The 55985-nt window shown below is 61.4% G+C and carries 56 protein-coding genes and 2 pseudogenes (2 of these 58 only partly in view); 33 read left to right on the top strand and 25 right to left on the bottom strand.

Annotation, left to right across the window (positions count from 1 at the left end; genetic code table 11):
- The 19 genes from rpsQ to NHF53_RS07800 all read left to right on the top strand — a co-directional run.
- Positions 1-179, top strand: the 3' portion of a protein-coding gene (gene rpsQ / locus NHF53_RS07710; protein ID WP_112684677.1) for a 30S ribosomal protein S17. The gene continues 58 nt to the left of window position 1, outside the view; only the last 179 of its 237 coding nucleotides appear in the window; the start codon falls outside the window, past its left edge; its stop codon occupies positions 177-179.
- Between the two features lie 234 nt (positions 180-413).
- Positions 414-782 (top strand): 50S ribosomal protein L14, encoded by a 369-nt coding sequence (gene rplN, locus NHF53_RS07715; protein ID WP_112684675.1) that lies wholly within the window; start codon positions 414-416, stop codon positions 780-782.
- Between the two features lie 14 nt (positions 783-796).
- A complete protein-coding gene (gene rplX / locus NHF53_RS07720; protein ID WP_114362264.1) occupies positions 797-1105 on the top strand; it encodes a 50S ribosomal protein L24 in 309 nt (102 codons plus the stop codon).
- Positions 1098-1655, top strand: coding sequence for a 50S ribosomal protein L5 (gene rplE, locus NHF53_RS07725; protein WP_114362265.1), 558 nt, complete (start codon positions 1098-1100; stop codon positions 1653-1655). The genes rplX and rplE overlap by 8 nt, the downstream gene beginning before the upstream one ends.
- Before the next feature lie 33 nt (positions 1656-1688).
- Positions 1689-1994, top strand: a complete 306-nt coding sequence (rpsN, locus tag NHF53_RS07730; RefSeq protein ID WP_112684669.1) for a 30S ribosomal protein S14 — start codon at positions 1689-1691, stop codon at positions 1992-1994.
- 12 nt (positions 1995-2006) lie between these two features.
- Positions 2007-2405: a 30S ribosomal protein S8 gene (rpsH, locus tag NHF53_RS07735; protein ID WP_112684667.1), complete on the top strand. Its 399-nt coding sequence runs from the start codon at positions 2007-2009 to the stop codon at positions 2403-2405.
- 43 nt (positions 2406-2448) lie between these two features.
- The gene (gene rplF / locus NHF53_RS07740; RefSeq protein ID WP_114362266.1) at positions 2449-2982 is read left to right on the top strand and encodes a 50S ribosomal protein L6; all 534 of its coding nucleotides are present in this window, start codon (positions 2449-2451) and stop codon (positions 2980-2982) included.
- A 12-nt stretch (positions 2983-2994) separates the two neighbouring features.
- The gene (gene rplR, locus NHF53_RS07745) at positions 2995-3357 is read left to right on the top strand and encodes a 50S ribosomal protein L18 (RefSeq protein ID WP_112684663.1); all 363 of its coding nucleotides are present in this window, start codon (positions 2995-2997) and stop codon (positions 3355-3357) included.
- A 145-nt stretch (positions 3358-3502) separates the two neighbouring features.
- Positions 3503-4072 carry a 30S ribosomal protein S5 gene (gene rpsE / locus NHF53_RS07750; RefSeq protein WP_112684661.1) on the top strand — a complete coding sequence of 190 codons (570 nt, stop codon included), beginning with the start codon at positions 3503-3505 and terminating at the stop codon, positions 4070-4072.
- A 14-nt stretch (positions 4073-4086) separates the two neighbouring features.
- Positions 4087-4296 carry a 50S ribosomal protein L30 gene (gene rpmD, locus NHF53_RS07755; RefSeq protein ID WP_113462293.1) on the top strand — a complete coding sequence of 70 codons (210 nt, stop codon included), beginning with the start codon at positions 4087-4089 and terminating at the stop codon, positions 4294-4296.
- Positions 4297-4312: 16 nt separating this feature from the next.
- The gene (gene rplO / locus NHF53_RS07760; protein ID WP_252833717.1) at positions 4313-4792 is read left to right on the top strand and encodes a 50S ribosomal protein L15; all 480 of its coding nucleotides are present in this window, start codon (positions 4313-4315) and stop codon (positions 4790-4792) included.
- A 223-nt stretch (positions 4793-5015) separates the two neighbouring features.
- Positions 5016-6356 (top strand): preprotein translocase subunit SecY, encoded by a 1341-nt coding sequence (gene secY / locus NHF53_RS07765; protein WP_114362267.1) that lies wholly within the window; start codon positions 5016-5018, stop codon positions 6354-6356.
- On the top strand, positions 6353-7009 hold the full coding sequence (locus NHF53_RS07770; protein ID WP_252833718.1) for an adenylate kinase: 657 nt from the start codon (positions 6353-6355) through the stop codon (positions 7007-7009). Before secY ends, NHF53_RS07770 begins: the two co-directional genes overlap by 4 nt.
- Before the next feature lie 224 nt (positions 7010-7233).
- Complete coding sequence (gene rpsM, locus NHF53_RS07775; protein WP_112684651.1) at positions 7234-7602, top strand: 30S ribosomal protein S13; 369 nt, start codon at positions 7234-7236, stop codon at positions 7600-7602.
- 126 nt (positions 7603-7728) lie between these two features.
- Positions 7729-8118: a 30S ribosomal protein S11 gene (rpsK, locus tag NHF53_RS07780; RefSeq protein ID WP_015915761.1), complete on the top strand. Its 390-nt coding sequence runs from the start codon at positions 7729-7731 to the stop codon at positions 8116-8118.
- A 100-nt stretch (positions 8119-8218) separates the two neighbouring features.
- On the top strand, positions 8219-9229 hold the full coding sequence (locus NHF53_RS07785; protein ID WP_112684649.1) for a DNA-directed RNA polymerase subunit alpha: 1011 nt from the start codon (positions 8219-8221) through the stop codon (positions 9227-9229).
- A 116-nt stretch (positions 9230-9345) separates the two neighbouring features.
- Complete coding sequence (gene rplQ, locus NHF53_RS07790; protein WP_112684647.1) at positions 9346-9768, top strand: 50S ribosomal protein L17; 423 nt, start codon at positions 9346-9348, stop codon at positions 9766-9768.
- A 290-nt stretch (positions 9769-10058) separates the two neighbouring features.
- Entirely contained in the window at positions 10059-10874 is an 816-nt protein-coding gene (locus NHF53_RS07795; RefSeq protein WP_252834938.1) for a DUF817 domain-containing protein, read from the top strand.
- Between the two features lie 129 nt (positions 10875-11003).
- Positions 11004-12737: an aconitase X gene (locus tag NHF53_RS07800; RefSeq protein WP_252833719.1), complete on the top strand. Its 1734-nt coding sequence runs from the start codon at positions 11004-11006 to the stop codon at positions 12735-12737.
- Positions 12738-12783: 46 nt separating this feature from the next.
- Here NHF53_RS07800 and NHF53_RS07805 read toward each other — a convergent pair whose 3' ends face one another.
- Positions 12784-13992, bottom strand: a complete 1209-nt coding sequence (locus NHF53_RS07805; RefSeq protein ID WP_252833720.1) for a serine hydrolase — start codon at positions 13990-13992, stop codon at positions 12784-12786.
- A 127-nt stretch (positions 13993-14119) separates the two neighbouring features.
- Here NHF53_RS07805 and NHF53_RS07810 point away from each other — a divergent pair, with 127 nt between their 5' ends.
- Complete coding sequence (locus NHF53_RS07810) at positions 14120-15049, top strand: helix-turn-helix domain-containing protein (RefSeq protein WP_252833721.1); 930 nt, start codon at positions 14120-14122, stop codon at positions 15047-15049.
- Here NHF53_RS07810 and msrQ read toward each other — a convergent pair.
- A complete protein-coding gene (msrQ, locus tag NHF53_RS07815) occupies positions 15046-15678 on the bottom strand; it encodes a protein-methionine-sulfoxide reductase heme-binding subunit MsrQ (RefSeq protein WP_252833722.1) in 633 nt (210 codons plus the stop codon). The genes NHF53_RS07810 and msrQ overlap by 4 nt on opposite strands.
- Positions 15678-16628, bottom strand: a complete 951-nt coding sequence (gene msrP / locus NHF53_RS07820) for a protein-methionine-sulfoxide reductase catalytic subunit MsrP (protein WP_114362276.1) — start codon at positions 16626-16628, stop codon at positions 15678-15680. Before msrP ends, msrQ begins: the two co-directional genes overlap by 1 nt.
- A 271-nt stretch (positions 16629-16899) precedes the next feature.
- Between msrP and ilvD the strand changes: the two genes are divergently transcribed.
- Positions 16900-18735, top strand: coding sequence for a dihydroxy-acid dehydratase (gene ilvD / locus NHF53_RS07825; protein ID WP_252833723.1), 1836 nt, complete (start codon positions 16900-16902; stop codon positions 18733-18735).
- A 105-nt stretch (positions 18736-18840) separates the two neighbouring features.
- Here the strand turns inward: ilvD and NHF53_RS07830 are convergent, their stop codons facing one another.
- Genes NHF53_RS07830 through NHF53_RS07840 form a run of 3 tightly spaced genes read right to left on the bottom strand, consistent with a single transcriptional unit; the run spans position 18841 to position 20889 of the window.
- Positions 18841-19341, bottom strand: coding sequence for a diheme cytochrome c (locus tag NHF53_RS07830; RefSeq protein WP_252833724.1), 501 nt, complete (start codon positions 19339-19341; stop codon positions 18841-18843).
- A 13-nt stretch (positions 19342-19354) separates the two neighbouring features.
- Positions 19355-19759 carry a DUF1924 domain-containing protein gene (locus NHF53_RS07835; RefSeq protein WP_252833725.1) on the bottom strand — a complete coding sequence of 135 codons (405 nt, stop codon included), beginning with the start codon at positions 19757-19759 and terminating at the stop codon, positions 19355-19357.
- Positions 19756-20889 (bottom strand): cytochrome b/b6 domain-containing protein, encoded by a 1134-nt coding sequence (locus NHF53_RS07840; protein ID WP_252833726.1) that lies wholly within the window; start codon positions 20887-20889, stop codon positions 19756-19758. The genes NHF53_RS07835 and NHF53_RS07840 overlap by 4 nt, the downstream gene beginning before the upstream one ends.
- Positions 20890-21195: 306 nt before the next feature.
- Between NHF53_RS07840 and NHF53_RS07845 the strand changes: the two genes are divergently transcribed.
- Positions 21196-22605 (top strand): DegQ family serine endoprotease, encoded by a 1410-nt coding sequence (locus NHF53_RS07845; RefSeq protein WP_252833727.1) that lies wholly within the window; start codon positions 21196-21198, stop codon positions 22603-22605.
- The gene (locus NHF53_RS07850) at positions 22602-23918 is read left to right on the top strand and encodes a replication-associated recombination protein A (RefSeq protein ID WP_252833728.1); all 1317 of its coding nucleotides are present in this window, start codon (positions 22602-22604) and stop codon (positions 23916-23918) included. Before NHF53_RS07845 ends, NHF53_RS07850 begins: the two co-directional genes overlap by 4 nt.
- 6 nt (positions 23919-23924) lie before the next feature.
- Here the strand turns inward: NHF53_RS07850 and NHF53_RS07855 are convergent, their stop codons facing one another.
- The 7 genes from NHF53_RS07855 to NHF53_RS07885 all read right to left on the bottom strand — a co-directional run bounded on the left by NHF53_RS07855 (position 23925) and on the right by NHF53_RS07885 (position 30406).
- Positions 23925-24239 (bottom strand): DUF1883 domain-containing protein, encoded by a 315-nt coding sequence (locus tag NHF53_RS07855; RefSeq protein WP_114362282.1) that lies wholly within the window; start codon positions 24237-24239, stop codon positions 23925-23927.
- Positions 24240-24387: 148 nt separating this feature from the next.
- A complete protein-coding gene (locus NHF53_RS07860; protein WP_252833729.1) occupies positions 24388-24819 on the bottom strand; it encodes a GNAT family N-acetyltransferase in 432 nt (143 codons plus the stop codon).
- Positions 24820-24932: 113 nt separating this feature from the next.
- Positions 24933-27131: a copper-translocating P-type ATPase gene (locus tag NHF53_RS07865; RefSeq protein WP_252833730.1), complete on the bottom strand. Its 2199-nt coding sequence runs from the start codon at positions 27129-27131 to the stop codon at positions 24933-24935.
- Positions 27132-27193: 62 nt separating this feature from the next.
- Positions 27194-28693 (bottom strand): multicopper oxidase family protein, encoded by a 1500-nt coding sequence (locus NHF53_RS07870; protein WP_252833731.1) that lies wholly within the window; start codon positions 28691-28693, stop codon positions 27194-27196.
- Positions 28694-28790: 97 nt separating this feature from the next.
- On the bottom strand, positions 28791-29153 hold the full coding sequence (locus tag NHF53_RS07875; protein WP_252833732.1) for a hypothetical protein: 363 nt from the start codon (positions 29151-29153) through the stop codon (positions 28791-28793).
- Between the two features lie 152 nt (positions 29154-29305).
- Positions 29306-29731, bottom strand: a complete 426-nt coding sequence (locus tag NHF53_RS07880; protein ID WP_170141806.1) for an HIT family protein — start codon at positions 29729-29731, stop codon at positions 29306-29308.
- 198 nt (positions 29732-29929) lie between these two features.
- Positions 29930-30406, bottom strand: a complete 477-nt coding sequence (locus NHF53_RS07885; protein ID WP_252833733.1) for a hypothetical protein — start codon at positions 30404-30406, stop codon at positions 29930-29932.
- A gap of 318 nt (positions 30407-30724) precedes the next feature.
- On the opposite strand from NHF53_RS07885, the gene NHF53_RS07890 reads away from it, so the two are divergent.
- Positions 30725-31081, top strand: a complete 357-nt coding sequence (locus NHF53_RS07890; protein WP_252833734.1) for an endonuclease domain-containing protein — start codon at positions 30725-30727, stop codon at positions 31079-31081.
- Positions 31082-31331: 250 nt separating this feature from the next.
- Here the strand turns inward: NHF53_RS07890 and NHF53_RS07895 are convergent, their stop codons facing one another.
- From NHF53_RS07895 to NHF53_RS07930, 8 genes are all read right to left on the bottom strand, one after another.
- On the bottom strand, positions 31332-32066 hold the full coding sequence (locus NHF53_RS07895; protein WP_252833735.1) for a DUF4145 domain-containing protein: 735 nt from the start codon (positions 32064-32066) through the stop codon (positions 31332-31334).
- A 227-nt stretch (positions 32067-32293) separates the two neighbouring features.
- Positions 32294-34180 (bottom strand): TniQ family protein, encoded by a 1887-nt coding sequence (locus tag NHF53_RS07900; protein ID WP_252833736.1) that lies wholly within the window; start codon positions 34178-34180, stop codon positions 32294-32296.
- Positions 34114-35322 carry an ATP-binding protein gene (locus NHF53_RS07905; RefSeq protein WP_252833737.1) on the bottom strand — a complete coding sequence of 403 codons (1209 nt, stop codon included), beginning with the start codon at positions 35320-35322 and terminating at the stop codon, positions 34114-34116. Before NHF53_RS07905 ends, NHF53_RS07900 begins: the two co-directional genes overlap by 67 nt.
- On the bottom strand, positions 35252-37609 hold the full coding sequence (locus NHF53_RS07910; protein WP_252833738.1) for a hypothetical protein: 2358 nt from the start codon (positions 37607-37609) through the stop codon (positions 35252-35254). The genes NHF53_RS07905 and NHF53_RS07910 overlap by 71 nt, the downstream gene beginning before the upstream one ends.
- Before the next feature lie 9 nt (positions 37610-37618).
- Positions 37619-38467, bottom strand: coding sequence for a hypothetical protein (locus NHF53_RS07915; RefSeq protein ID WP_252833739.1), 849 nt, complete (start codon positions 38465-38467; stop codon positions 37619-37621).
- 150 nt (positions 38468-38617) lie between these two features.
- Entirely contained in the window at positions 38618-39073 is a 456-nt protein-coding gene (locus NHF53_RS07920) for a hypothetical protein (RefSeq protein WP_252833740.1), read from the bottom strand.
- Positions 39063-39389: a hypothetical protein gene (locus tag NHF53_RS07925; protein WP_252833741.1), complete on the bottom strand. Its 327-nt coding sequence runs from the start codon at positions 39387-39389 to the stop codon at positions 39063-39065. The genes NHF53_RS07920 and NHF53_RS07925 overlap by 11 nt, the downstream gene beginning before the upstream one ends.
- Positions 39390-39406: 17 nt before the next feature.
- Positions 39407-39754, bottom strand: coding sequence for a hypothetical protein (locus tag NHF53_RS07930; RefSeq protein ID WP_252833742.1), 348 nt, complete (start codon positions 39752-39754; stop codon positions 39407-39409).
- Between the two features lie 751 nt (positions 39755-40505).
- Between NHF53_RS07930 and NHF53_RS07935 the strand changes: the two genes are divergently transcribed.
- A complete protein-coding gene (locus NHF53_RS07935; RefSeq protein ID WP_252833743.1) occupies positions 40506-41165 on the top strand; it encodes a hypothetical protein in 660 nt (219 codons plus the stop codon).
- Here NHF53_RS07935 and NHF53_RS07940 read toward each other — a convergent pair.
- Together NHF53_RS07940 and NHF53_RS24165 are read right to left on the bottom strand one after the other, a co-directional pair.
- The gene (locus tag NHF53_RS07940) at positions 41134-43290 is read right to left on the bottom strand and encodes a DNA cytosine methyltransferase (RefSeq protein WP_252833744.1); all 2157 of its coding nucleotides are present in this window, start codon (positions 43288-43290) and stop codon (positions 41134-41136) included. The two genes, NHF53_RS07935 and NHF53_RS07940, sit on opposite strands and share 32 nt — an antisense overlap.
- A 601-nt stretch (positions 43291-43891) precedes the next feature.
- Positions 43892-48166: a DUF3883 domain-containing protein gene (locus tag NHF53_RS24165; RefSeq protein ID WP_252833745.1), complete on the bottom strand. Its 4275-nt coding sequence runs from the start codon at positions 48164-48166 to the stop codon at positions 43892-43894.
- Between the two features lie 545 nt (positions 48167-48711).
- On the opposite strand from NHF53_RS24165, the gene NHF53_RS07950 reads away from it, so the two are divergent.
- The 5 genes and pseudogenes from NHF53_RS07950 to NHF53_RS07970 all read left to right on the top strand — a co-directional run bounded on the left by NHF53_RS07950 (position 48712) and on the right by NHF53_RS07970 (position 52339).
- A complete protein-coding gene (locus tag NHF53_RS07950) occupies positions 48712-48912 on the top strand; it encodes a hypothetical protein (RefSeq protein ID WP_252833746.1) in 201 nt (66 codons plus the stop codon).
- Between the two features lie 129 nt (positions 48913-49041).
- Positions 49042-49446, top strand: coding sequence for a transposase (locus NHF53_RS07955; RefSeq protein WP_252833747.1), 405 nt, complete (start codon positions 49042-49044; stop codon positions 49444-49446).
- Complete coding sequence (tnpB, locus tag NHF53_RS07960) at positions 49443-49796, top strand: IS66 family insertion sequence element accessory protein TnpB (protein WP_252833748.1); 354 nt, start codon at positions 49443-49445, stop codon at positions 49794-49796. Before NHF53_RS07955 ends, tnpB begins: the two co-directional genes overlap by 4 nt.
- Positions 49797-49865: 69 nt before the next feature.
- Positions 49866-51436, top strand: a pseudogene (locus tag NHF53_RS07965) (IS66 family transposase).
- A 102-nt stretch (positions 51437-51538) separates the two neighbouring features.
- A complete protein-coding gene (locus NHF53_RS07970; RefSeq protein ID WP_252833749.1) occupies positions 51539-52339 on the top strand; it encodes an inositol monophosphatase family protein in 801 nt (266 codons plus the stop codon).
- A 139-nt stretch (positions 52340-52478) separates the two neighbouring features.
- Here the strand turns inward: NHF53_RS07970 and rpiB are convergent.
- Together rpiB and NHF53_RS07980 are read right to left on the bottom strand one after the other, a co-directional pair.
- Positions 52479-52936 (bottom strand): annotated as a pseudogene (gene rpiB / locus NHF53_RS07975) (ribose 5-phosphate isomerase B).
- A 132-nt stretch (positions 52937-53068) separates the two neighbouring features.
- Positions 53069-53443: a hypothetical protein gene (locus tag NHF53_RS07980; RefSeq protein WP_252833750.1), complete on the bottom strand. Its 375-nt coding sequence runs from the start codon at positions 53441-53443 to the stop codon at positions 53069-53071.
- A gap of 332 nt (positions 53444-53775) precedes the next feature.
- On the opposite strand from NHF53_RS07980, the gene NHF53_RS07985 reads away from it, so the two are divergent.
- From NHF53_RS07985 to NHF53_RS07995, 3 genes are all read left to right on the top strand, one after another.
- The gene (locus tag NHF53_RS07985) at positions 53776-53979 is read left to right on the top strand and encodes a hypothetical protein (RefSeq protein ID WP_114363021.1); all 204 of its coding nucleotides are present in this window, start codon (positions 53776-53778) and stop codon (positions 53977-53979) included.
- A 364-nt stretch (positions 53980-54343) separates the two neighbouring features.
- A complete protein-coding gene (locus NHF53_RS07990; protein WP_114363022.1) occupies positions 54344-54970 on the top strand; it encodes a hypothetical protein in 627 nt (208 codons plus the stop codon).
- Positions 54971-54980: 10 nt separating this feature from the next.
- Positions 54981-55985 carry the 5' portion of an AAA family ATPase gene (locus tag NHF53_RS07995; RefSeq protein WP_252833751.1) on the top strand. The gene runs 873 nt beyond the window's last position, so 1005 of the gene's 1878 nt are visible here — the first part of the coding sequence; its start codon is at positions 54981-54983; the stop codon falls past the right edge of the window.

Below are 55985 nucleotides of genomic sequence, written 5' to 3' on the forward strand. Positions count from 1 at the left end.
TGGTTCGTGTGGAGCGTCGATTCGCTCACCCGCTCCTCCAGAAGACGGTTCGTCGTTCGAAGAAGTACAAGGCTCACGACGAAAGCAACCAGTATAAGGTCGGCGATGTCGTTTCCATCGAGGAATGTGCGCCGATTTCGAAGGACAAGCGCTGGACGGTCGTTTCCGCCCACGCCTGATCGACGGAGATTTGCGCTTAGGTATTGCACCTTGCGCAAAAATCTGTATGAAGCACCACACTGGCGCAGGAACGCTCGGCAAGCGGGCGTTCTTTTGCTTTGAGCGCAGGGAAGGTCCCTCGACGGGAAACCGCCTTGGCAAGATCCCTCCCGCGCGACAATCGAGATTTATCATGAGCCGGAATAGGGGGCATTGCGCCCAACCGTTCCGGTACAACAAGAAGGCGACCTGACATGATTCAGATGCAGACTAACCTCGACGTGGCGGATAATTCCGGCGCACGTCGTGTCATGTGCATCAAGGTGCTGGGCGGCTCCAAGCGCAAGTACGCTTCGGTCGGCGACATTATCGTCGTTTCGATCAAGGAAGCGATTCCGCGCGGCCGCGTGAAGAAGGGTGACGTGATGAAGGCGGTCGTCGTCCGCACCGCCAAGGACATCCGCCGTCCCGACGGCAGCGTCATCCGCTTCGACAGCAACGCAGCCGTTCTTATCGACAACAAGAAAGAGCCGATCGGCACCCGTATCTTCGGACCGGTTCCGCGCGAACTTCGCGCCAAGAACCATATGAAGATCATCTCGCTGGCTCCGGAAGTACTGTAAGGGAGCGACAAGCGATGCAAAAGATTCGTAAGGGCGACAAGGTCGTCGTACTCACCGGCAAGGACAAGGGTCGTTCCGGCGAAGTCATTCAGGTGATGCCGAAGGAAGACCGTGCGGTCGTTCGTGGCATCAATATCGTCAAGCGCCATCAGCGTCAGACCCAGAGCCAGGAAGCCGGCATCATCAACAAGGAAGCTTCCGTGCATCTGTCCAACCTTGCCGTCATGGACAAGGACGGCAAGCCGACCCGCGTCGGTTTCAAGGTCGTCGACGGCAAGAAGGTGCGTGTGGCCAAGCGTTCGGGAGATGTGATCGATGGCTGAGGCAAAGTACGAGCCGCGGCTCAAGAAGGAATATGTTTCCCGGATCCGCAAGAGCATGCAGGAGACCTTCTCCTACGCTAACGAAATGCAGATCCCGAAGATCGACAAGATCGTGATCAACATGGGTGTGGGCGAAGCAACCGGCGACTCCAAGAAGCCGACCATTGCTGCCGCCGACCTCGCGGCGATTGCCGGCCAGAAGCCGGTCATCACCAAGGCACGCAACTCGATCGCCGGCTTCAAGGTCCGCGAAAACATGCCGATCGGTGCGAAGGTTACCCTTCGTGGCGCCCGCATGTACGAATTCCTGGACCGCCTGATCAACATCGCGCTGCCGCGCGTTCGCGACTTCCGGGGCCTGAACCCGAAGAGCTTTGACGGCCGTGGCAACTTCGCCATGGGCATCAAGGAGCACATTGTGTTCCCTGAGATCAACTACGACAAGGTTGATCAGATGTGGGGCATGGACATCATCGTTTGCACGACGGCAAACACGGACGACGAAGCTCGGGCTCTTCTGAAAGAGTTCAACTTCCCGTTCCGTCAGTAACCGTAACGACGAGCGTAGAAGAGGAACTTCGATATGGCGAAGACAAGCGCAGTTGAAAAGAACAAGCGCCGCCGCAAGACAGTTGCCCAGCAGGCCAGCAAGCGTGCCGCCCTCAAGGCAACCATCATGAACCAGTCTCTCTCGATTGAAGAGCGGTTCAAGGCAACCCTGAAGCTGGCAGAACTGCCGCGCGATGGCTCCAAGACCCGCATTCGCAACCGTTGCGAAGTAACCGGTCGTCCGCGCGCATTCTACCGTAAGCTCAAGATGTCGCGTATCGCGCTTCGCGAGCTGGGCAACCTCGGCAAGGTGCCGGGCATTGTCAAGTCGAGCTGGTAAGGAGACGGGTAAATGACGATGACTGATCCGTTGGGCGATATGCTCACCCGTATCCGTAACGGCGCTGCCCGCCGCAAGAGCTCGGTAAGCACTCCTGCTTCCAAGCTGCGCGCACGCGTTCTCGATGTCCTGCAGGCCGAAGGTTACATCCGCGGCTATTCCCAGGTCGACTACGGCAATGGCAAGTCCGAACTCACGATCGAACTGAAGTACTATGAAGGTGCTTCGGTCATCCGCGAGATTGGCCGCGTGTCCAAGCCGGGCCGCCGGGTTTATGTCTCGGTAAAGTCCATTCCGCAGGTCGCGAACGGCCTCGGCATCACCATCCTTTCGACCCCGAAGGGCGTGATGGCCGATCACCAGGCTCGCGAACAGAACGTTGGTGGTGAGGTTCTCTGCTCGGTCTTCTAAGACAGGGCAGGGATCTCCAGAACGAACAGACAGGATTTCAAAAATGTCTCGTATCGGTAAAAAGCCCGTTCCGGTTCCTGCAGGGATCACGGCCGCCGTTGACGGCCAGAAGGTGACTGCCAAGGGCCCGAAGGGCGAACTGTTTTTCGTCGCTAACGACGAAATCTCCGTAAAGCTCGAAGACAACGCGGTTGTTGTTCGGCCTGTCAACGACACCAAGGGTGCTCGTTCGAAGTGGGGCATGTCCCGCACGATGATCGAAAACATCTTCAAGGGTGTGAAGGACGGCTATGAGCGCAAGCTCGAGATCAACGGCGTCGGTTACCGTGCCGCCATGCAGGGCAAGAACCTGCAGCTGGCTCTCGGCTTCTCGCACGACGTGGTCTACGAACCGCCGGTCGGTATCTCGATCGCTGTTCCGAAGCCGACGGAAATCGTGGTTTCCGGGATCAACAAGCAGCAGGTCGGCCAGGTCGCTGCCGAGATCCGCGAATACCGCGGCCCCGAACCCTACAAGGGCAAGGGCGTCAAGTATGCCGAAGAGCGGATCGTCCGCAAAGAAGGCAAGAAGAAGTAAGGAACGCGCGAAATGGCAAGCAGAAAAGAAGCACTGGTTCGTCGTGCCAATCGCGTACGGCGTCAGATCAAGGCGGTGGCCAATGGCCGTCCGCGTCTGTCGGTTCATCGCTCGTCGAAGAACATCTATGCCCAGATCATCGACGACGTCGCCGGCCGTACGCTGGCTGCCGCCTCGACCCTGGACACCGGTCTGCGCTCGTCGCTGAAGACCGGCGCAGATGTCGCGGCCGCGGCTGCCGTCGGCAAGCTCGTCGCCGAGCGTGCCGTCAAGGCGGGCGTCAAGGAAGTGGTCTTCGACCGCGGCGCCTTCATCTATCACGGCCGCATCAAGGCTCTCGCCGATGCAGCCCGCGAAGGCGGTCTGACCTTCTGATTTGAGAGTTTCCGCCCGGGCTTGCAGTCCGGGCGGATTTCCGGCATGAGCCGGTTTCCCCGATTTCGCCCGTGACCCGGAAGGGCAGGGCGGAATTTTTTCGTAATCTGCCGATTGCACCCGGAAAAGAAAAAGGAACAGGACAATGGCACAGGACAGGCGTGGTTCGCGCGAGGAGCGTGCGAGCCGTGAAGAGCGCGACAGCGAGTTCGTCGACAAGCTGGTCGCCATCAATCGCGTCGCCAAGGTGGTGAAGGGCGGCCGTCGTTTCGGCTTTGCTGCTCTCGTCGTCGTCGGCGACCAGAAGGGCCGGGTCGGTTTCGGCCATGGCAAGGCACGTGAAGTGCCGGAAGCAATCCGCAAGGCGACCGAAGCCGCCAAGCGCGACATGATCTTCGTACCGCTGCGTGACGGCCGTACGCTGCATCACGACGTCAACGGTCGTCACGGCGCCGGCAAGGTTCTGCTGCGCTCCGCCAAGGCCGGTACCGGTATCATCGCCGGTGGTCCGATGCGCGCCGTTTTCGAAACGCTCGGCATGCACGACGTCGTCGCCAAGTCGACCGGTTCGTCGAACCCGTACAACATGGTTCGCGCTACGTTCGACGCCCTGAAGCACCAGGTACACCCGAAGGACATCGCAGCTCAGCGCGGCCTCAAGTATGCCACGCTCCAGGCTCGCCGTGCCGCTTCCGGCAACGCCTCTGAAGAATAAGAGGAGTCTGAACCATGGCCAAGGCTACGAAGAAGACTGAAGCAAAGACGATCACGATCGAACAGATCGGCTCGCCTATCCGCCGCCCGGAAGTCCAGCGCAAGACGCTCATCGGTCTGGGCCTCAACAAGATGCACCGGGTCCGCACCCTGGAGGATACCCCTTCGGTTCGTGGCATGATCCGTGCTGTCCAGCATCTCGTTCGCGTCGTCGACGAGAAGTGAGACGGAGGAAGTCACCATGAAACTGAATGAAATCAAGGACAACGAAGGCTCCTCCAAGGACCGTATCCGCGTTGGTCGCGGTATCGGCTCCGGCAAGGGCAAGACCGGTGGTCGCGGCGTCAAGGGTCAGAAGGCTCGTTCGGGCGTTGCCATCAACGGCTTCGAAGGCGGTCAGATGCCGATCTACCGTCGTCTGCCGAAGCGCGGCTTCAACAACATCTTCGCATCTGAATTCGTGACCGTATCGCTCGGCCGAATCCAGACCGCGATCGATGCCAAGAAGCTCGACCCGAAGGCGACCATCGATGCTGCCGCTCTCAAGGCTGCCGGCGTCATCCGTCGTCCGAAGGACGGTGTTCGCGTTCTTTCCGACGGTGAACTGAAGGCCAAGGTCACCCTCGAGGTTGCCGGCGCTTCCAAGGCCGCGGTCGAGAAGATCGAGAAGGCCGGCGGTTCGATCAAGCTGCTGGTAGCAGCTGCGGAAGCCGCTGAATAAGTACGATTTGATCGCCCGGGGTGCTTCACACCGGGCGATTTTGCTCCCATATGTGAGCCTCACGATCCTCAGAAGGGGTGACGTTGTTTCGTCTTCCGGGAGATTCTGGAAAATAGGGTGAGGCGAGCGGCTACTCCGCAATCGTGCCGGCCCGGTTTTCTGAAAACGATTTGGTGAATTGCCTCCGAGGCTCTCGCTTCGGATCGGTTACGCGGAGAATTTCATGGCTTCTGCAGCGGAACAATTGGCCTCGAATCTCAATTTTTCGACCTTTGCGAAGGCGGAAGATCTGAAGAAGCGGCTGTGGTTTACTCTTGCGGCGCTTCTTGTCTATCGCCTCGGCACGCACATCCCGCTGCCCGGTCTCAATCCTGAAGCCTATGCGGCTGCCTTCAAAGGGCAGGCCGGCGGTATTCTCGGCCTCTTCAACATGTTCTCGGGTGGCGCCGTGCAGCGCATGGCGATCTTCGCCCTCGGGATCATGCCCTACATCTCCGCCTCGATCATCGTACAGCTGATGACGTCCGTCGTCCCGGCGCTCGAGAACCTCAAGAAGGAAGGCGAGCAGGGCCGCAAGGTCATCAACCAGTACACCCGCTACGGTACCGTTCTTCTCGGCACGCTGCAGGCCTACGGCATCGCCGTCGGGCTGGAAAGCGGGCAGGGACTGGTCAACGATCCCGGCCTGTTCTTCCGCCTGTCGACCGTCGTGACCCTTCTCGGCGGCACCATGTTCCTGATGTGGCTCGGCGAGCAGATCACCTCGCGCGGCATCGGCAACGGCATCTCGCTCATCATCTTTTCCGGCATCGCGGCAGGCCTGCCGTCCGCCGTCGTCGGAACGCTCGAACTCGGCCGCACCGGCGCCCTTTCGACCGCGCTCATCCTGACGGTCATCATCGTCGCGATCGCCGTCATCGGGCTGATCGTCTTCGTGGAACGCGCGCAGCGTCGCCTGCTGATCCAGTACCCGAAGCGCCAGGTCGGCAACCGCATGTTCCAGGGCGACACCTCACACCTGCCGCTGAAACTCAACACCTCGGGTGTTATTCCGGCGATCTTCGCCTCGTCGCTGCTGCTTCTGCCGGCGACTGCCGCGGGCTTCACCGGAACCTCGACGCTGCCTTCCTGGGCGACGACGATCGTTGCGGCGCTCGGCCACGGCCAGCCGCTCTATATGGTGCTCTATGGCGCGCTGATCGCTTTCTTTGCCTTTTTCTACACCGCGATCGTCTTCAACCCGAAGGACACCGCGGACAATCTGAAGAAGCACGGCGGCTTCATTCCGGGTATCCGCCCTGGTGAGCGCACAGCCGAATACATCGACTACGTGCTGACCCGAATCACCGTGATCGGCGCGATCTACCTCGTCTTCGTCTGCATCCTCCCCGAGATCCTGGTCGCCCGTACCGGCGTTCCATTATCCCTTGGTGGTACTTCGCTTTTGATTGTTGTCAGCGTCACCCTCGATACTGTAGCACAGATTCAGGGCCACCTGATTGCCCAGCAGTATGAGGGCCTGATCAAGAAGTCGAAGTTGCGTGGAGGAAAGAGGGGACGATGAGACTTATCCTTTTGGGGCCGCCGGGTGCGGGGAAGGGCACCCAGGCCCAGCGTATCGTCGTGAAACACGGCATTCCGCAATTGTCGACCGGTGACATGCTGCGTGCAGCCGTCGCCGCGGAGACCGAAGTCGGAAAGCGCGCCAAGGCTGTCATGGACGCGGGCAAGCTGGTCTCGGACGATATCGTGATCGCCATCGTTTCCGAGCGAATCGATCAGCCGGATTGCGCCGAAGGGTTCATCCTCGATGGCTTCCCCCGCACGCTCGTGCAGGCGGATGCGACGGAGAAGATGCTCGCCGACAAGGGGCTGGATCTTTCGGTTGTCGTCGAGCTCAAGGTCGACGACAAGGAACTCGTCCGTCGTGTTTCGGGACGCTATTCCTGCGGCAACTGCGGAACCGTTTACCACGACACCGACAAGAAGCCCTCGGTCGAGGGCGTCTGCGACACGTGTGGTTCCACCGGGTTCAAGCGCCGGCCGGACGACAATGCCGAGACCATGAAGGCCCGGCTCGAGGCGTACTACAAGGAAACCTCGCCGCTCATCGGCTACTATTACGCCAAGGGCAAGCTGAAGTCGGTGGACGGCATGAAGGACATGGATGCCGTCACAGCGGACATCGAGGCGATCCTCGCAACCGTGAAGGGCTGACGAGGCTTCAAGAATCTTTACCGGAACAGTTGCTTTTGTCGGCTGATTCCGCTAAATAGCGCGCCAACTCGCGACATGTAAGCGATCGGCGCGTTCTTCCGCACGGAGGACCGGGTTCGATCGTTTTGACATGTTGAGGACCCGAATTTGAACGCGCGGCCTGTTTGGCTGCGTAAACCAGACACCACTTGCCGGATGGCAACTGGAACGCAAGGAGAATAGGCGTGGCACGTATCGCTGGCGTCAACATCCCGACCGCGAAGCGCGTAGTAATCGCGCTCCGTTACATTCACGGGATCGGCCCGAAGTTCGCACAGGAAATCATTGAGAAAGTCGGCATCCCGGCTGAGAAGCGTGTTCATCAGCTGACCGACGCCGAAGTTCTGGCGATTCGCGAAACGATCGACCGTGACTATCAGGTCGAGGGTGATCTTCGTCGCGAGACCGCGATGAACATCAAGCGTCTGATGGATCTCGGCTGCTACCGCGGCCTGCGTCATCGCCGCGGCCTGCCGGTTCGTGGCCAGCGCACGCACACCAATGCCCGCACCCGCAAGGGTCCGGCAAAGGCGATCGCCGGTAAGAAGAAGTAATTTGCAGGCAGTAGGTTTTGGGCAGTAGGCAGTAGGGAGAACCTATTGCCTACTGCCTACTGCCTATTGGCTTCAAGGTGGAGCCGCTGGAACTACGGCGGCGAAGAGATCAGGAAAGGTAAGAAAATGGCCAAGGAAGCCACCCGCGTTCGCCGCCGCGAGCGCAAGAATATCTCGTCGGGCGTTGCACACGTCAACTCGACCTTCAACAACACGATGATCACCATCACCGACGCGCAGGGCAACGCCATTGCCTGGTCGTCGGCCGGTGCCAAGGGCTTCAAGGGTTCGCGCAAGTCGACCCCGTTCGCCGCTCAGATCGCAGCGGAAGACTGCGCCAAGAAGGCGCAGGAACACGGCATGAAGTCGCTCGAAGTCGAAGTCTGCGGCCCGGGTTCCGGCCGCGAATCGGCCCTGCGCGCTCTGCAGGCTGCTGGTTTCATGATCACCTCGATTCGCGACGTGACGCCGATCCCGCACAACGGCTGCCGCCCGCGCAAGAAGCGCCGCGTCTGATCATTATTCATCCAGTCGACGGGCGCTCGGGCGCCCCTCTCGACGCTTCTAATGCTCGGTTGCCACGATTGGATGGTGGCAACGAACGGAAGGTAAAAACATGATTCAGAAGAATTGGCAGGAACTGATCAAGCCGAACAAGGTGGAGTTCACCTCGTCCGGCCGCACGAAGGCAACGCTGGTTGCTGAACCGCTGGAACGCGGCTTCGGCCTGACGCTCGGCAACGCGCTGCGTCGCGTTCTCTTGTCGTCGCTGCGCGGCGCCGCCGTGACCGCCGTCCAGATCGACGGCGTGCTGCATGAGTTCTCGTCGATCCCGGGCGTCCGGGAAGACGTGACCGACATCGTGCTCAACATCAAGGAAATCGCCATCAAGATGGATGGCGACGATTCCAAGCGCATGGTCGTGCGCAAGCAGGGCCCGGGCGTCGTCACCGCCGGTGACATCCAGACGGTCGGCGACATCGAGATCCTGAACCCCGACCACGTGATCTGCACGCTCGACGAGGGCGCCGAGATCCGCATGGAGTTCACGGTCAACAACGGCAAGGGCTATGTCCCGGCCGAGCGCAACCGCGCGGAAGATGCTCCGATCGGCCTCATCCCGGTCGACAGCCTCTACTCGCCGGTCAAGAAGGTGTCCTACAAGGTCGAAAACACCCGTGAAGGTCAGGTTCTCGACTACGACAAGCTGACCATGACCATCGAAACCGATGGCTCGGTCACCGGTGAGGACGCGGTCGCTTTTGCTGCCCGCATCCTGCAGGACCAGCTCGGCGTGTTCGTCAACTTCGAAGAGCCGCAGAAGGAAGTCGAAGAAGAAGCCGTCACCGAGCTCGCCTTCAACCCGGCGCTGCTCAAGAAGGTCGACGAGCTCGAACTTTCGGTTCGCTCTGCGAACTGCCTGAAGAACGACAACATCGTCTACATCGGCGACCTCATTCAGAAGACGGAAGCGGAAATGCTCCGCACTCCGAACTTCGGTCGCAAGTCGCTGAACGAGATCAAGGAAGTTCTGGCTTCCATGGGCCTGCACCTCGGTATGGAAGTGCCCGCCTGGCCGCCGGAAAACATCGAAGATCTCGCCAAGCGCTACGAAGACCAGTACTAAGAAACAAAAAAGGCAGGTTCAGCTCTGCCTTTTCCAGTCAAACTGCAGGCGGATGCCTGTATGTGTCAGGAAACGGCAGCCTCTGAGACAGAGCCTGCACTTAAAGGAGAATAGCAATGCGCCACCAGAAAGCCGGCCGCAAGCTGAACCGCACCGCCAGCCACCGCAAGGCGATGTTCGCCAACATGGCTGCTTCGCTCATCACGCATGAGCAGATCGTCACGACGCTCCCGAAGGCGAAGGAAATTCGCCCGATCGTCGAAAAGCTCGTTACGCTCGGCAAGCGCGGCGACCTGCACGCCCGTCGTCAGGCCATCTCGCAGATCCAGGACCAGGACGCCGTCCGCAAGCTGTTTGATGCCATCGCCACCCGCTACGCCAACCGTAACGGCGGCTACCTGCGCATCATGAAGGCCGGCTTCCGCCAGGGCGACAACGCCGCAATGGCCGTCATCGAGTTCGTTGAACGCGATGTCGACGCCAAGGGCGCAGCCGACAAGGCCCGCGTCGCCGCCGAAGCCGAAGCTGAAGCAGCGTAAGTTTCCTCCCGTCAGGGAAGGATAGAAAAGGCCGGAGGGAAACCTCCGGCCTTTTTGCGTTCCTGACGGGGGGCTATAGGGCGCGGCGCTCGCTGTGTCCGAGAAGCCGCTGGTCGAAAAGGTTGGCCCGACGTTCCTCCAGATCGGCGCAGTTGTGCGCGCGCCTTGATTTTTCCCATTTGGTCCTTCTAGTTGCGGCCGAAAAGGCAACGCTCTGTTGACCGGGAGATTCGATGACGACGCTACAGGCTCGCCCCACAGCCTTTCTGCAGAGCTTCGACCGACGGCTGATGGAGCTTGCACCGGCTCCCGAACTCAAGGGATTTCGGCGCTTTGCGGTGGAATTTCTGCTATTTGGTATCAAGGAAGCGCGCGCCTGCTTCTTTGCCGGGTTGTTCTTCGTCTCGATCTTCGTGACGCCGCGCGCCGGCCTCTTCGGCATCCCGCGCTATGACCTGCTTCTCATCATCGCGCTCGGCATCCAGGCCTGGATGATATGGACGCGGCTCGAGACGCTGGACGAATTGAAGGCGATTTGCCTTTTCCATGTGATTGGCTTCATCCTCGAGGTCTTCAAGACTTCAAGTGCGATCCAGTCCTGGGCGTATCCTGATTTCGCCTATGCCAAACTGCTCGGCGTACCGCTCTTTTCCGGTTTCATGTATGCCGCCGTCGGCAGTTACGTCATCCAGGCGTGGCGCCTGCTCGACGTCCGGGTTCAGCACCATCCGCCCTACTGGATGGCGACGCTGGTGGCGCTCGCCATCTACGCCAACTTCTTCACCCATCACTATATCGGCGACTACCGCTGGTACATTGCCGCACTCGCGATCGGCCTTTATGCGCGTGCGACCGTCGTGTTTCGCCCGTTCGACCGAGACCGGAGAATGCCGTTGATCCTGGCCTTCATCCTGATCGGCTTCTTCATCTGGCTCGCCGAGAACCTCTCGACCTTCTTCGCCGTCTGGCACTATCCGAACCAGATCGGTGCCTGGTCCACGGTGCATCTCGGCAAATGGAGCTCATGGACCTTGCTGGTCATCATGACCTTCACCATCGTCGCCTCGCTGAAGCACATCCGCGAGCGGATACACATTCCGGCGTGACGGCGGCGGCCCTTCGCACTGGCTGGCGACCGACGGAGCGCTCGCCGTGGACAGCCGACCGGGCCTTTCCTTGCGACGATTCCCGTCCGTGGTAATAGGAAGGGAACACCGGAGTCACGGGAGGCGATCATGGACAAGGAGGGCAGGGCTTTTGCAGCGTCTGCGGCGATGCTGGTCGATGGCAGGGCGGAAGGGCCGCTTCTCTTCTCCGACACCGGCCTGAGCTTCTGGGGCGGAGTCGATCCGGAGACCGGCATCGTCATCGATCATGCCCATCCATTGCACGGACTTTGCCTCGTCGGCGCCGTGCTGGCGATGCCGGGCGGTCGCGGCTCCTGCACCGGCAGCGCCGTGCTGCTGCAGCTGATCGTCAACGGACTGGCGCCCGCCGCCATGGTCTTCTCCCAACGCGAGGATATCCTTACCCTCGGCGTGATCGTTGCCGAAGAAGTCTATGGTCGCTCCCTTCCAATCGCGGTGCTCGATCCGCGGGATTTCGCGCGCCTGCAGGGGCGGAAGCGCTTACGCGTGGAGAAAGGCAGTGTTTTCGAACCCGGCGCCGCGCCGGTTACGGGACATGAAGTCTCCGCGTCCACGGATCGGCTGGCCCTCACCGAAAGGGACCGCGAGCTGTTGTCTGCCTCCGTTCCCCACGCGACGAGCCTAGCCATGCGGATCGTCACTCGCATGGCACGGCTGGACGGGGCGGAGCGCCTGATCGATGTGGCGCAGGTCCATGTTGACGGCTGTATCTATATCGGTCCGGCGAGTCTCGATTTCGCCGAGAAGCTTGCCGGTTGGGGCGGTCGTGTCGTCGTTCCGACCTCGCTCAACGCGATCTCGGTGGATCAGGCGCGCTGGCGCGAGCAGGGAACGGATCCGGTGCGATCGCGGGCCGCGAGTGCCCTTGCCGACGCCTATGTCCGCATGGGGGCCGCGCCGACCTTCACCTGCGCACCCTATCAGCTCGACGGCGCCCCGGATCGGGGCGAGGACATCGCCTGGGCGGAATCCAATGCCGTCGTCTACGCCAACAGCGTGCTCGGCGCGCGCACAATGAAGTATCCGGACTTCCTCGACATCTGCATCGCGCTCACCGGCCGCGCACCTCATGCCGGCTGTCACATCGACGAGAACCGCACGGCACAGCTGGTCGTCGACGTCGAACCGATGGCCGGTCGCGACGATAGCTTCTGGCCGCTGCTCGGCTATCAGGTCGGCCTGCTTGCGCCGAACACGATTCCGGTCCTGACGGGGCTCGAGACGGCCGCACCGAGTGACGACGACCTGAAGGCTTTCGGCGCCGCCTTTGCCACGACCTCCGCCGCGCCGATGTTCCACATCGTCGGAGTCACGCCTGAGGCGCCGACCTTCGAAGCGGCAACGGGCGGTGCCACACTGCCGATATTCACCATATCGCGCGCCGATTTGCGCGCGGTCTGGCGGAGCTTCAATCCGGCAGCCGGCGAACCGGTCGAGCTGGTCGCGCTCGGCAATCCGCACTTCTCCGCTGACGAATGCCGGACGCTTGCCGAACTCTGCCGTGGGCGAAGGAAGCACCCCGACGTGACGCTTACCGTTACGGCAAGTCGTTCCACCTACGGAAAGATTGTCGAGAGTGGCATCGCCGTCGAGCTGGAAGCATTCGGCGCCACCTTCGTCCGCGACGCCTGCTGGTGCACGGTGATGCCGCCGATCGTACCGCCGGCGGTGCGCCTGATCCTCACCAATTCCGGCAAATACGCCCATTACGGCCCGGGCCTGAGCGGCAAGGAGGTGCGCTTCGCGAGCCTTGCAGCTTGCGTCGAGGCGGCCGTCCTCGGCCGCTGTCCGGATGCGCCACCGGCCTGGCTGACGCGCTGAACGCGCGTCGTGGGGCCGGCATGGCCGGCCCCTGCTACGTGGTCGCTTAGTTTGCGATGTTTTTGACGATCTGCTCGAAGAAGGCGATGTTCTCCTTCTCGAAGCCCAGCGGATCGGCGGGCGAATCGAGCTTGACGATCACCGTCCTGCTCGGCGGATCGATATAGATGAACTGGTTGAACAGGCCGATTGCGGCATAGGCGTCAGACCCCGGCACCGTCCACCACTGATAGGCATAGCCGAGCCAGTCGTCCTTGCTCGCCGGCTCCGTTGTCGCATCCGGTACCGTCGACTGTTTCACCCAGTCCGCTGGGATGACCTGACGTCCGTTCGCCTTGCCGTCGTCGAGCATCATCAGGCCGAAACGGCCGTAGTCGCGGAGCGCCGCATTCATGCCGGCGCCGAAGAACTCGCGGCCGACGGTATCCGGCCCGTCGAGCATGTAGAAGGCGTCCGATTCCATGCCGGCGGGCTTCCAGATCTTCTCGCTCAGATAGTCCGCGCCTTTCATGCCGGTCGCCTTTTCGAGGACGCACCCGAGAACGGATGTGTCGAGGGTCGAATAGTTGAAGACCTCTCCCGGTTTGTTCTCCGTCTTGGCGCGGTCCTTTGCGTAGTCGCACCAGCGGTACTGATAGGCGACGAGCGAATTGTTGTGCACTTCGGTCAGCTGCGTGTCGCTGCCGAATTCGTAGACTTCGAGCCACGCGACGCCCGAACGCATCATCAGGAGATCGCGGATGGAGACGTCGGCGTAAGCCGAGTTCTTCCAGTCGGGCAGGTAATCGACGACCTTGTCGTCGAGGCTCTTGATCTTGCCCTCGGAGACGGCGATGCCGACCATCGTCGCCAGCATCGACTTCGCCATCGAGAAGGAGATGTGGTGCGCCTTTTCATCGAGACCGTTGCGATAGATCTCGCTGACGATCTTGCCGTCGCGGATGACCAGCAATCCGTTTGTGGCGGTCTTTTCGAGAAAATCGTCGAGCGGCAGCGATTGCCCGTCGAGCGCAAACGTATTGCCGATATCGCCCGGCTCCGAGGCAAGAGCCCATACGCTACCGCCGGCCCGCACCGGCCGCGTCGCGAAGATCGCGTCCATGTGCTGGAAGGTGAGAAGCGAAAGCTCGGGCGTCATCATTGCCGCGCGGGCATTGATCATGGTCGGCGTCAGCCATTTCTGGTCGTCGGTTTCAGCGAGTGCAGGCACCGCGAGACCGGCGAGGACCGCTGCCACAAGAACCGTTTTCTGCATGTCGGATGTTCCCCTTGTTATCGATCTATAATGGCTAGGGCATGCGCGACTGGACTGGCTATCCGCTTCGTGTGATGATTTCTGCCTGAATTTCGGGCAGTCCGGTTCGCAAGACGATGGTTCGGCGATGTTCTATGAGAGGCAGCTTCTTCAGGATGCGAGCGAGCACGACGCTTGCGACGACGACTGGGTGCAGAGCTACCGCCAGGTGAGCCGCGGCACTTATCGGTCCTCCTTCGAGCTGATGACCGTCGGTGACGCGGTGATCAGCCGCGAGCGCATTGGTCCTGCGGTCGCGCAGGAGACGCGAAGCCCGGGCGGAAAACTCTCTTTCATCTTCCCGATGGCGGCGCAGGGCGGTTGGCGCGTCAACGGCCACCATGAGACCGGCCGGATGGTCGCGCTACGTCAGGGCGAAACCGAGTTGATGACGGTCGTGGGGGCGGAAAGCGACCTGATCAGCCTTACCTTGCCGGTAGAGGCGATAGGACTTTCGGCCGCTGGATCGGCAGTCCGATCGCGCAGCCGCGCTCCGGCCGACGAGGCGCTTGGCGACTGGCTCGCCTGCCTGCTGGGCTTCGGAGCGCTGGAGGGGCGGCCGCCCGCCGATCTCGAACGGATACTGCCGGACCTGCTTGCCGAACAGTTTCTCGATTTCTGGGCGGCGTTCGATGATCGCAGCAAGGGGCTCACCAGCCGGCATGTCTCGCTCGATCTGTTCCGGCGGGTGGAACGGCAGATCGCCGACGATCCGGGCGAGCCGGTCACGCTGCCGGCCCTTGCCGGTGATCTGGGCGTGTCGATCGAGCGCCTGCGCCTGGCTTTTCTGGATACCGTCGGTATGCCGCCGTCGATCTGGTTGCGCCTTGCGAGGCTCGATGGCGCCCGCCGCGACCTTCTTGATCCAAGATCCTCCCTGGGCGACGTTTCCGACATCGCGATGCGGTGGGGTTTCTTCCATCTCGGGCGCTTTTCGGGCATCTACCGGCGGCATTATGGTGAAACGCCCCTCGCGACCCTGAAGCGGCTCGATCGCCCGAGGACACGGCGACCTTAAGCACTCGCGGAGACCTGCGCCTTGCGCTGCCGTTTCCAGCCCATAAGCCTCGGCCGCGCGAGCCGATAGCCGAGAAGAAGGCTGACCGCGGCGATATAGAAGGCCGGCTCGGCGGTGATCGATTTCAGTGACAGGGCATAATGGAGCACGCCGGCGGCGGCGATGACGTAGACGAGCCGGTGCAGCATGATCCAGCGCGGCCCGAGCCTGCGGATCGACCAGCGGTTGGAGGTAAGTGCTAGCGGGATCAGCATGATGAGCCCCGCCATGCCGAGCATGATGTAGGGCCTCTTGGCGAGATCTCCGGCAATCGATGACAGGATCATTCCGCGGTCGAGGGTGAGATAGACGGTGAAGTGGGCAAGCACGTACCAGAAGGCAAGCAACCCCAATGCGCGTCGGTAGCTAATTAGATTAATGCCTAAGAGATCGCGCGTCGGTGTGACGAGCAGCGTCAGGCACAGGAAGCGCAGCGCCCAGAGACCGAGGAAGTGCTCGAAGGTCCTGACAGGATCAGCCCCCAGATTGGCCGTGACCCCGAGATAAAAGGTCCAGAGACCGGGCGCGAGGCCGATCGCGTAGAGCGCCCAGACGGAGAGGGATCGGTAGCGGACGGGAAGGGCGGCCATCAATAGTACTTCGCGAGATCCATGCCGGCGTAGAGGCCGGCGACCTCTTCCGCATAACCATTGAAGGGCAGGGTCTCGCGCCGGGACCCGCCGAACAAGCCGCCGCCTTCGCCGATCCGCCGCTCCGTCGCCTGGCTCCATCGAGGGTGGTCGACGGCCGGATTGACGTTGGCATAGAAGCCGTATTCCTGCGGAGCCGAGATGTTCCAGGTGCAGGGCGGTTCCTTTTCGGTGAGCGTGATACGGACAATCGACTTGATACCCTTGAATCCGTATTTCCACGGCACGACGAGGCGAAGCGGCGCGCCGCTCTGGTTTGGCAGCGTCTCTCCGTAGAGACCGGTCGCGAGGATCGTCAGCGGATGGCGTGCCTCGTCCAGCCTCAGGCCCTCGACATACGGCCAGGAGAGCGGCTGGAAGAGACCGCGTTGACCGGGCATCTCTTCTGGGCGCACGACCGTCTCGAAGGCGACATATTTGGCGCTGCCGAGCGGCTCCACCCGGTCGAGCAGGGCCGAAAGCGGAAAGCCGATCCACGGGATCACCATCGACCAGGCCTCGACGCAGCGCATCCGGTAGACGCGCTCCTCCATCGGAAAGTCCTTCATGATGTCGTCGATGCCGAAGACTGTGGGCTTGGCGACGAGCCCGCCCACCTCCACCCGCCAGGGCCGCGGCTTGAAGTCGCCTGAATAGCGGATCGGGTCGCTCTTGTCGGTGCCGAATTCGTAGAAGTTGTTGTAGCTGGTTGCGTCTTCCTTCGAGGTGACCGTCTCGTCGACCTTGTAGTCGCTGGACTTTGCGGCCAGAGGGGCAGCGCGCAGCGATTTCGGCAAGGCGGCGAGCGCAAGTCCCGCGCCCGCGGTCGCCATCAGCGTCCGGCGGCTCATGTAGAGCGCCGGCGGGGTGATCTCGCTCGCGGCGATCCTGGGCGGACGATAGGATGACATGGCTCTGCTCTCTCGTAACTGTTGCGTTCCTGAAGAGTATACGCAGGAAAGTGGACCAGAGTTTCAGTCGCGCGAAAAGAAACGTCGAGCCACGATTTCGTGAGGAAACCAACCCGTCGTGCCGGGCGTACCGTTTTGCGGTATGCTGATAGTGACACCTTGCGCCGATTGCACTAGGACAAGGGGAAATCCGCAGGTATGCGCATGAGGTCGGCTCTTGATTGCCGCGCGCGCCCGGAAAGATAACCAGGACAGATCCGAGGAACCATCGATGCCAGCTTATCGTTCAAGAACCACGACCCACGGCCGCAACATGGCGGGCGCGCGCGGTCTCTGGCGCGCGACGGGCATGAAGGATGCCGACTTCGGCAAGCCGATCATCGCGGTGGTGAACTCGTTCACCCAGTTCGTTCCCGGCCACGTCCACCTGAAGGATCTCGGCCAGCTCGTCGCCCGCGAAATCGAGGCGGCCGGCGGCGTCGCCAAGGAGTTCGACACCATCGCCGTCGACGACGGCATCGCCATGGGCCATGACGGCATGCTCTATTCGCTGCCGTCGCGCGAACTCATCGCCGACAGCGTCGAATACATGGTCAACGCCCATTGCGCCGACGCGATGGTCTGCATCTCGAACTGCGACAAGATCACCCCCGGCATGCTGATGGCGTCGCTGCGCCTCAACATTCCGACCGTCTTCGTCTCCGGCGGCCCGATGGAGGCCGGCAAAGTCGTCCTGCACGGCAAGAAACACGCGCTCGACCTCGTCGACGCCATGGTCGCCGCGGCCGACGACAAGGTTTCCGACGAGGACGTCAAGGCGATCGAGCAGTCCGCTTGCCCGACCTGTGGCTCCTGCTCGGGTATGTTCACCGCCAATTCGATGAACTGCCTCACCGAAGCGCTCGGCCTTTCGCTGCCCGGCAACGGCTCGACGCTCGCGACTCACGCCGACCGCAAGCGGCTCTTCGTCGAGGCCGGTCACCTGATCGTCGATCTCGCCCGCCGCTGGTACGAGCAGGAGGACGCCTCCGTCCTGCCGCGCACGATTGCCTCGAAGGCTGCCTTCGAGAACGCCATGGCGCTCGACATTGCCATGGGCGGCTCGACCAACACAGTGCTGCACATCCTCGCCGCCGCCCATGAGGCGGAGGTGGATTTCACCATGGACGACATCGATCGCCTGTCGCGCAGGGTTCCATGCCTCTCGAAGGTCGCGCCAGCCAAGAACGACGTTCACATGGAAGACGTCCACCGGGCGGGCGGCATCATGCGCATTCTCGGCGAGCTCGACCGCGGTGGCCTGATCAACCGTGAATGCCCGACCGTCCATGCCGCCACCCTCGGCGATGCAATCGACCGCTGGGACATCACCCGCACGAATTCCGAGACGGTGCGCGAATTCTTCAAGGCCGCTCCTGGCGGCGTGCCGACCCAGACGGCCTTCTCGCAGAGCGCGCGCTGGGAAGAGCTCGACACGGACGGAGAAAAGGGCATCATCCGCTCGGTCGAACATCCGTTCTCCAAGGATGGCGGTCTGGCTGTCCTGAAGGGCAACATCGCGCTGGACGGCTGCATCGTGAAGACGGCCGGCGTCGACGAGTCGATCCTGAAGTTCACCGGTCCGGCCAAGGTCTATGAAAGCCAGGACGCGGCGGTGAAGGCGATTTTGTCCAACGAGGTCGTTGCCGGCGATGTCGTCGTCATCCGCTACGAAGGCCCGAAGGGTGGCCCCGGCATGCAGGAAATGCTCTATCCGACGAGCTATCTGAAGTCGAAGGGCCTCGGCAAAGAATGCGCGCTCATCACCGACGGACGCTTCTCCGGCGGCACCTCGGGCCTGTCGATCGGTCACGTTTCGCCGGAAGCGGCAAATGGCGGCACGATCGGCCTGGTTCGCGACGGCGATACGATCGAGATCGACATCCCGAACCGCACGATCAATCTCGCGGTCGGCGCCGATGAGCTCGCCCATCGCCGTGCGGAGCAGGACAAGGCCGGCTGGAAGCCGTCGAGCCCGCGCAAGCGGAACGTTACCACGGCACTGAAGGCCTATGCCGCCTTCGCAAGCTCCGCCGACAAGGGTGCCGTCCGCATCCTGCCGGAATAAGGCATCATCATGTATCGAAAAGGCAAGGCCCGCCGGCGGGAGCGCGTCGGCGGGCCTTGCCGTCCGGTGCCGCCGACGTGGAAGGCGGCACTTTCAGGCTCTTGATCAGTCGTCTTCGAAATAGCCCTTCTCGGCGCCGCGGTGGCAGGCGGCGCAGTTCGAGATCGAGCCGATCTTGGGGTTCGCCTTCGCCCGGGCGATGAGTTTGGAGCCGTGCTCGCGTGTAAACCACGGCAGCTCGGAGATGCGCAGCGGCGTCTGGTCTGCCTTGAGGCCGCGGATGGAACGGCCACCGGCATCCGCCGCGTTGGCGACGAGATAGTCCTCGATTTCCTTGCGCACCGGCTCGTCGAGGCTCGCATCCTCGCCGAAATGGTTCGACAGGTTGCCCATCAGAGCCTGCCAGGAGCGCTGCGGCAGCAGCCCCGGCGGATAGGCCATATGGCAGGCGGAGCATTCGGTTTTTGTCGCCTGGTTTGTAACCGCGCGAATGCCGCCTTCACCTCCTTCGTCGTCATCGGCAAAAGCGGGGCCGGACAGGGCCACGCCCGAAAAGGCTGCGGCGATGAACGCCAGTTTTAGGCCGGATTTCAGCATTGTCGTCATGGTCGGTCTCCGGTCAGAGGCTTGAAAGATAGGTGATGATATTACCCTTTTCCTCGGCGGTACATTCGCGCCCGAGGACGGAGGTGCAGTTGCGGCGGAGCCATTTCTCCACCTCAGCCGCGTCGGTGAAGCGGCTCGGATTAGCCGAGACCGCCATCGGCTCGATGACCTTACCGACGCGCGACTTGCCGGGCTGTCGAGGATCGGCGGTGTGACAGGTCGTGCAGGAGGGGGTGTCGGGCTTGCCGCCGGTGTGGTTCGCCTGGAACAGAGCCTTGCCGGCATCGGCCGAGAAGGAGGCGACGCCGGCCGCGCTCGCGTAATCCTTCAGGATGGCGTCGCGGGCAGGGTCGGCGTTCGCGGGCGCAGCCGCAAGCAGGCCGAGGCCGCACAGCAGGAGCATCGCTGTCTTCTTCATTTCAAGTCCTCCTTCGGGATGTTGATGTTCGCAGGGTAGAAGGCGCCGGCTTCGGCATCGCCGTGGCAGGCGGCACAGTTCGCCTTGCTGCTCACCGGCTTGGCAGCAAAGACGGAGTCCGGGATTTCGCCGTGCATGCGCTTCCAGAACGGTGTCGCCGTGAGCTCGTAGGGGGATGCCGGATCGAGTCGACGGAAGGCGTTGGCCGGCTTGGTGTCGGCGGTTTCCGCGGCATTTGCGGTCAGGAACGCCGTGATCGTTGTCGCCGTTTCGGGATCGAGGCTCGCATCCTCGCCGAAGTGGTCATCGAGGTTGTCCATCAACGCCTGCCAGCTCGCGACCGGCAGCAGGCTCGGATGATAGGCCATGTGGCAGGCGGTGCATTCCTGCCGGTAGACCGGATCGAGTTGCGCCACGGGCATGCCGGACGGCGGGATGGCCGCGAGCGAAAGCCCGAGCGGCACTGCAGCGCCGAACAGCATGAGTATGGTGACGATGGCCACCAGCGGACGGGCGGCGATCGGTCTTTCCTCATACCTGCCGGGTTCCAGCCGTTTGCGGCCGGTCACCATTGCCCGAGTCAGGTTCTCGCCCGTGCGCCAGCTCTCGAAGAAAGCACCGGCGATGTGCAGTCCGACCAGGCCGAGCAGCGCGAAGGCGAGCAGTTCGTGGATCTCGCGCGCCGAGAACCCGGTCGCAAAGGAGAAGAAGGCGGCGCCAGGCCCCTTCTTGAAGACGCCGCCGAAGATGATCGTACCGGACACGACGAGGCCGGCGATGACGGCAACGAGCGCCAGGATCATCAGGGCGCCGAGCGGATTGTGCCCGAGATGAGGGCGAGCGGTTCCCGATTTCAGCTCACGAACGTGAGAGAATACCGTGCGTGGTGCCGGCAAGAAGGTCGAGAAGCGTGCATAGGTGCTGCCCGCGAAGCCCCAGATGATACGCATGACGAGAAGAGCGGCGAGCGCCGCACCGGCCCAGACATGCACGTCGATCCAGCGCCCGCCGAGAAGGAAGCCGGTGACCGCCGCGACCGCGACGAGCACGAGCTGAAGCCAGTGGTAGGCGCGCACGGGCAGGTCCCAAACGGCTATGCGGGTCTCTTCCGGCGGTGCTTGATCGGCCATCGTGTCTCCCTCGGAATCGTCAGATCCTCGCTGAAAGCTAGAAGCACTTCCTGACAACTACCTGAACGGTCATCGCCGAAATTGATAAAGCGCAATTCAATCAGCAGCTTATCGTGCGAGAGGAGACAGTATGCCCAGCATCGGAGATTTCTTCGGGACGGGGAACATGACCGACTTGTAATGTCGCCTGCCTTGGAAATGCGCGGTGTCCGGCTAAATTGTCGGGATCGGAAGAGGGCGATTTGCCGTTCCCTTCCGGTTCGCTCCGCACTAAAAGCCATTCTGTGAATTTATCGGGAGTCTCCCATGCTAGGCTTGGTCCGCTTCGCTGCCGTTTCGGTGCTTTCGCTCGCGCTGCTGTCGCCGCTTTCCGCTTCCGCCGAGGAGGCGACCAAGGTGCTGCCGCGCTCGCAAGCCGAAATGCAGCTCTCCTTCGCGCCTCTGGTGCGCGAGACACACGGCGCAGTCGTCAACGTCTACGCGGAGCGGATGGTCCAGCGCCGCGCGTCCCCCTTCGCCGGTGATCCCTTCTTCGAGCAGTTTTTCGGCCAGCGCATGCCGAACCGCAGCGAGAAGCAGACCTCGCTGGGCTCGGGCGTCATCGTCGATTCCAAGGGGATCGTCGTCACCAACAACCACGTGATCGGCGGCGCCGACGAGATCAAGATCGCACTGGCCGACGGCCGGGAATTCCCGTGCAAGGTGGTGCTGAAGGACGATCGCCTCGACCTTGCCGTGCTGAAGATCGATGCTCGCGAGCCGCTGCCGGCACTCAAGATCGGCAATTCGGACGCGATCGAGGTGGGCGACCTCGTGCTCGCGATCGGCAACCCCTTCGGTGTCGGCCAGACGGTGACGAGCGGCATCGTCTCGGGGCTTGCCCGCAACCAGGTGACCGAGGGCGATTTCGGCTTCTTCATCCAGACAGATGCGGCGATCAACCCCGGCAATTCCGGCGGCGCGCTGATGAACATGAACGGCGAACTCATCGGCATCAATACGGCGATCTTCTCGAAGGGCGGCGGCTCGAACGGCGTCGGCTTTGCTATCCCCGCCAATCTCGTCAAGGTCTTCCTGGCTGCCGCCGAACGGGGGGACGTCAGTTTCGAACGCCCCTATATCGGCGCTTCCTTCGACGCCGTGACCTCGGATGTCGCCGAGGCGCTGGGGCTAGACAGACCCCGCGGTGCGCTGGTCATCCGCGTCGTCGAGGATGGGCCAGCAGCGAAGGCAGGCCTGCGCCCCGGTCAGGTGGTGACTGCCGTCAACGGCGTTCCCGTCGAACATCCCGACGCGCTCGGCTATCGGCTGACGACCGCGGGCCTCGGCACCTCGGTGGCGCTCACCGTCAAGGACAACGGTTCGGAAAAGGAAATCACCCTGCCGCTTGCGGCCGCCCCGGAAACCCGTCCGCGCGACGAACGGGTGATCGGCGGCCATAGCCCGTTTGCCGGGGCAACGGTCGCCAATCTGTCGCCGCGGCTCGCCTACGAACTGCGGATGCCGACGGAGGTCACCGGTGTGGTCATCACCGCTGTGGATGGCGGCTCGATCGCCGCACGGCTCGGCTTCCGGCCGCACGACATCATCGTGGCCGTCAACGGCACGAACGTCACGTCGAGCGCGGACATGGAGACGTTGACGGCCAGCGATCCGGGTATCTGGCGAGTGGAGATCGAGCGCGACGGCGAACGCATCAGGCAATTGTTCCGATGAGCGACGACCTCTTTGCACCGCAGGTTCCCGACGCGGTCGCCTCGAAGCGGCCGCTCGCTGATCGCCTGCGTCCGACCACGCTCGCCGAGGTGACCGGCCAGGAGCACCTGACCGGCGAGGATGGGGTGCTGCGCCGGATGATCGACAGCGGCTCGCTCGGTTCGATGATCTTCTGGGGGCCGCCCGGCACCGGTAAGACCACGGTCGCCCGGCTGCTCTCCGGCGAGGCAGGGCTCGCCTTCGAACAGATCTCGGCGATCTTCTCCGGCGTCGCAGACCTGAAAAAGGTCTTCGATGCGGCGAGAGCGCGCCGGATGAACGGGCGGCAGACGCTGCTCTTCGTCGACGAGATCCATCGCTTCAACCGTGCCCAGCAGGACAGCTTCCTGCCGGTCATAGAAGATGGCACGATCATCCTCGTCGGAGCGACCACGGAGAACCCCTCGTTCGAGCTCAACGCCGCACTTCTGTCGCGTGCCCGGGTGCTGATCTTCAAGCCCCATGACGAGGAAAGCCTCGAGACGCTGCTCGCACGTGCCGAGGCGGTGGAAGGCAAACCCTTGCCGCTTGATGCCGACGCGAGGGCGAGCCTCATCCGCATGGCGGACGGCGACGGCAGGGCGGCGCTGACACTTGCCGAGGAAGTCTGGCGCGCCGCCCGCAAGGACGAGGTGTTCGACACGGAGGGCCTGACGCGGATCGTGCAGCGGCGCGCGCCCGTCTATGACAAGGGCCAGGACGGCCACTACAATCTGATCTCGGCGCTCCACAAGTCGGTGCGCGGCTCCGATCCCGATGCCGCACTCTACTATCTCTGCCGGATGTTCGACGCCGGCGAGGACCCGCTCTATCTCGGCCGGCGGCTGGTGCGCATGGCGGTCGAGGATATCGGTCTCGCCGATCCGCAGGCACTGGTGATCTGCAACGCCGCCAAGGATGCCTATGACTATCTCGGCTCACCGGAGGGGGAACTGGCGCTCGCCGAGGCCTGCGTCTATCTCGCCACCGCGCCGAAGTCGAACGCCGTCTATATGGCCTACAAGTCGGCGATGCGCGCGGCCAAGGAGAATGGCTCGCTGCTGCCGCCGAAGCACATCCTGAACGCCCCGACCAAGCTCATGAAGGGTGAAGGTTACGGCGAGGGTTACCGTTACGACCACGACGAGCCCGATGCCTTTTCGGGCCAAGACTATTTTCCGGAGAAGATGGGGCGAAAGACCTTCTACGACCCGCCGGAGCGTGGCTTCGAGCGGGAGATCCGCAAGCGTCTCGACTGGTGGTCCAAGCTTCGCCGGGAGCGCGGCGGCGCCTGACCGTCTTTAAGACGCCTTCTGCTGGCGCTGCTGCCGGGCCGGCGAGGCGATCATGCGGACGGAGGAATCGGCAAGTCCGTGATGGCCTTCCATGTCGACGATCAGGTGCCAATGCGCGGCTTCCGGAATGGTGAGCCGGATCGGCGACTTCTTGGCGACCCCGCCGACATATTTGAAATCCAGGGTTTCCTTGAAACGCTGGAAATTCGTCGCCGTCATCAGCCGCACATTGTTCACGGCGTTCAGCGTCACCTCGATGATCGCGCCGGCCGGTTGCTCGTTGAGGTCGTAGTGGGTGAAGCGGAAGGTCGGGTTCGGCATGCGTGTCTCGTGTCATTCACTGGTCGGGAAGAACATTCTAGAGTCCCGCGGTTAAGGATTGGTGGCTGGCAGGCGGTGGCGCAGGTACAAGGCCTGACAGCGGCCCGGCCCGGAAGGGCAACCCGTTTCCGGTCGAGGTCAGGAATGCTCACGCGAAGCGCTTCTTGAGGAAGAACTGGCCGTAGGCGCCGGCGCCGCCTTCGAGCTCGCCGAAGACGGTATAGCCGAGCTTCTCGTAGAAGGGCCGCGCCTGGAAATCGTAGGTGTCGAGCCAGACTCCCACGAAGCCGCGCCTGCGTGCGATCTCTTCTGCTTCCTCGATCAGGCGGCTGCCGAGACCCAGCCCACGGAGGTTCTCCGGCACCACCAGATACTTGATGAAGGCCCAGCCATAGCTCTCCTCGCCATAGAGCCCGCCGATCACCGATCCGGTTTCCGGATCGCGCAGCAGCACGGCGAAATCGGCTCCGCGAACGCGGCCGGTCTGCGCCCGGTTGTAGGTGCGCAGAACGTCGAGCACCGCGTCACGATCTTCGGGCGGCGTGTCGCTGACGACGACATCGATGACGGGGCTTTGCATGAGGGAACTCACTTCAGGGAGGGAACGCGCCGGTGACGGGAATCACCGGCGCGATGATAGCCCGTCGCGCGCTTTCGCAACACCATCGGCGGTGCGCCGATGTTTGCCGGACCTTATAGTCGCGCACTCCGCAGACGTAGCGCATTGCTGATCACGCTGACGGAGGAGAGCGCCATCGCCGCCGCCGCAATGATCGGCGACAGCAGGAGACCGAAGACCGGATAGAGCGCGCCTGCCGCGACCGGCACACCGAGCGCATTATAGATGAAGGCGAAGAAGAGGTTCTGGCGGATGTTGTGCATGGTCGCGCGGCTCAGCTGCCTCGCCCGCACAATGCCCTCGAGATCGCCCTTGAGGAGCGTGACGCCGGCGCTTTCGATCGCGACGTCGGTTCCCGTTCCCATGGCAATGCCGACGTCGGCGGCGGCGAGAGCGGGCGCGTCGTTGACGCCGTCGCCGGCCATCGCCACGGCGCGGCCATCGTTGCGCAGACGCGCGACGATCTCGCTCTTGTGTTCCGGCAGCACCTCGGCCTCGACTTCGGTGATCCCGAGTCTGCGGGCGACGGCGTTCGCGGTGGTGCGGTTGTCGCCGGTGAGCATCACCACGCGGACGCCTTCCGCAAGGAGCGCGCCGACGGCCGGCGGCGTCGTCGGCTTGATCGGGTCCGCGATGGCGAAGAGACCGGCCAGACGGCCGTCGACTGCGGTGAAGATCACCGTCGCGCCTTCGCCACGCAGTTCCTCCGCCTTCGTGCCGAGCGCCGAAATGTCGATCTTCTCGTCGGCCATGATCCGGTGACTGCCGATGATCAGGCGGTGCCCGTCGACGGTGCCCGTCACGCCGCGGCCGACGGGACTGTCGAAGTCCTGCGCGTCCGCGAGCGCTACCTTGCGAACCTCGGCGGCGCTCACCACGGCAGCCGCCAGCGGGTGCTCGCTCGACCGCTCGAGGCTCGCCGCAAGTCGCAGCAGTTCGGTCTCCTTGACGCCGGGAACGGTAGCGATCGCGACGACTTCCGGCCGACCGGCGGTCAGCGTGCCCGTCTTGTCGATGACGAGGGTGTCGATCTTTTCCATGCGCTCCAGCGCCTCGGCATTCTTGATCAGCACGCCCATGCCGGCGCCACGCCCGACGCCGACCATGATCGACATGGGCGTCGCAAGCCCCAGCGCGCAGGGGCATGCGATGATGAGCACGGCGACTGCCGCGACCAGACCGTGGGCGAAACGCGGCTCCGGGCCGACGGCCGTCCAGGTGCCGAAGGCGGTAAGTGCCACGAGGATGACGATCGGCACGAACCAGCCCGAAACGTCGTCGGCGAGCCGCTGGATCGGTGCCCGAGAACGCTGCGCCTCGGCCACCATATGGACGATCTGCGAGAGCACCGTGTCGCGTCCGACCCGCCGCGCTTCCATGACGAAGCCGCCGGTGCGGTTGATCGTGCCGCCGATCAGCCTGGCGCCGGGCTCCTTGGTGACCGGCATCGACTCCCCGGTGACCATCGACTCGTCGATCGAACTGCGGCCTTCGAGAAGCTCCCCGTCGACCGGCACCTTCTCGCCCGGGCGGACGCGCAACCTGTCGCCGACCGCGACGATGTCGAGCGGCACATCCTCGTCGGTCCCGTCGCTGCGCACGCGCCGCGCAGTCTTCGGTGCGAGATCGAGGAGCGCGCGGATCGCGCCGCCCGTCTGCTCGCGCGCCCGCAATTCCAGCACCTGCCCGAGCAGCACCAGCACGATGATCACCGCAGCCGCCTCGAAATAGACGTCGACCGCCCCGTCGCCGGAACGGAAGGTCGCGGGGAAGACCGACGGGGCGACAGTCGCGACGATGCTGTAGATCCATGCTGCGCCCGTGCCCATGGCGATCAGCGTGAACATGTTGAGGTGACGGGAGACGAGCGAGGCCCAGCCGCGCTCGAAGAAGGGATAGCCGGCCCAGAGCACCACGGGCGTCGCCAGCACGAGCTGAATCCAGTCGGTCGTCATAGGCGATATGAGCATGTGCAGGTCGAAGAGGTGCTGTCCCATCTCGAGAAGCACGACCGGCAGTGTCAGAGCGAGTCCGATCCGGAAGCGTCGCTGCATGTCGAGGAGTTCCGGGCTCGGACCCGTCTCCAGCGTCGCCGTTTCCGGCTCCAGTGCCATGCCGCAGATCGGGCAGTTGCCGGGGCCGAGCTGGCGGATCTGCGGATGCATGGGGCAGGTGTAGACCACCCCGCCTTTGCCGGAGACATCCGCTGCCGGGGGGACCGTCCGTTCTTGGCTGTGCTCGTGATGATGACCGTGATGGTGCTCGTCAGCCATTGTTGCCTCCTCGCGTGACAGGTCGGGACGCGGGCGAGGCAAAACCTCGCCCGCTCATTCTATCAGGCATTGCCGTAGGCGACGAACGCCATCATGCCCGAGGCCATGTGGTAGAGATGGTGGCAGTGGAAGGGCCAGCGTCCGGCGTTGTTGGCGTCAAACTCCAGCGCGACCTCGGCCATCGGCGGCAGCAGTACTGTGTCGCGGACCGCACCGGCGATCGCGACGCCGTTGACGGCGGTCACCTGGAAATGATGCCCGTGCAGGTGCATCGGATGCGCCATCATCGACATGTTCTGGACGACGAAACGGATTCGCTCGCCGGTGCCGACGGCAAGCGTCTCGGCGCCCGCGATCGACCAGGTGTAGCTCGCCATGTCGCCGCCGAGCACCATCCGGTAGCTGCGGGCGGGCTGGCGCTTGTCGAGCGGTGTGACCGCCCTCAGTCGCTGTTCGAGCCCCAGATCGAGTGCGGGGCCGGTCTCCTCGCCGTCACCGGCGAGCTTTCCGATCGCGGCTCCGGCACTCGCGAGCACGAGGCCCGTCCGCTTCGTCGAGCCTTCGCGCAGGGCCAGAATGGGGAAGGCGCCGCCCTCCTTGGGAAGCTCGACCACGATGTCGAGCCGCTGGCCCATGGAGGCCGGGAAGCGCGTGCCGGCGATCGGCTGCACCGGCTGGCCGTCGACCGCGACGAGGCGGCCGAGCACCTCGCCGGTGTCGATGGTGAAGGCGGTCGAGGTCGCACCGTTGATGATCCTCAGCCGCACCCGCCCGCCTTTCTCGACCTGCACGACTTGCGGGTCGTCGAGTGTCCGGTCATTGGCGAGATAGGCGTCGTACTCGATGTCGTTGAGGTCCATGCCGGCCATGCCGCCCATTCCGGGCATGGCCATGCCCTGCTGGCCACCCATGGAGCCGCCACCCATGGAGCCGCCCATGTCGTGGCCCATATGGCCCATGCCGGACATGCCCCCCATCGACATCCCGCCCATCTGGGCGGCACCGTGGCCATTACCGCCTTTCAGCTCTTCGAGGAGCTCTTCGGGCGACCGGAACGAAAAGTCATGGAGAAGGATGACCACCTCCTGCTCGTCGCTTGCCGCTTCCTCCGGCCGCCGGACGATCAGCGGAGCGGCGAGCAGGTTCTGCTCCTGCAGGGTGTGGGCGTGCATCCAGTGCGTTCCGCCGCTGCCGGCGGGGAAGGTGTAGCCGCGGGTTTCTGCAGGCGTCATGAGCGCGGCCGGATTGTCCGGAACGCCGTCCATGGCCCAGGGCGGGGTGAGCCCGTGCCAGTGGATGAGCGTCGGCTCGGCGGTCTCGTTGGCGAGCAGCACGTCGAAATCGGCGCCTGCGTCGAAGGTCAGGCCGGGAGTGCCATCCGGCTGGACGAGCCCGAAGACCTTGGCCGGCTTGCCGTTGACCGCGAGGACACGGCTGGTAACGGCAAGGCGCTTCGCCGGTGTGTCGGCCGCGGCCCGTGCATTGGTTGAAAGAATGGAAGGGGCGAACCCGGCCGCGGCGGTGCCGAGGGCGAGAGTCTTCAAGAATTTGCGACGATACACGATCTTTTCTCCTGATCGGTGTGTCGGCCTCGGCCGACAGCAGTTTCATCCATGCATGTGGGGACATGCCGCCGCTTGAGTGCGGCTGACGGATCGATCAGGCGAGGGGACGTGGTGGTTCGAAGTCCGGCGGCGGCTCGTTGCCCGACAGGCCGGACTGGCGCTCGGGATAGACGAGGTGGAGGAAGGCGACCGCATGGGGAGCGGCCCCGGCAGGACCCGCCGCCGAAACGCAGAGTGGGCAGGCGGTCGTGCAGCAGGGAACGGCCGCCGCCTTCGTGGCGGTGCTGTCGCCGGATTTTGTATGGTGGTGCTGATGGGCGCCGTCCGCCGCGACGGTCATGACACTGCCGCAGTTCGTCTGGTGGGCGCTGGCGCCGGGCGCACCGGTAAAGGCAAACGCGGCCACGACGACCAGCACCAGCCAAGCCATTCTCCCGAGATTGCGCAATTGCCGCATCAGGTCAAAGTCTCCGTGAAGGACGACGCATCGGAATTGAATGCGCCGTCTCCGTCACTTCCTCTGATTTAGGACGCATTTGCGGCATTCTCAAGGGCGCCTCTCGGCGCGACGTTTCCGATCTGTCGATCGGGCGCCGTTTTGGCAGCGCGTCAGCCCGCCGCAAACAGCGCCCGCAAATGCGCGGCGATCGCATAAGCCTCATCCAGCGGCACCGGCGGCGGCGGCTTGGGCGAGGGGTTCTGGTGATAGCGGGTGTCGGTGATGGTGTAGTGCTTCCACCGGCGCGGCGTGTCGTAACGCGGGATCGCGTGCACGTGGAGCTGCGGCCACTCGTTGCCGAGCTGGGTATAGTTGAAGCGCGCCGGCTGGAAGGCAGCTCCGACCACCCGCTCGTAGCGCTGCAGAACCAGTCGAAGATCCCGGTATTCGTCGTCGGTGCAGGTCGCGAGCGAGGTATCCGAGACGCGCTTTGCGATGACGAGGCAGCGCCCGAGATAGCTCTGGTTGAAATGAAGGCGCGTGAGCCAGTGCTCGCTCTCGCAGACGTCCATGCGGGAGAAATCGACGTCTTTCATGCGGATGTCGAAGGAAGGAGGCAGTGGTGGGCCCCGCCGAGAAACGGATGCCCGATGGTCTCTCGATTCGAGCGGAGGTTGCAAGCAGCGGTTTGCAGTGTCGCCGTTCGCTCATATCTGCAGGGTTGGCGGGCTTCGCCGGCCGAACGGCCGCCCTCTCCGGCAAAGGCGGGGAGGGCAGGCTCCGGACAAGGGCGATCAGCGCGAATCGAGGATCGCGTTCAGCTTGTCGATCTGGGCCGAGGTGAGCGTCAGGCCGAAGCCTGCTTCCAGCTCGTCGACCGCAGCGTCGATAGCGGCGGTCTGGGCGGCCGGATCGGCAAGTTCGAGGGCTGCGGCGCGGGCTTCCTGGTACGTGGCGACCTTGCCGACGGCCGAATTCGGCGAGGCGAACATGCGCGCGACCGGTGAGGCGTGGGCGGCGTTGAGCGGGCCGAGTTCGTCCGCGCCGACCGTTTCGGTATCCGTTTTCTTCGCCTTCGCCGGCTTGGTGCCGAGCTTGCCGTAGGCGTTGCCGTTCCGCGACTTGTCGGAGGCATGACCATTGCCATGACCGCCGCCGTTTCCGTTACCGGCAAGCGCCTGGTCGACGAAGCCGAAGCCGCCCGCGGACGGCATCGTAAACGCGACGGCGAGGGCGGCCGCGCAGACCGCAATGCGCGCAATATGTTTCATCGGAACCTCCATTGTGGTCTTTCTCACCTTCTTCGTTGCAGTGCCGGGATGTCTGCCCTTCTTGCGGGGGTCTTGCAAACCTCGGCAGCGACGCTCCTCATGGGTCGAAAGGAAGGATACGAACATTAATATGACATGAAGAATTTGGCTGCAAAGCAACGGGTTCTCCGGCCAAAACGCTTGCAGTCGACGCTCTCCCCAAAAATTAGGGTATCGGGCGAGGGTTGGTTCGTGCGGTCAGAAAACCTGTCTGGCATGCCAAGCCATTCTTGCCACGACTCCTCCGTGCTATCCTGTCGAGCGACAGAGGGAGACCGAATGCGCCATCGCCCGCCGGAGCTTCACCGCAAGCGGGCCCGCGACATGCGGGCGGATGCCACACGGCCGGAAGACATCCTGTGGCAGATGCTGAAGGATCGACGTATCGAGGGTTTCAAGTTCCGCCGCCAGGTGCCGCTCAAGGGCTATATTCTTGATTTCGTCTGTTTCGAGGCGAGGCTGATCGTGGAGGTCGACGGCTCGCAACATGTGGAAAGCTGGACCGATCGCGCACGCGACGCGATATTTCGCGGCGAGGGTTTCCGTATCTTGCGTTTCTGGAACGACGAGGTGACGGACAGCCCCGACAGCGTGTGCCGCGCCATCCTTGGCGCGTTGAGGAATACCGGGGAGTGAGCGGATGGTGGTTTCCTCTCCCCTTGTGGGAGAGGAAGCAATTTCAGCATCTTAGCGTGAGCTAAGTGCTAGAAATTGCAGGTGAGGGGGCTTGTGCCCTGCCAGCCGTCCTACCCCCTCACCAACAAAATCTGCGACTTAGCTGTCGCTAAGACCGCGATTTTGTAACCTCTCCCACAGGGGGAGAGGTGGAGTGGCGGCTCTGTTCACCTCACCTGCCGTAGTTGCGCCAAAAAGGGGAGAGGCCCTATTAAGCATTGTTCTGAGGAGCTTTCCGGATTGTCTCTTTTTCCTCAACGCTGGCGGTTACGCGAGCCAATCTATCCTGCCGTTTTTGGCGAGCGATGTACCAATCGTCGAATAAGTTTTCCACGAGACTGAGCAGCAATTCGGCTTCATCCGGTTCTACATCGACGATCACGTTGATGTCTTTCTCCATATGAGCGCCAATATTGCCAATCTTGCGAATCGCTTCGATGGCCTCGAAGCTCTCTTCAGATACGCCCCGAGGCGCATGCCCTTCATCGAAGAGTTTCTTTAGCTCGTTGATTTCCTGATTGAGTGTCGGCTTCGTGATCCCGCAGAAGTCACGGATCATTCCTTGAATGCATCTTCTAGCTAGGGTCGCCGATGCTTTTGGACTTAGATTCGCGATTCGACACGCTTCTATATAGTCATTACCAATTGGCTGCGGAATAATAGGTGGTAGTGGGCGAGCGCGGCTATCCGGTTTTATGCGCGTTTGTAATATCCGCTCGTTTATTCGATAATATCCTGAGGCGTATATCAACTTGCCATATGTCAAATTCAAAGTAATATTTTTACATTGAGGGTTTGAGCATCCAATAGCTTGGATTTCAACGCCCACAAGTTTGCCGTCACAAGTCTCGCCTAGGTCAAGTTGGCTAGTGCTAAGGTCGTATTTTGCTTCACTGACTGTCTGATAGTGAGAGCAATAAGGGCACGTCCAGTTGAACTCTGCCATTCCCTAACCCCATTGCCGAAAAAGCCGATAGGCCCGAGGTTTCCCCCGGGCCGTGAGAAAACGACCTTGGTATTGGCCATGTTTCTCGTAACCCATTGATTTTCTGCACGCGGTGCCTGAAATCCGATCCAGAAATGGCTAATCCGGAAGCTAAAAGTGGCCAACTGAACCGGGCATAAAAAAGCCGGGCAGAACCCGGCTTGATTGAACGTCGCATCAGCAGGAAATTACATCCGCTCGATTTCCGACCTACGGTAGAACGGCATCTCGCCCGCGAAGAAGATCGGCATGATCCCGGCGTCGTCGAGATCTCGCTTCAGGTTCCATGTCCGGGTCTTTCGGCTGGTGGCGAAGTTTCCCAGGGACAGATATTCCTTCGTGAAGGCTTCGAGCGAACTAGGCTCGACCACCGTCTGCATGTTCCGCTTTACCGGATTGCGTCGTTTGACCGACGGCAACTGACCACCGTCGACAAGCGCCTTGATGATCGTGCTCGATGCCGGAATAAGCCTCTCGAGTTGGCGAAGCGAGAAGCAGCCATGGTCTTCCCCCGCTGTCTTCGCCTTGATCTCATCCGCGTCAAGCTTGATCGCCGCGAGTCCGGTTTCACCTTCGTTCCAGGCCACTGTCGTCAGCGTTCCACCGAGCACGAGTTCGATGACTTCGGCGAAGGTGCAGCCTACTTTCGTCATCACATTCCTGATGTCACCAAGGCCATCGTGATCGATCTTGATGACGGCTCTCCGCAAGCGGCCAAGAAATTCGTCAAGCCCACTCGGCGAGAACCTTCGGTCAACGGCAATTTCGGCTGCTGTGCCATTCCCCCCAACAGGTTCGATGAACCCATGCTTCACCAACATCTCGAATTGAACACGGCCGGCACCGATGTATGCCTTGGCGTCCGGAACATCGAGGCTGCTCTTGGCCTCGAGAGCGAAATTCTCCATCGTGCGCGCGTCCAGAAGGATCCTTTCGAACGTCTTCGATGTATCGTCGGCCGCGATCAGACCTTCATTCACGAGGGTCTTACGCAGCCGTTTCGGATGAACGCCGAATTCCACGGAAGCGGACTGCACTGAGTGCAGGCGCCTCTCGGTGACGGGTCCGAAGAATTCATCGCCCGGCCCGAGTGGGAGATTGTCCATGGCAACGTCGCGCATGATCTCGCGGATCGGGTCATAGGCCTTGTCGTCGGTTTCGTGGGCAAGCCGTTCATAGAGGCGGCCGAAGATCGCGCGCCCTCCCATGTCGGATGATTTCCCATAGAAGCGTGTCACTTGTCCGCGCAGGTAGTCGCGGAAATCGTCCTCGCCGCCGCGTAGGATATCGTAGCCGGCACCTGCACATGCCGACCATTCGCCTTCATCGATGGGCGATGCGTGGAAGTGAGTGCCATGGCGTTCCGTCGCCCCGACGGTTTCACAAAGGCGCACGGCGACGTAGAGAGGCAGGCTATCGAGCCACCTCGACTCGGTCGGCCTCCCACGGAGCCGCTTCTCCACGTAACGCTGGAGGCTGTCCGGCTTCGTGAATTTGACATCGGACAACAGGCCTCGCACGTCTCCGAGCTCGGCGAGGTTTGCCGCGAAATCGTGTAAGAACAGGGGCTGCGGATTCTGCTCACACGTGATCAGTTGGACTCCATGGGCTTCACAGCACCGGATGGATTTCACCAGCCAGTCAACGCGACCGAATGAGCGGAAACCACGCCGCCCACTTTTTTGGTGTTCATCGTCGAGGACGCAGTAGGGGCAGAACCGCAGCCGCTGCCGCTGCATGAAGGCGCGGGTGAGGGACTGTCCCGCAACTACGCTGTGGCGGTCATTGGTGGCGATGATCCCATGGGACAGATAGGAGGCCGGAACCCCAATGACCGAGGCGAATTTCTCGATGTCGTCCCCATTGCCGACGGCAAGCCCCTGGAAACGAAAGCGGAGATCGGCCCCGAACGACCGGGCATGCCGATAGCCGCAAGCTGCAGCGAGGCGGGAGCAGTAGCTGGCAACGGTCTCGCGAGCATCGAAATCGATGATTTCAAACAGTCTGGTCATTGGGGACGTACTCCATATTTGGTGGCGTTCTTGCCCTTGATTTTCAACTTGTTCTCTTCCCATGAGCGATCGTCGTCGCGCAGCAGAGCGGTGGTCGGGTCCAACTCCTGCCAGTTGGCTGCGGTGAAGACGTTCTTGCTAGGCCTGCATCCCGAGAACGACGCGTAGGTCTTGACGAAATCGTCGAGCAGCACATGCTCGCGGCCGGCCAGCATCGCCAGCTCCACTGCTGCCCGGATCATCTGCACTACGGAGCCGAACTCCGCATCGCACGCGTGCACCAGCCTTTTCAGGAAATCTCTCTCCTTGTTGGTCGCTCCCGCTTCCTCTTGGTTCTCCTCTGCCTCGAGATCGATCCTGAGTTCCATGCCTGCGTGTTCGAGGACGATCGTCTTCAGGATGCTCTCGACGAGATCCGTGTTCCCATCGGCGTCGACCGTATCGAACGGGATCACGGTGCGGCGGTTGTAGAGTTGCTTTCGAGCGAGGAAGCTCGCGAGCGGAGGAACGCCGACCAGGATCAGACGTACGGGCCAGTCCGCCATCTGCGTAAGGTTCTTGAACGCGTCGCCGATGACGGTCGCCTCCCGGACGGTGGCAGACTCGATCGCGTGCTGGGCTTCGTCGATGACGACCCACATGACCTTGTGGACTTTCAGCAGACGGCGGAAGAGGAACCACGCTTCGTTCTCTCGGATACGGTCCGGCGGCGTGTGCCCGAGGGCCTCGAGGCCCGCGATGGCGAGCAGGCGAGGCGTACAGGGGGAGGGCGCTTCGATGAAGATGACGGGATGAACCTTTACGCTGTCCTCATCGACGTACGCTGCCATCGCCTTGAGGCTCTGGATATGTTTCACGATCGCGGTCGTTTTCCCCGCACCGGAGCGCCCGCAAATCGCCACGATGCGCCGCTTGTCGGGCTTGCCTGTGATCGGGATCGTTACGCTGGCGACAGAGGCCATCAGTGCGTCCTTGAGCAGCTTGTCGCGGTCCAGGGGAATGTACTCGTTGTAGAGTTGCGCGACGCGGTCGGCCACGGAAAGTCGGCTGGCACCGACCAGATCGCGTACGCGGTCGATGGCTGCCTTGCTCCGCTTCGCCTCATGGTCTTCCAATTGGGTCACGATGTCCTCCTTACTCCTCATCGAAAATGTCATTGCTGATGCGGCGGATGACGGTGGCTTCGTCGTCATCATCATCACCATTCTGCGTCTTCGCCTCCTGCGGCGGCGGAGGTGGAAGGGCGGTTCCCAGCGGCGGACGGCCTCCGGTTTCGGCCTCCTCGCGGATGACCTTGGCGCTTCGGGTCCTGGCGTAAACGATCGGGGCGATGCGAAGGGCCGCGAACAGCTCGTTGGAAGGGCGCCATTCGCCTTCGGGAACGGGCTCGCCCTTGATGTCGATGAGATCGAACTCGCGATCCATCTTCCGCTCGAAGCGCTGATAGTCCTCGTCCGTCAGGACAGGGTTCACTAGGCCGGCTTCGAGTCGGGCCATCTCGGCCTGCTGCTTCAGCCAGGCGAAAGTGTCGACGAGGATCTGACGCGATGCCTTGGCGTTCTCGCTATTGAACAGCTTCAGCCGTTCGACGGTCGCAAGCCACCGCCAGATGCTCACGCCCGCGAGTTCACGATGGACACAGGGAACTTCAATCCATCCGTTTTCCGTAAGGACCGAGACGGCATCCAGATTATGATTGTTCACGCGCCCGAGGACCGGTGTCTTCTTGGACTTACGCCGGATCTGCTGCAGCTCCTTGCTCTGGAAGTAGAGACCCGCGACGCGAAGGCCCTTCTTGGAGATGACGCGCTTCACGTAGGTGCCGAAGAGGTGGGCCCTCAGCGCTCCGGTCGGACCCGGCTGCACACCGTGGTCGCGTGCAAGTTCGAGCCAGCGGTTGAGAGGGGTCGCGCCGTTCAGGCCCTCATGGGGTGCATTGTGATAGCCATCCACGGCCCAGCGGATCAGGCATTCTGCGATCTGATCCGCTACTGAAGCGGCGTGAGCTTCGGAATCATAGTCGCCCTTCTCGGCGATGGATCCCCAGGTGCGGCCGTCGAAGTAGTTGAACATCTGGTGAGAGCATGTCTGGAACCAGCGCTCGATGTAGCCACGCATGGAAGCCTGGCCGGCGGGAGGAAGAAAGATGTCGCAGCCCATGTCGTTGACGGCAATGCGGTAGGGGCGATGGGCGAAGTACACGGCGCTGTCCACCGCGATCGTTTCCCCGGTTCCGTGCTGCATCCATGGCGACTGACAACCGAGGCGGCGGGCGATGTCAGTCTTGTCACGAGTCGACATTTCCAGAGCCGTCATCGCCGACTTCAGCGACGGCGGCTCGGCGCTGACATGCAGCGCGATGATGCAACGGGTGGCGACGCAGATCATGGCGGTGATCCAAAGGCGGATGCGCTTGATCTTCTTGCGTTCCGCCTTGGAAAGCGTCTTCCAGGCACCGACCTTCACCAGCAGAGTCTGGAGATCGATTTCATGGTCGTCGCACTCGATGCGTTCGAGGGCGCGGATAATGTCGATGCCGCCGTGTTCGGGTTGCCACTCTTTGCGTGCGGTTTCCCGGCCGTTCCGTCCAAGTTCACGCCACATGTCCGGGAGCGCATTGTATCGATTGCGCAGCGTGTCCTCGCACGGGATCCGTAGCTGGTCGTCGGGGGATCGCAACTCATTTGCGGCCACCATCGGCCCAACCACCATGTCCTTATGAATCTGGGCAAGATCGGGCTTGCTGGTCGAGCAGGCAGCACGCACGGCGTCATTCAGATACTGCAATTCGTCCGGGGTGAAGTACTCGGGCCGCTCGCTGCGATAGGTGTTCTTCAGGCACGCGGGATCGAACTCGTTCTCCTCCATTGTGAGGATCCAGCCTTTCACCGAGGAAGGCGACGGCTCCCAGAGTTCAACCTTGGACTTTGTCGTGTAATTGACCCGGCCCGTCGTCGTCGGCTTCCTGCTGGCCAAAAAGGATCCGGAGGAGATCTGCAATTCACGCCAGGCTCGCGCGATATGCGGGATCACGCGAAGAAGGGATTCCCGGGACTTGCTGACGGACGGCGGCATCGGAAGGCCGTCGATGCGGGCCAGCCTCCGCTCCTCCTTGTTTTGTTCCTTCAGCTCGAGAAAACTCCGGACGAAGAATTCTTTCCGGAGAATGTCTTCCTGATCCTTGTGACAAAGCACACTGAGGCTCGATGTCCCCTTGAGGCGAGCTTTGGCCTTGCTGTCGGAATAATAGCGGAATTCGACCGTCATCGGATCCGCGTCGCGGTTCAGTCGCTCGTTGAGGTCGACCTGTGTAAAGCTGATGGTTGCGTTTGTCTCGTCCATCCGGCGGAGCACCGCGCCGTTGCGGTCGCAGTATAGGACGTTGTACTCGATGCCCATGTCCTTGACGCGGGCGCCTTCGGGGAGCTTGACGAACGGGAGCGAGGCGGGGGCGTGCTGCAGGGCAAGCGCAGTTCGGATATGATCCTGCATGGAAGTCTCCTAGTGATTGTGGTTGAAGCGGACGAAGGGGGCGTCGACGAGCCTGAGGTCGGGCCGGACCGGAACGAGGACTTCGTCGTGGATCAGGCACCAGACGGCGTTTTCCGCCGCGGCCCTGTTTTCGAAGCCTGCCGTCAGGGTAATCAGGGAGACCGTGCCCTGAAACCTGGACGCAAAGTCTCGAAGTCTTTCGTTGTCTTCGGCGACCGGCGACTTCAGGGCGCGGAGCACGCTCTTTCCATTCCATCCGCGCGCGTCGGTGGCCTCCCTGTCGGTGAGGATGGTGGCATCGTCGGCAAAACCTTCCAATGAGTTGAGGTTGATGCTGGCGATGGTTTCGGGAAGACCGTCCTTTTCCAGAAGCCAGGACGGGCGGACGGCGACCACGATACGGTTTTGCGATCCGCACATCGTGGTCCGGTAGTCGATCGTGTGTCTCTTCTCGCCGTCCTCGCACGGGACTGGAATCGCAGAAGGCTGGTCCTCAACGTGCGCGATGTGACGGGACGCACAAAGCATGTATGCGAGGTTTCGCTCGTACGTGCTGCTGTACGAGATTGCCTTTCGGGTCTTCGGGTTCGTGATTGTGCCGCGCGCATGGCCCTTCGTGCGCGCCGGATACCAGCGGCTCGGAGTGGCCTCGGCAGTCGGCTGCCACAGCCAGGGAATGCTGACGAGACCGGAGTAGTCCTCTTCGTCGTTTGGGTCGGCCTCGAATGAGACGTATCGGCCGGAGAGCGGACCGGCTGGCTTGAGGAATACGGTCTCCGTAGGCAGCGGAAGGAGCGTGCGGTCGAAGCCGGACTCCAGTTCCTTCATGTATCGGATGGCCTGACGGATGCGGGTCATTTTACTAACCTTTGGACGTGACTCTCTGCCCCCGGCGGCAGTCGCCAGGGTTGGAGGAACTGTTGTTGGGATGACATGGCTTAACCGCTTCGCGCGACGCGCCGCACGGCTGGGTACCGCTGCCTTGGCAGGCAGCCTGGTGCAACAGGATCAGTGTATCTGTGAGCAGTGCTGCTGGAGTTCGGCGAGTCTCTGCGACACCTCCGGTTCCCTCAAACCTTCGGCCCACAGCGACCTGCGCATGATGCCGACGGGACCCTTCTCCACCATCAATGGCTCTCGAAGCATGACTTTTGCGATTTCGTGGTCTTCACGAAACGAATGCGCCAGGGTTGAGAACAGGTCGCGCGAAGGGATGGGCAAGCTGATCCCCAGCCGGCGCAGGGCCGGTCCTGCTTCATGTTCGATCAGGCAAATGAGAAGCTCGTGCGCCGTTTCATCGTCGATTCCCAGCAACTGGGTCTGCTGAATGATTACATTCAACGTAGCCGCGAAGGTCGTCGCGAGCATCGGCTGGTCCTGCAGAACATGGCCTGACCAGCGGAGCACGGCAGGATGGAAGTCGGCCAGAGTCGTGAAGTAGGCTGTCATTTCTTCATGAAACATGTGATTTCCTCATCGTGGAGTGGATCGCGGATTGCGTCGGCCGACTGCCGTTCCCGGCGGCTGCAGCATCGGTTCCCGCTGATCGGATAGCGTCGGGCAGGTTGGGCTTGCCGCCCACGACGGTGACGAGGCGTGGTGCCAGCCGCCTCAGGTGACGGCGCTGTCTCTTCGGGAGCGCCTCCCACACTCCCGCCGTTTTGAGAAGGCGCGGAAGATCGAAAGTGATCTCCTCCAACCCTGGGGGAAGCGACTGGAGCAAGCGCTTGTCAACGACATCCGGCTTCCGGGTGCGTAGCGAGATGGTTTTGATGGTCATTCTGTTCAGTCCTCCGATCAGCGCCGCCGCCAGAGTTTCAAAAGACTGTCGTGCTCATGGATAAGCGCACTTTCGGTGGGAGTGCCGAAATAGTATTCCAGCGCCGGCGCAGAGGCTTTCACCAGATTCCGGCGTCGGAGAGCTCCAAGGCGGCTGAGGCGGATCGCGTTCCGGAACTCCTGAAAGTTGCACGCACGCAGCCCGCGACGATGGCATTCCGTTTTCATCGCCGTGTATCGCGACGAAAGGTCTTCAAACTGCTTCGCACGGATGCATTTGCGTGCAAACTCGCGATGGATTTCGATCTCACCTCTCGTGAAGGCCATGGGGCGGGGCTGGCTGGAGGTGCTGGATGCAGGGTTCATGTCGGTATCCTTTTTGGTGACATGCAGACGTGCGCCGTCGATCCCCGGAGCGGTCGGGGTTGCGGCATTTCTGGAACTTCGGGGGCCGCACGCGCGGTGGGTATCAGGTCAGGGTGGAGCGCGTGCGGATCTGGTCGACATCTTCATCAGAGAAACTTTCTTCAGGACACGAGGGTGCATTCCTGGCAGCGCGTGCCGGGCGAAATCAGAGGGAAATGTCAGTGAAGGATCAGGCTATGGCGGCGGTGATCGCGGCCGGGAAGCGGAAGAGGATGGCTTCGTTTGCTACATACATCATCGTGGAAACTCCGTCAGGATCACCAGCTATAAGACTGGTCCTAAATGACGATCAGAAACTTGTCCGCCAGCTAGAAGCTGTAGGCTTTAAAATAATGAAAGTTTTTTCTGGGTTCGCTCTGGCCGGAGCACGGGTCTTCGGCGTCGGAAGGAGCTCGTTCGCCTTCCTGCGTTGGCTTTAGGCCTGACCTGTCTCGGCTATCGATATCTTCATCATCGCTGCCTCCGGCGACTAAGAGCGCTGACAGTAATGCACACGTTGCGCCTGGAGTCCATATAAAAAATACCATGAAATTTCAGCATTTTACATGTTCTTGTTAAGTTCTTGTGTCAACAATTTGACCGCTTTTGAAGCGCGAATCCTGTCGCGCCAGCTTTGTGTCTTGCGTGCCCGCTTTGAATCCTCTGCGTATCGGAGACGGAGAACGATTCCATGGGCTACTACACGCAGATCATGATCGAGGCGAAGGAACGGTACGGCCATATTCTAAAAGAGAGAGGTCTGGTCATGCGGGGCGAGCGCAACGACGGAAGTCTGAACCTTGTCTTCAGGAGCAAGGGTTCGGGCGACTGGAGGCTGCCAGTCGAACTCTACGTGCCGGGCAAGTCGGAGACCGGGAAGGACAGGGCCGAGTGGGAAGACGTCGAGTTGACTGCCGACATCCATTCGGGGGTGCGGCTCGGCGATACCGGCTGGGTTGGATTCATTCCAAGGCAGAGCGAGCAGCTCCAATACCTGGAAGGGGACGACATGGCCGAGTTCGTCAATGGGATCGGGCTTTATCTGAAGGAGTGCATTCTCATCCCGCGAGGAACCGTCGATAAGCAAGTGTCGCCGGAAACGGCGGTGGCATATGCGGAGCTCAGCGATCTATGCGGGCCGGATAGCTCTGAGATCGCCTTCTCCATCTCCGCCGACCGCAAGATTCAGACGCTGACTGTCGAGGACGCGGCCGGACATGAGGTCAGCTTCGTCTGGAGCGAGAAGGGGGTTTTGGGGCAGCTCTTCGTAGATGGAAAGCTGGTCGAACGGATGGACCGGCCCGAGGCCCGGCATATCCAGGAGGCGATCGGAGAACACTTCACGAGCCGGGCGGATCTGAAGTTCCGATAGTCTCAACGATCTGCTCAGGCTTGCCGCGGTGGAACTCGAGATACTCACGCATTTCGCGCTTTCGGGCTCGCCGACTCTTCAGGACCTGAGCCTTGAGCTTTTTGTAGTCGCGGAATTGCCTGCCGTAGCGCTCCTTCAGATCGTTGACGTCCTCCATCGTCATCGCATTCAGAATGAGCCTGGGTACCTTAGTTGGTTTCATTCCAATCAAGGATTCGTCGAAGGGGACGAGAGGTGGCGCATCGATCGAATTCGGGAGGCGGGCCGACAGCGCACTCGCAATGGCGATGCCGATCGCCTTCGACATTTGCGGAGGGAATGCGTTTCCGATTTGGTAGAACTGGCGGTCTGCCTTACCGGCGAATTGCCACGCCCGCGGGAAGCCCTGGAGCACCCGAGCTACGTCGACCGTCAGATAGGGCAAGCTCTTCAGGTCCTTGATAGCTCCGAGAGGGGCCGGCCCGTCGCCGATATGCACTGGGTCGATGGCGAAGCCGAGGTCGTCTTTCCATCGCTGCCGGATGTCGCCTTCGTTCTTGTAGAGGCTCGATACCACTGTATAGGAGGTCTCTCCGCCATATCGGCTGAGCCAATTTTCCGCCCATCGATCATATTCGGCATCGCCCAGGCCACGGTGCGGGAACATCACCTCGGCAAGCGCTTCCCGCATGTTTGTCCGCCCGGTGCCTTGCGGTGAGAAGAACAGACCGGGCTCGTCGTTGCGAATGCCGACCAGCACGACCCGCTCGCGCGACTGGGCAAGTCCGAAATCGTGTGCGTTCAATTTGTGCAGGCCGATGCGATAGTCCAGCGCCTCCAAGCGCCTGAACACGCTCGCGCGGTATTGGATGAACTTCTTGTCCTCGAAGCCTTCGACGTTCTCGAAGAAGAACGCCCGGGGTCTGATGATGTCGACGTATCTGACGGCCTCATCGAACAGGTTCCGCTTGTCGTCCTGGCCGCGTTGCTTTCCTGCTCGCGAGAATGCTCTGCACTCTACGCCGCCAGCCAGTAGGTCGATGCCGTGATACTGGCGTAGTTCAATCTCGGTGACCTTCTCCAGACGCTTTCGCCGGACGAACCAGTTCCAATTCTGCTTAAGCGTACGGGTCGCGTTCAGATCCATGTCGTAGAGAGCGGCGGGCTTGAAACCCGCGCCGAGCAGGCCGATTGCCTGGCCGCCAGCACCGGCACAAATCTCCACGAATCTTAATGGTTTGGCGGCGGCATCGTTTTCATCGGATATCGGTTCAGGGTCCAGATCACAGGGGAGCAGATATTCGAGCGCGTCCTGAAGTTCCGTTTGCCAAAGATAGCCCGGTTCGAAGCCGAAGCCGCTGAAGCCGCTATACCAAGCGAATCTTCCCTCGGCGAAGCGTTTCAAGGATTCCTGGGCGGCGGCGAGTTTGTGCCGATGAGACCCCGTGCTGAATCCAGTGACACCACCTTTCGGCAGCCTGACTTCTCCATAAACCGATCTGAATTCGCTAAGAACGGCCGCAGCTTTCGATTTCACACCCTTTGCCGCTGATCGGCACTTGTCGGATCGGTCAACGGTGTCCTCGTATGGCCGCGGCTCTCCAACAAAGCGGTAGACGAAGTCATCTATGTCGCGAAGGAGGGCGGCCACATTCTCGGAGAGCCTATGGACCCGCGCAGATGTCTGGGCCGAGGCCGCAGTGGTCATCGCGCGTTGGCGACTGCGCTCGGAATAAGCACGCTCCCCGATCTTGCTTCGGAGGGCCAGACGACGCAGCGTCGCGATGGTCGAAACATCAACGTTAGTTCCTGATGCAAGCGCTTCAAGCGCAACTCGTCTTGTGTCGGCATCCGTCGCGATCAGCGCCTTCACTACCTGGAACGGTACGGAGCGCTTGCGCAGCAAGGGTTCGAAAGATCCGAGAACCTCATCGAAGGCGAAAATCGATGGCAGATCGTTGCGTGCGATACCGCATTCGACGACCAGGAAACTGCGAAGATCATCATCGCTCATGGACGTGCGCATTCGACCGACGTTCGAGATCATGTCGAACTGGGCTTTGGCGATGGACTTGCGGCTCGCAAGGATGCGTCTCATCAGCACCCCCGCGTCTTCGCTCCGTTCGTCATCTGACTTCACAGCCATCGCCAGCTCCTTGTTGTATGGTTGTGTAGCAGGCTGGCCCTTCTGTCCCGGAAATGGATTTGATCGAATTCTAACTATCCTGTTCGAAGTTCGCCGGTCATACCGATGGCGAGATGTCGTGTGTCTTCCAGATGGTAGACGCTGGGAAGGCGGAGGTGTCCGTCGATGGCGGATCTTATGTGGTGGCAGTTGCTACCTAGTGCCGGAAACCCCAGAATATGGAACAAATGCCCCAACCGATAGCGATGCGGCGTTGGGCAGCTTTGCGCCCTCATTTCGGCTACTCAACCGCGATTGCCTACTTCCTGAAAACAGCCGTAGCTCGGTGGTGCCCAGCACGTCTAGAAATTGCGGAGTGAGATCCGCAATGCCCGATGCCCGGCTACAATCATCACCTGACAGCGGAACGCGAAGTAGCGCGCGGTTGATCAATGCCTTCAGGCCGGCAGGATCGCCCTTTTCGAGTAGTGAAGGCCGGCCCGCTTGGTCGCGCCGCTGCTGCTGTAGCAGCAGGTGCTTCGGCATGCATCGCTGATTCTCGCGCCAGTGCGCCGGCGTTGCGCCTCTTACGCGCGGGATGTGGACCCGACTATGCTGACGCTCAGTCGATATCCTCAATCTTGGCGCGCAGTGAACCGAGCTCAAGCAGTATTTGTCGCGCCCCTAGCATCCTTGCAGGATTAGGAAAGCACTTCGCGATCGGCGCTTGATCGGCGACGCGGTAGACCCGCCACAACTCGTAACGATCGCGCTCCCGGAACGCCTTCTCGAATTCCTTGCGCGACCAATCAAATCGGCCATCTGTCCCAGTGGTGGCCTTGACCTCAAGCCATCGGGGACGCCCTTCCGCGTCGATCGAACGGATATCATGGTCGGCACCGGGTTCGTCGCAAGAGGTCCAGATAACGTAGCGCTCCGGCTCGTCGTAGCCGAACTCGCGGACCTTCTTTAGCTCCATCCGATAGATCAGTTCCTCGCCGCGCCTGCCGAGCAGCCCGGCGCGCTCGACCTCCGCCAGCGTCGGCGGCAGCCACGTGCCGGAGCTGCCGCCGCCGCCCGACGATTGCTGCGGCTCGATCCGACTTCCCTTTGCAGGCGCGACCGTCAGATCGACTTCATCTATATCGGGAAGCTTGAACGGTGGCGACGCAGGCGGTCGCGTAGGTGGCGGTGGGGGATTAGGGGGAGGAGGCGGTGCGGGCTCGACCCGTGGCGGCTCGGAGTCGCTCCTGTACCAATCGGTGTCGAGATTGTCGAAAACCTGGCGGAGCGCAATCTCCTCGGCGTCGTCGTCACCGTCCTCCTTATCGAAATCACCATCACCGTCGTCTTCGAGCTCCCATTCCCGCCCGCGCGGGATCCCCATGCGATCAAGATAGTCGGTGAGCTCTTCGAGCGTCCCTGCGATAACCAACGGAAGGAAGGCATTGGCAAGACTGCGCATCGTTCCTACGCTGGTCGCGCCGGCGATCTCCGCGAGCGCCTCGGCCAGCAATAGCTGGAAGCTACCCTTGGTTTTTGGCGCCACAAATTCGATACGCTGCTCGCTGACGGCAACTTGCGCCGGTATCAGCACGCTGGCGCCGCCGACCGAGTAGCGACGTCCTATCGACTGAAAGAACGCAATCTCGGTGATCGTCGCCAAGCGCCCGGCGATCTCGTTGCGGCTCGCCGGAACGAACCCCGCATGACCGTGGCGGTTGCGGAATGCGACCTCATAGAGCGCGCGCGCAAATAGCGGCCGATGCAACATCGCAAGGACGCGCTCGCTATGCTTTGGCTTGTACCAGAGATGCGGTCGTCCGGGTAACCCAAGCTCGGGCTGGCCGGTTCCGGCGATGGCCGATAGCGGTCGAATACCGAGGGCGGTAAAGAAAACCCGCGATCGCTCTGAGCGCTCGATGATGCCGATCTTGCTATCGGTCGCGCGCAATTCCTGTTCGAGCGCTGCAAAGTCGGGCTCGACTAGCTGCCCCGCCCGGAGCTGGGCAAGCGTGAACAGGCGAGAACGATCGTCGAGCAAGCAACTGACATTCTCCAAGCCGGCCGGCAATCCCAGTAGACCGCGAAGATTATATGCTTCGAGCAGTACACGACGTCGGCGCTGGTCGATCGGTCCCTCGATGTCCCACTCGATATCGACGAATTCAAAGAAGCGCGTCCAATGTTCGTCCGTTGGCGACCCCGGCGCGCCGAGGGCCTGATACGCGTGTCCGACATCGTCGGCGTGCCGATAGACCGGGATTGCTTCGGCCAACAGCGCGGGGATTCGCGGGCCGACTAAGATATCCGACGGGGCGTGATAGTCATCCTGTACCCAGCAGACGCTTTGGTCCGCGAACTCGGCCTTTGCGCGTCGTTCGCGTCCGATCGCTGCGACAAGGGCAGGATAAACGAGGTCCGGCCGCGGCAGCGGCTCGGTCCGGTCACGATGTGCCTCGATGATCTCAAGCAGCGTGTCGCTGTCCGGCGCGGTCTTCAGTTTCAGCTTGTGATGAAGAAGCTCATTCGTGCTGGCGACAATCAAGTCATCGTTACCGATGCAGAGCCGGTTGGTCGCAGTATCTAGGTGGAGAGTCTCGGGTGCGGCGAGCCTTCCTGACCTGGTCTTAAGCCAGGCTATCTCGCGCAATTCTTCGACAATCGCGGCGCTCAACAGTTTAAGATTCTCTGTGAGCAACTTCTCGAAGGGTACGGCAGTCTCCGGCCGATCCTCGACGAACCCGGCGAAGCGAACGAGATCGGCGCCGCTGAGGTTTTCACGAATCCGCAAGCGTGCAATCAGGTTAGGTGCTGCAAGCAGTTCCGCGGACGGTCCGTCGATCGCGGGATCAAGGAAACGGGCGAGCTTCTTCTTGAGATTGACCATCTCCACGGGGGCAACCCAGTCGCCACGTTGGTTCTTTATCACCGGATTGCTGCGCAATGCCGACAAGGCAGCTCGGCTGATTGGCGTCTCACGCGCGAGCAGCTTTCGGTAGAGCGTTTCGCGCTCCCGGTCGTCCGGCGCCGCGTCCGCGGCACGCTTGGAAGCGTCTATCAGCCATTGCTCTTCGTCAAAGACGCGGCAGTGCCCGGAAATCGGCTTGAACGGCACAAGGTCGGGGTGAAGTCGGTTCGCCTCGGGCTCTGGACAGTCAGCCCAGAGGTCCGGGTCGACAATCATCAGTTCCACGGCTGGTCTCAGGTCGCCTGTTGCGCTGAGCGTCGAGGCCGTGTTGCCGAGATCGAACCGCATCTGCTTTGAGAGCCGTCGCGGGAATGCCGAAAGCGCCGATGCTTGGCGCTTTTGCATATCCAGCTCGCGTGTCGACTTGCCATAGTTCGTGAAATGATAGTTTGCTGCTCCTTCGATCGTGGTTTTCAGGCTCTTCTCATTTTCACCCGCGCAACGCAGCCGAACGAGGGATGCGACCGTAAACGGCTTCGCCCCGCATTTTTCCGCAAACTTGCGTAGATTCTCGTCAGCACCGAGCGCGGGATCGAGATAGCACGCGTCGCCGAGGAAGCCGGCGTAGAGGTCGTCGCTTGGCAGCACGATCTCCTTCGCTTTTTGCAATCGCCGGTCGCCCGTTGCGCGCGTTGGCCAACATGCATCCTCTCTGAGCCGTTCCGCCAACATCGTCGCGAACCGATCGGGCGTGGCAGCGCCGACGCCCGCGAGCGTTGTGAAGGCATCTGCGCCATATCGCACGAACCAGTCGGAAACGAGCAGGTCCATCACCAGTTCGACCGCCTGATCGATTAGCCAGTCGTTCCACTGGAGATCGTTGAGACCGCTGCGATCTTGATTGAGGTCGAACGGAGCGCTCACGCTCACCGGGCAACCGGTTCGCGAGGCCGGAGCCTTCAATGGATAGTAGAAGTGGCCGTTATGGCCGATATCGATCTTGCGTCGCGCGATCGGCACCGAGACCGCGATCTTCACCCTGCCGCCGGCGGCCCTGTAGTACGATGGGAACCGGCGATCTGCATATTCCGCCGGCAATTCGACGGTTCGCGAGAACTCCTCTTCCTGGAAAGAGATGACACGCGCGTCGCCATCACTCATCCGGCCGCGCCGGGAGATCATCGATACTCCGGATGTACGGCAGCGATCTGGTGACGCCTCTTGTCGCCAACGCAGGACGCGTCCGGTTCGGATCGAACGAACGTTGACTTCGTGAAGGCCCGACTTCTTCCCGCTATGCGCCAGCTTGAGCAGTGTATCGGGCATGCTCGTCGCCATCAGGTCCAGCGCATGCGCCTCTCGCTCAACAGTGAACGCCTCAAGGGTTTCGCTCGATCGGGTCCGATAGGGCACGTACAGGCGTACGCCCTTCACCTCCCGAGATTGTGGATCGGGGGCGCGACCGGTCTCCTGCGTCTGAAGGTCGAGGAGGGCTACCTGCCCGGCAGATCGGATGTGGATTTCATCCCCAAAGCGGAACAGCGACCGCAGCCCGAAATTCTTCGAACCTATTCCATTCTCCTTCGGCGCGACGACTTCTGCGCCGCGAGTGCCCATGACATTGCCGGTCCCGACGATCACCGAGAGCCGCTCCCAGCCGCTACGCTCGATATTGCGACCCGAACCGACCACCTCGAGCGACTTGCTCCCGAAGGTCAGAGTGAGCTTTTCGCCACCGCCATCATACTCGTTTTGAACTAGCTCACGTAGGACGTCGCCGGCATCATGACCGGCGACGAATTGTTCGATGACACTTGAGCCGATCCGCGTGCGCCGGCTGGCACCATAATCGGGCGGCACATAGTTGGGCTCGTCGAGCACGATATCGGGCGAAGGTTTAACCCGTGCTTTTCTTACCTGCTGAGAGGCTTTGGCACTCTTGATATCCGACGCCGCACTCGTCGGAACTTCCCTCCTGCCCGCCACGAATTAACCCCGTTTTTCCCGCCATTCCCCATCCGTTGATCGAACGTAGTTGGTGACTATGGGTAAAGCAATATTTGATCAAACTGAAAGCGGCTCGGTTCGCTCTGAAGCCTCATACAGCAATGACCTCCCAACCATTCTCACTCGGTACTGCGCTTGCGATCAGCACCGGCGTACTCGATCCTCACCCAGTATCCGCTGTATTTGGGCACTCCAGATTGGGAGCGGACGAGCCGCAAGTGGCCCAATCCAAGCCATCTCTCTTACACAGAGAAGGTCGATGGTTTGATCGTCCGCTTTTGCAGTTGCGCCTCCTGGGAGCCGCCAGTCGGCCTCCGGCCCCAAATCGGTTGTTCCTTGATGTTGGGCCAACGACTGCTGCTGGCTGCCGAAAGCGATCGTTTGTGGCTTTGCCGAATTCCGGAAATCTCTGGTGGACGTTGCAGGACGTCCTTCAGGCAAGCTGCCAAACGGGCTAAGGTGTAGCGCATACCCAAAGCTGGTAACATCTTCGCGATGGCGGACTGTTGGAATCGGAGATTGGTATGCCACACGGTGGAAAGAACGATGAGGGCAAAGCCGGCGAGGTTGGCCCGATCGGCGAGATGGCGGACGACAACGAAACGCTTGGCGATGCGCTGTCAAAGGTTGGATTCGTGCCAGCCAAGGTCGGTCGGAGGACGGTGTCCCAAGGGAAACGCAGAGAAAACCTGAGGAGGTGGAATGCCAAGGACCCGGACAAGTAGCGCCTAGGGGCGCTATTGCGAATCGTTTCCGGGTTCGGACGAACTGTAACCGCTGTTCTCTCCCCACGTTGCCTGTTGCCGCCTGATCTGTGATCGACGTTCCATGGATGAGCGGGAAGGAGTTTCTCCATGGAGACTACGTTGGAGGTTCTCACAGCGCGTCGTGGGCGGCGTGATGCCCATCGCCAATGGCCGGACGAGATCAAGGCGCAGATCGTGTCGGAGAGCTTGCGACCGGGCGCAACTGTGAATGACGTTGCCGAGCGCCACGGGCTGAACGCGAACCACCTGTCGTCATGGAGAACGATGGCGCGTCAGGGCAAGCTGGTTTCGCCTGCGCCAGAAGATGCTGTCGAATTCGCCGCCTTGGTTGTCGAGAAGTCACCTCAGACCATTACGTCTGAGCTGCCACCAACCAAGGTGGTTTCGCGCGCCGAGATCATCGTCGGTCCGGTGACGATCCGTCTTGAGGAAGGTGCATCTGTGGCCAGGATTGCCGCTGTTGCCCGCGCATTGGCGTCCGCCGCGACATGATCTTCCCTTCGAACCGCGTCCGCATCATGGTGGCGACCAAGCCAGTGGACTTCCGCAAGGGGAACGACGGGTTGGCGGCGCTGGTGAAGAACGAGCTGCACAAGGACCCGTTCACCGGAACGGTCTTCGTGTTCCGGTCGCGCAAGGCAGATCGGCTGAAGCTGATCTACTGGGATGGCAGCGGTATCGTCATGGCCTACAAAAGACTGGAGGAGCACACGTTCACCTGGCCCGGTATCAAGGATGGGCTGATGACGCTGACGCATGCCCAGTTTGAGGCGCTGTTTGCAGGGCTCGATTGGCGGCGGGTCCGTGCAGTGGAGACGAGAACGCCGGAGACCGTCGAATAGCTGCGGCACGATGACTCACGGCACCAGATTCCAAAGGCAATAGAGACCGGAATTTGGTAGGTTCCAGCCATGCTGAACGCCGCTGATCTTCCCGATGACATTGCCGCCCTGAAGGTGATGCTGATCGCCGCGACAGCACGCGAAACGGAGACGGTTGCGCAGATCGCCCGCAAGGATGAGCGGATCGAACGGCTTGAGAAACTGGTTGCTGCCTTCAAACAGGCGGCCTTCGGGCGCAAATCCGAGAAGACCGACCCTGATCAATTCGATCTGGCACTGGAAGACCTGGAAACGGCCATGGCCGCGATCCACGCCGAGGATGAGGCCGACGCTGGCGCGGATGGCGGAAGCAGGATTGCCAAGCCCCGCACGACCATTCGCGGCTCGCTTCCAAAACATCTTCCCCGTATCGAAGAGGTCATCGAGCCGGACAGCCTGGTCTGCGCATGCGGCGGCGGCCTGCATTGCATTGGCGAGGATGTATCAGAGCGACTGGATGTGTCCCGGCGCAGTTCCGCGTCATTGTCACATGTCGTCCCAAATATGCGTGCCGCGCCTGCACCGACGGTGTCGTTCAAGCTCCGGCTCCGGCTCCGGCACGGCTGATCCAGGCTGGGCTGCCGACGGAGGGCACGGTCGCCCACGTGCTGGTGTCCAAATATGCCGATCATCTGCCGCTTTATCGGCAGGTCCAGATTATGAGCCGCTAGGGCATCGATCTCGACCGCTCTACGCTGGCTGACTGGGTCGGTCGGGCAGCGTTCGAATTGCGTCCTGTGTTTGACGCGCTGATCGCCGACCTGAAGCGCTCGACCAAGCTATTCATGGACGAGACTCGTGCCCCGGTTCTCGATCCCGGCTCTCGGAAGACCAAGACCGGATACTTCTGGGCGCTTGCGAGAGATGATCGCCCTTGGGGCAGCGGTGCTCCGCCAGGGGTCGCCTTCACCTACGCGCCTAGTCGGGGTGGCCTTCATGCCGAACGGATATTGCAGGGCTTCTCCGGCATTCTGCAAGTCGATGGCTATGCTGGATACAACAGGCTGATCGCACCTGAGCGTGTCGGTCCACACATTCAGCTTGCCTATTGCTGGGCTCACGCGCGGCGCAAGCTGGTGGAGATCACCCGCAACGGCTCGGCACCGATTGCTGAGGATGGCGTCAAGCGGATGGGCGAACTGTATCGCATCGAAGCCGAACTGCGCGGCCTTGGTCCGGACGCTCGCCTCGCCGGACGGCAGGAGCGATCAGTGCCACTCCTTGCAGACCTGCATAACTGGCTTGCCCATCACCGCGCCCGCGTCGAAACGAAGTCCCCGCTCGGCGAAGCTTTGGCCTACATCGCCAAATACTGGGATGGTCTGAAGCTCTTCCTGACCGACGGCCGCATCGAGATCGACAACAACAGCGTCGAGCGGACCATCCGGCCGATAGCCCTAAATCGGAAGAACGCACTCTTTGCGGGCCACGATGCCGGAGCTGAGAACTGGGCGACCATCGCCTCGCTCATCGAAACCTGCAAACTCAATGCCGTTGATCCGCAGGTCTATCTGTCCAGCACGCTTACCGCCATCGTCAACGGCCACAAGCAGAGCCAGATTGAGGAGCTGTTGCCGTGGAACGTCGGGGCTTATAGGTGAGGCGATTAATAGGTATGGACAGACCACAGCTATCAGCCACTCCCATATTTTTGACAATACATTAATATTTTCCCCTGCGTGGGAGAGTGGGGATACAGGGCAATGCTCGCCATTTATGAGATTATCGAGGTTGCTAAGAAGGCAGCTCAGGAGGCCGGGCAGGCAGTTGTCGAACATTGGAGTGCATACAAACAGGATGTTCGGGCCAAGGGTGCAACCGACGTCGTGTGTGCTGCCGATTACGCCTCAGACCGGATCATATCGGCAGCCATACAGACTGCATTTCCCAGCCATCGGATTATGTCTGAAGAAGACGCTACAGCGCAGGAGATCGACTATTCCGGCCCGCTTTGGATCGTCGACCCCATCGATGGCACGGCAAATTACATTCGTGGGCACCGATACTTCGGCATTTCGATAGCCTTTGCGTTTGATGGCGTCGTGCGTGCCGGATGCGTTCACGCCCCGATGCTCGCGGAGACGTTCCTGGCCACCAAAGGAGGGGGAGCAACGCTAAACGGAAGTCCGATTAGGGTCTCAGCTCCCCCAACCCTGAGCCAGTCAATTATCAGTACCGGATTTCCGCACGAGAAGTCGGATTTCAGTCTCCTCCTTAAACGCTTCGATTCCTTGCTCCGCAATTGTCAGGATGTCCGACGAAGTGCTTCTCCGGTCTTGGACATCGCCTACGTTGCGATGGGACGTCTGGATGCACACACGGAAACACTTTTTCCCTGGGATGTCGCAGCAGCCGGTCTAATAGCAACAGAAGCAGGCGCTGAACGAAGTAATATGGTGCCGATTCCCCCTGGCATTCCGATTGATCTGTTTGGTGACGAAGTCGTCTTTTCAGCACCCGAGGTCCATGCGGAACTTGTAGAGCTTCTCGCTGCCAGGGGGTAACGCCATCATGGATGCAATTGCCCTCGATCCCCCACTGGCATATCAGACCGTCACGCTTGTCGCCATTGTAGACGCTCACCAGAAAAAGCGGATCGCTCTCATAGAGCTTCTCGACATGGTATAGCTTGACTGTCCGACCTTACTGGACGCTGCCCTCCAGCGCCTCAATCATCTCCACGCGCGTTGCATGTCTCCCCCCCTCAAAGGAAGCCCTGAGGAACGCGTCCACGATATCAAGTGCCAGCCCTTCGCCCACCACACGTGCACCAAGCGAAAGCATGTTCGCGTCGTTGTGTTGGCGAATCATGCGGGCAGAATACATGTCGCTGCATACACCACAACTATGCCCCTTACCTTATTCGCTGCCATCATGATGCCCTGGCCGGTACCACATAGAATGATCCCAAAACGACAATCGCCAGAGGCGACAAGCTGCGCGGCAGCTTCTCCGCGGGAAGGATAGTTTGTGCTCTCGGCTGTTGTTGGTCCGATATCGACCACTTCCCAGCCCTCTGCCGCGACATGGCTAGCAATGGTTTGCCTGAGATAAATGGCGGCGTGGTCGCTGGATAGAACGACGCGATTGCTGGCTTTCATGGAGAGGTCTTCCGTTTCCAAAGTCACTTTAAGGATTTGGCCGAGCTGGCTGCTTTGTCCACAAACCTATCAGGTCACTTCACGCAAATAAGCCGATCCGAAGACTCCATCGCTGTGCCAAGGCAACACCGCTTACGACGAACTGCGGTGGCTGGGCCTGTGAAGCTTGGGCAGGGCTTTCTCGTGCGGGTCGGGCTCGCTTGGATCGAAATAGGGAAGTGGCACCTCGAAGCCAGGATCCACAAACCATCGCGCCTCCATCGGATGGTACACGCCGGGCAGGGGGAAATGCTCGTTGATCTCGAGAAAATCGTCGACGTTGCCGGTGAGGATCGGCATACGATGAGCGATGGCGACGGCGGAGATCATCAAATCGTGTCCGAGCCTGTTGCTCTTCTGGCCGCGCTGCACGGTCCACATGTGCCGCAAGCTGGGAACAGACGTCATCCCGGCGTAGACCATAGCCACCTGCGATGTCATTTCCGGAAAAGGAAACGCCATTGACATGAGGTCATCGACCCAATTGGCGATGAGAAGCGCTCTCTGTGGATCGTCCTTTGTCCGGAGGTGGGCTCCGCGCAATAGTTCTGCTATGACGGGATAGCAGAGGGCCAGGCGATCTATGCCGACACGCAAGAGCCATGGGCGCAGTCCAGGAGGCGGCTTCACGCGGCCCATTAGGCTGACGATGTCCGTATCTACCAAAAGAATAGGGTCTATCCGCACGGTAACATCATCCTGTGGTTAGAAACTGCCGTCCTGAAAAAAACTCCGGGGTGAGATCGAATTCCTTCGCTATACTGTGCAGGCTGGCATGATGTCGTCCGAGAGAGGCCGAGATGACGCATAACTTCGATTGGCAGAGACACGAGGCAGAGGCCCGCATCCAGGAGGTGCTGGACGCAGCTAAAACACGCGGCACTCAGAGAGTGGTCGACACCGACGGCAGATTTGACGTGACGTTCGTACCTGGAGAAAAGACACTGGAAGAACTGTTCTCCCGTCCCGGTCCTCTCCCCGACGATGACGATCCCAATCCCTGATCGAGATTTCTGCAACTACGGTGACGGACCGTAACCGGCGACGGCAAAACCAACAAGAGAGCGAGTGTCGATTTTCGATTGCGTTGGCCCACCGCACTGCTGGACATGACTGAATCGTGAACACCACCAGTCATGGAATCCGTAAAAGCCTCCATTTCTTGCAGCAGAGAGGCGCTGGCGATCTCCCATTCATGAACCCGGTCTCACCGCGGCGACGAATTCTGGTTGACGTCCGAAATAATGTTCACTAAACGTTCTCATTATGAGCAAGACGTTTACGCCCACCTTCCGAATACGCTGACTGATTGGATCTCCGGGACCGTTCCCGGCGCCGCCCAGATTGCTATTCGTTGGAGAGGCCGTCATGACGACTGGAACCGCTCATTCTGCAGACGATGAAGTCTGCATTTCTCCGCACTATCGTCCCCGTTTTCCTCATTCGACGCTCAAGTGCGTTGGTCGTCCTCTGTATCGTTCGCAGCAGGCACGCGATTACGCCTGCTTGCTGGACCTGGATCCTAAGGTGTCCGCTTGGCGCTGCATGCCGCAGCCTATCGTCAACGACTCCGGGGCGCGGAATCCCCGACACCACTATGTCGATTTCGCTGTCGAAACTGAGAGCGAAGCACTGCTCGTGGATGTCCGCTCCCCAGATGCCGGCATCGTCAGTTGGATTGCCAGGTTAGCCGAGAAGCAGGGCTATCGATATCAGGTGGTGTCCCTTTCCGAGTTCGGGGGAGGGCCTCGGCTCCAGAATGCCAGGGATCTCATCCGCTACGCTGGCTATGGTGCACCTCTTGGTGATCGCATCCGAATTCTCGCGGTCTTGGAGGAAATGGGAACGTTGACGCTTGCGGAATGCCTTTCGGTCGTTCGCGAAAGCAAGCCAATGCCGACAATCGCGATGATGATTCTCATGGGGATCCTCGAAGTTGACCTCGATGAAGCTCTGCTCGGACCGGAAACGGTCGTCAGGCGCGCGGCGAAGTAGGAGGGGAGCCATGCAGAAGAAAACTGTAGAGCGGGAAGCCTCGCTCGAAGTGACAACCTATGCCGTGGCCATCAGGAATGCCCTGAGACGGTGCGGATTCTACCTGCGGGCACAGCGGATTGACCGAGCCATTGGCCTGATGCTGCCACCAGACGCGGACGTGGAAACCTACCGGCAGGCGGCCAAGGCAGTTTTGCGGCAGTCACATGAGTTGATCCACTACACCGTAACGACCATCGAACTGGGGCGAAAAGGTGAGACATACTCCGAGGATGCCAGAAAGGTCCTGGCCCAGAATTTGGCTGTCGTCGTACTGATCGAGAAGGGAGCCAAGCTGCCGCCCGAGGTCGCAATCGCTCTGGACCGCATTCTCGACGTGGGATCCGTCAAGCCGATCCATCTCATGTCCGCTACGAAGAGTGCATGGCAGATCGATATCGCCAATGATGTTGCAAAGCAGCTCTGCGAATATCCTCCGAATCTGCTGTTCCAGGCATTGCGGAAAGGGCGGCCGATCGAAATCGTCCTGACGAGGCTTACGGACGCGTCGAAGGTTCCACAGGTTCCTGCATGGGAACCGCGCGTGGAGGAGCTCGAAGGTTACGGGGAGGCCCGCGAATGGGCGTTGAACTTGGCCGTAGATCTCGACGAGTGGAGGGCAGGCAAGCTCGCCTGGCGCGACGTTGACGCCGGACTTCTCATCAGCGGTCCTCCAGGGACAGGAAAGACATTGTTCGCGTCGGCCGTGGCGCGCTCGTGCAGGGCGAGTTTTTTCGGCACGTCGAGTGCGCGATGGCAGTCCAAGGGCCACTTGGGCGACATGCTTGGCGCCATGCACAAGAGTTTCCGCGAAGCTGCCGACAATGCTCCTGCAGTGCTGTTTCTGGACGAAATCGACAGCATTGGCGATCGCCGGACATTCAGAGGCGACAACGCCAACTACAGTATGCAGGTCGTGAATGCACTGCTGGAACTTCTCGATGGATCCGGTGGACGCGAAGGAGTCGTCGTCATC

The sequence above is a fragment of the Ciceribacter sp. RN22 genome, assembly GCF_024054295.1.
Classification (GTDB): Bacteria; Pseudomonadota; Alphaproteobacteria; order Rhizobiales; family Rhizobiaceae; genus Allorhizobium; species Allorhizobium lividum.

Bases quoted from the DNA above. Each gene is read 5' to 3' on its own strand.
- rpmD (WP_113462293.1), top strand. From the start codon at position 4,087: ATGGCCAAGGCTACGAAGAAGACTGAAGCAAAGACGATCACGATCGAA.
- NHF53_RS07850 (WP_252833728.1), top strand. From the start codon at position 22,602: ATGAGCGACGACCTCTTTGCACCGCAGGTTCCCGACGCGGTCGCCTCG.
- NHF53_RS07885 (WP_252833733.1), bottom strand. From the start codon at position 30,406: ATGAAACATATTGCGCGCATTGCGGTCTGCGCGGCCGCCCTCGCCGTC.
- NHF53_RS07970 (WP_252833749.1), top strand. From the start codon at position 51,539: ATGCTCGCCATTTATGAGATTATCGAGGTTGCTAAGAAGGCAGCTCAG.
- NHF53_RS07865 (WP_252833730.1), bottom strand. From the start codon at position 27,131: ATGGCTGACGAGCACCATCACGGTCATCATCACGAGCACAGCCAAGAA.
- NHF53_RS07785 (WP_112684649.1), top strand. From the start codon at position 8,219: ATGATTCAGAAGAATTGGCAGGAACTGATCAAGCCGAACAAGGTGGAG.
- rpsN (WP_112684669.1), top strand. From the start codon at position 1,689: ATGGCGAAGACAAGCGCAGTTGAAAAGAACAAGCGCCGCCGCAAGACA.
- rplF (WP_114362266.1), top strand. From the start codon at position 2,449: ATGTCTCGTATCGGTAAAAAGCCCGTTCCGGTTCCTGCAGGGATCACG.
- NHF53_RS07810 (WP_252833721.1), top strand. From the start codon at position 14,120: ATGTTCTATGAGAGGCAGCTTCTTCAGGATGCGAGCGAGCACGACGCT.
- NHF53_RS07835 (WP_252833725.1), bottom strand. From the start codon at position 19,759: ATGAAGAAGACAGCGATGCTCCTGCTGTGCGGCCTCGGCCTGCTTGCG.
- NHF53_RS07900 (WP_252833736.1), bottom strand. From the start codon at position 34,180: ATGGGAAGAGAACAAGTTGAAAATCAAGGGCAAGAACGCCACCAAATA.
- NHF53_RS07915 (WP_252833739.1), bottom strand. From the start codon at position 38,467: ATGACCCGCATCCGTCAGGCCATCCGATACATGAAGGAACTGGAGTCC.
- NHF53_RS07920 (WP_252833740.1), bottom strand. From the start codon at position 39,073: ATGTTTCATGAAGAAATGACAGCCTACTTCACGACTCTGGCCGACTTC.
- rplO (WP_252833717.1), top strand. From the start codon at position 4,313: ATGAAACTGAATGAAATCAAGGACAACGAAGGCTCCTCCAAGGACCGT.
- NHF53_RS07830 (WP_252833724.1), bottom strand. From the start codon at position 19,341: ATGACGACAATGCTGAAATCCGGCCTAAAACTGGCGTTCATCGCCGCA.
- NHF53_RS07845 (WP_252833727.1), top strand. From the start codon at position 21,196: ATGCTAGGCTTGGTCCGCTTCGCTGCCGTTTCGGTGCTTTCGCTCGCG.
- NHF53_RS07910 (WP_252833738.1), bottom strand. From the start codon at position 37,609: ATGCAGGATCATATCCGAACTGCGCTTGCCCTGCAGCACGCCCCCGCC.
- rplX (WP_114362264.1), top strand. From the start codon at position 797: ATGCAAAAGATTCGTAAGGGCGACAAGGTCGTCGTACTCACCGGCAAG.
- NHF53_RS07880 (WP_170141806.1), bottom strand. From the start codon at position 29,731: ATGAAAGACGTCGATTTCTCCCGCATGGACGTCTGCGAGAGCGAGCAC.
- NHF53_RS07950 (WP_252833746.1), top strand. From the start codon at position 48,712: ATGCCACACGGTGGAAAGAACGATGAGGGCAAAGCCGGCGAGGTTGGC.
- NHF53_RS07770 (WP_252833718.1), top strand. From the start codon at position 6,353: ATGAGACTTATCCTTTTGGGGCCGCCGGGTGCGGGGAAGGGCACCCAG.
- rpsK (WP_015915761.1), top strand. From the start codon at position 7,729: ATGGCCAAGGAAGCCACCCGCGTTCGCCGCCGCGAGCGCAAGAATATC.
- NHF53_RS07955 (WP_252833747.1), top strand. From the start codon at position 49,042: ATGGAGACTACGTTGGAGGTTCTCACAGCGCGTCGTGGGCGGCGTGAT.
- rplR (WP_112684663.1), top strand. From the start codon at position 2,995: ATGGCAAGCAGAAAAGAAGCACTGGTTCGTCGTGCCAATCGCGTACGG.
- rpsE (WP_112684661.1), top strand. From the start codon at position 3,503: ATGGCACAGGACAGGCGTGGTTCGCGCGAGGAGCGTGCGAGCCGTGAA.
- NHF53_RS07840 (WP_252833726.1), bottom strand. From the start codon at position 20,889: ATGGCCGATCAAGCACCGCCGGAAGAGACCCGCATAGCCGTTTGGGAC.
- NHF53_RS07860 (WP_252833729.1), bottom strand. From the start codon at position 24,819: ATGCAAAGCCCCGTCATCGATGTCGTCGTCAGCGACACGCCGCCCGAA.
- rplN (WP_112684675.1), top strand. From the start codon at position 414: ATGATTCAGATGCAGACTAACCTCGACGTGGCGGATAATTCCGGCGCA.
- NHF53_RS07805 (WP_252833720.1), bottom strand. From the start codon at position 13,992: ATGCAGAAAACGGTTCTTGTGGCAGCGGTCCTCGCCGGTCTCGCGGTG.
- tnpB (WP_252833748.1), top strand. From the start codon at position 49,443: ATGATCTTCCCTTCGAACCGCGTCCGCATCATGGTGGCGACCAAGCCA.
- NHF53_RS07925 (WP_252833741.1), bottom strand. From the start codon at position 39,389: ATGACCATCAAAACCATCTCGCTACGCACCCGGAAGCCGGATGTCGTT.
- NHF53_RS07875 (WP_252833732.1), bottom strand. From the start codon at position 29,153: ATGCGGCAATTGCGCAATCTCGGGAGAATGGCTTGGCTGGTGCTGGTC.
- NHF53_RS07905 (WP_252833737.1), bottom strand. From the start codon at position 35,322: ATGGTGATGATGATGACGACGAAGCCACCGTCATCCGCCGCATCAGCA.
- NHF53_RS07985 (WP_114363021.1), top strand. From the start codon at position 53,776: ATGACGCATAACTTCGATTGGCAGAGACACGAGGCAGAGGCCCGCATC.
- NHF53_RS07980 (WP_252833750.1), bottom strand. From the start codon at position 53,443: ATGTCAATGGCGTTTCCTTTTCCGGAAATGACATCGCAGGTGGCTATG.
- secY (WP_114362267.1), top strand. From the start codon at position 5,016: ATGGCTTCTGCAGCGGAACAATTGGCCTCGAATCTCAATTTTTCGACC.
- NHF53_RS07890 (WP_252833734.1), top strand. From the start codon at position 30,725: ATGCGCCATCGCCCGCCGGAGCTTCACCGCAAGCGGGCCCGCGACATG.
- msrP (WP_114362276.1), bottom strand. From the start codon at position 16,628: ATGTCATCCTATCGTCCGCCCAGGATCGCCGCGAGCGAGATCACCCCG.
- NHF53_RS07930 (WP_252833742.1), bottom strand. From the start codon at position 39,754: ATGAACCCTGCATCCAGCACCTCCAGCCAGCCCCGCCCCATGGCCTTC.
- NHF53_RS07800 (WP_252833719.1), top strand. From the start codon at position 11,004: ATGGACAAGGAGGGCAGGGCTTTTGCAGCGTCTGCGGCGATGCTGGTC.
- NHF53_RS07895 (WP_252833735.1), bottom strand. From the start codon at position 32,066: ATGGCAGAGTTCAACTGGACGTGCCCTTATTGCTCTCACTATCAGACA.
- rplE (WP_114362265.1), top strand. From the start codon at position 1,098: ATGGCTGAGGCAAAGTACGAGCCGCGGCTCAAGAAGGAATATGTTTCC.
- rpsH (WP_112684667.1), top strand. From the start codon at position 2,007: ATGACGATGACTGATCCGTTGGGCGATATGCTCACCCGTATCCGTAAC.
- rplQ (WP_112684647.1), top strand. From the start codon at position 9,346: ATGCGCCACCAGAAAGCCGGCCGCAAGCTGAACCGCACCGCCAGCCAC.
- msrQ (WP_252833722.1), bottom strand. From the start codon at position 15,678: ATGGCCGCCCTTCCCGTCCGCTACCGATCCCTCTCCGTCTGGGCGCTC.
- NHF53_RS07935 (WP_252833743.1), top strand. From the start codon at position 40,506: ATGATCGAGGCGAAGGAACGGTACGGCCATATTCTAAAAGAGAGAGGT.
- NHF53_RS07990 (WP_114363022.1), top strand. From the start codon at position 54,344: ATGACGACTGGAACCGCTCATTCTGCAGACGATGAAGTCTGCATTTCT.
- NHF53_RS07795 (WP_252834938.1), top strand. From the start codon at position 10,059: ATGGAGCTTGCACCGGCTCCCGAACTCAAGGGATTTCGGCGCTTTGCG.
- NHF53_RS07855 (WP_114362282.1), bottom strand. From the start codon at position 24,239: ATGCCGAACCCGACCTTCCGCTTCACCCACTACGACCTCAACGAGCAA.
- NHF53_RS07940 (WP_252833744.1), bottom strand. From the start codon at position 43,290: ATGGCTGTGAAGTCAGATGACGAACGGAGCGAAGACGCGGGGGTGCTG.
- ilvD (WP_252833723.1), top strand. From the start codon at position 16,900: ATGCCAGCTTATCGTTCAAGAACCACGACCCACGGCCGCAACATGGCG.